Origin of the sequence: Streptomyces collinus Tu 365, from assembly GCF_000444875.1 — a bacterium.
Classification (GTDB): domain Bacteria; phylum Actinomycetota; class Actinomycetes; order Streptomycetales; family Streptomycetaceae; genus Streptomyces; species Streptomyces collinus_A.
The window spans coordinates 6,816,206-6,873,876 of sequence record NC_021985.1; the positions used below are offsets into that span (position 1 = coordinate 6,816,206).

At 75.0% G+C, this 57,671-nt stretch carries 50 protein-coding genes (2 of these 50 running past the window's edge); 37 read left to right on the plus strand and 13 right to left on the minus strand.

What is annotated here, in order from left to right; translation table 11 throughout:
* The 8 genes from B446_RS29555 to B446_RS29590 all read left to right on the plus strand — a co-directional run.
* Positions 1–1,760: the 3' portion of a hypothetical protein gene (locus B446_RS29555; RefSeq protein ID WP_020943107.1), read on the plus strand. The gene continues 295 nt to the left of window position 1, outside the view; only the last 1,760 of its 2,055 coding nucleotides appear in the window; its start codon lies off the left edge, out of view; the stop codon is at positions 1,758–1,760.
* A 227-nt stretch (positions 1,761–1,987) separates the two neighbouring features.
* On the plus strand, positions 1,988–2,830 hold the full coding sequence (locus B446_RS29560) for a nitrilase-related carbon-nitrogen hydrolase (RefSeq protein ID WP_020943108.1): 843 nt from the start codon (positions 1,988–1,990) through the stop codon (positions 2,828–2,830).
* Entirely contained in the window at positions 2,827–4,110 is a 1,284-nt protein-coding gene (locus tag B446_RS29565; protein WP_020943109.1) for an aspartate aminotransferase family protein, read from the plus strand. Before B446_RS29560 ends, B446_RS29565 begins: the two co-directional genes overlap by 4 nt.
* A gap of 17 nt (positions 4,111–4,127) precedes the next feature.
* Positions 4,128–5,705, plus strand: a complete 1,578-nt coding sequence (locus B446_RS29570) for a PucR family transcriptional regulator (RefSeq protein WP_020943110.1) — start codon at positions 4,128–4,130, stop codon at positions 5,703–5,705.
* 155 nt (positions 5,706–5,860) lie between these two features.
* Complete coding sequence (locus B446_RS29575; RefSeq protein WP_020943111.1) at positions 5,861–6,703, plus strand: nitrilase-related carbon-nitrogen hydrolase; 843 nt, start codon at positions 5,861–5,863, stop codon at positions 6,701–6,703.
* A gap of 115 nt (positions 6,704–6,818) precedes the next feature.
* A complete protein-coding gene (hydA, locus tag B446_RS29580; protein ID WP_020943112.1) occupies positions 6,819–8,222 on the plus strand; it encodes a dihydropyrimidinase in 1,404 nt (467 codons plus the stop codon).
* An 11-nt stretch (positions 8,223–8,233) separates the two neighbouring features.
* On the plus strand, positions 8,234–9,253 hold the full coding sequence (locus B446_RS29585; protein ID WP_020943113.1) for a TIGR03842 family LLM class F420-dependent oxidoreductase: 1,020 nt from the start codon (positions 8,234–8,236) through the stop codon (positions 9,251–9,253).
* Between the two features lie 157 nt (positions 9,254–9,410).
* Complete coding sequence (locus B446_RS29590; protein WP_020943114.1) at positions 9,411–10,970, plus strand: NCS1 family nucleobase:cation symporter-1; 1,560 nt, start codon at positions 9,411–9,413, stop codon at positions 10,968–10,970.
* Positions 10,971–11,012: 42 nt separating this feature from the next.
* Here B446_RS29590 and B446_RS29595 read toward each other — a convergent pair whose 3' ends face one another.
* The 6 genes from B446_RS29595 to B446_RS29620 form a co-directional block, all read right to left on the minus strand.
* Positions 11,013–11,681 carry a hypothetical protein gene (locus B446_RS29595; RefSeq protein ID WP_020943115.1) on the minus strand — a complete coding sequence of 223 codons (669 nt, stop codon included), beginning with the start codon at positions 11,679–11,681 and terminating at the stop codon, positions 11,013–11,015.
* A gap of 155 nt (positions 11,682–11,836) precedes the next feature.
* Positions 11,837–12,391, minus strand: a complete 555-nt coding sequence (locus tag B446_RS29600) for a hypothetical protein (RefSeq protein ID WP_043476666.1) — start codon at positions 12,389–12,391, stop codon at positions 11,837–11,839.
* Entirely contained in the window at positions 12,369–13,652 is a 1,284-nt protein-coding gene (locus B446_RS29605) for a hypothetical protein (RefSeq protein ID WP_020943117.1), read from the minus strand. The genes B446_RS29600 and B446_RS29605 overlap by 23 nt, the downstream gene beginning before the upstream one ends.
* Positions 13,652–13,951 carry a DUF6317 family protein gene (locus B446_RS29610; protein ID WP_020943118.1) on the minus strand — a complete coding sequence of 100 codons (300 nt, stop codon included), beginning with the start codon at positions 13,949–13,951 and terminating at the stop codon, positions 13,652–13,654. Before B446_RS29610 ends, B446_RS29605 begins: the two co-directional genes overlap by 1 nt.
* Complete coding sequence (locus B446_RS40480; protein WP_234967579.1) at positions 13,948–14,448, minus strand: SAV_915 family protein; 501 nt, start codon at positions 14,446–14,448, stop codon at positions 13,948–13,950. The genes B446_RS29610 and B446_RS40480 overlap by 4 nt, the downstream gene beginning before the upstream one ends.
* Positions 14,449–14,643: 195 nt before the next feature.
* The gene (locus B446_RS29620; RefSeq protein WP_020943120.1) at positions 14,644–15,708 is read right to left on the minus strand and encodes a lipoate--protein ligase family protein; all 1,065 of its coding nucleotides are present in this window, start codon (positions 15,706–15,708) and stop codon (positions 14,644–14,646) included.
* 230 nt (positions 15,709–15,938) lie between these two features.
* Between B446_RS29620 and B446_RS29625 the strand changes: the two genes are divergently transcribed.
* The 4 genes from B446_RS29625 (at position 15,939) to B446_RS29640 (ending at position 20,731) form a co-directional block, all read left to right on the plus strand.
* Positions 15,939–17,744, plus strand: a complete 1,806-nt coding sequence (locus B446_RS29625; RefSeq protein WP_020943121.1) for a gamma-glutamyltransferase family protein — start codon at positions 15,939–15,941, stop codon at positions 17,742–17,744.
* Between the two features lie 134 nt (positions 17,745–17,878).
* Positions 17,879–18,724 carry an inositol monophosphatase family protein gene (locus B446_RS29630; RefSeq protein WP_020943122.1) on the plus strand — a complete coding sequence of 282 codons (846 nt, stop codon included), beginning with the start codon at positions 17,879–17,881 and terminating at the stop codon, positions 18,722–18,724.
* A gap of 88 nt (positions 18,725–18,812) precedes the next feature.
* Positions 18,813–20,222, plus strand: a complete 1,410-nt coding sequence (locus B446_RS29635) for a phytoene desaturase family protein (RefSeq protein WP_043476669.1) — start codon at positions 18,813–18,815, stop codon at positions 20,220–20,222.
* The gene (locus B446_RS29640; protein WP_020943124.1) at positions 20,219–20,731 is read left to right on the plus strand and encodes an O-acetyl-ADP-ribose deacetylase; all 513 of its coding nucleotides are present in this window, start codon (positions 20,219–20,221) and stop codon (positions 20,729–20,731) included. Before B446_RS29635 ends, B446_RS29640 begins: the two co-directional genes overlap by 4 nt.
* Before the next feature lie 24 nt (positions 20,732–20,755).
* Here B446_RS29640 and B446_RS29645 read toward each other — a convergent pair whose 3' ends face one another.
* The 3 genes from B446_RS29645 to B446_RS29655 all read right to left on the minus strand — a co-directional run bounded on the left by B446_RS29645 (position 20,756) and on the right by B446_RS29655 (position 22,434).
* The gene (locus tag B446_RS29645; RefSeq protein WP_020943125.1) at positions 20,756–21,079 is read right to left on the minus strand and encodes an SHOCT domain-containing protein; all 324 of its coding nucleotides are present in this window, start codon (positions 21,077–21,079) and stop codon (positions 20,756–20,758) included.
* Positions 21,080–21,101: 22 nt separating this feature from the next.
* Complete coding sequence (locus tag B446_RS29650) at positions 21,102–21,557, minus strand: DUF6325 family protein (protein ID WP_020943126.1); 456 nt, start codon at positions 21,555–21,557, stop codon at positions 21,102–21,104.
* Between the two features lie 142 nt (positions 21,558–21,699).
* Positions 21,700–22,434, minus strand: coding sequence for a GAP family protein (locus B446_RS29655; protein WP_020943127.1), 735 nt, complete (start codon positions 22,432–22,434; stop codon positions 21,700–21,702).
* Between the two features lie 209 nt (positions 22,435–22,643).
* Between B446_RS29655 and B446_RS29660 the strand changes: the two genes are divergently transcribed.
* The 3 genes from B446_RS29660 to B446_RS29670 all read left to right on the plus strand — a co-directional run bounded on the left by B446_RS29660 (position 22,644) and on the right by B446_RS29670 (position 27,203).
* On the plus strand, positions 22,644–24,026 hold the full coding sequence (locus B446_RS29660; protein WP_020943128.1) for a hypothetical protein: 1,383 nt from the start codon (positions 22,644–22,646) through the stop codon (positions 24,024–24,026).
* Positions 24,027–24,209: 183 nt separating this feature from the next.
* Entirely contained in the window at positions 24,210–26,879 is a 2,670-nt protein-coding gene (locus B446_RS29665) for a LuxR C-terminal-related transcriptional regulator (protein WP_020943129.1), read from the plus strand.
* Between the two features lie 126 nt (positions 26,880–27,005).
* Positions 27,006–27,203, plus strand: a complete 198-nt coding sequence (locus B446_RS29670; RefSeq protein ID WP_020943130.1) for a hypothetical protein — start codon at positions 27,006–27,008, stop codon at positions 27,201–27,203.
* A 71-nt stretch (positions 27,204–27,274) separates the two neighbouring features.
* Here B446_RS29670 and B446_RS29675 read toward each other — a convergent pair whose 3' ends face one another.
* Positions 27,275–28,726, minus strand: coding sequence for a DUF2252 domain-containing protein (locus B446_RS29675; RefSeq protein WP_043479356.1), 1,452 nt, complete (start codon positions 28,724–28,726; stop codon positions 27,275–27,277).
* A gap of 237 nt (positions 28,727–28,963) precedes the next feature.
* Here B446_RS29675 and B446_RS29680 point away from each other — a divergent pair, with 237 nt between their 5' ends.
* The 10 genes from B446_RS29680 (at position 28,964) to B446_RS36230 (ending at position 41,658) form a co-directional block, all read left to right on the plus strand.
* On the plus strand, positions 28,964–29,638 hold the full coding sequence (locus B446_RS29680) for an HdeD family acid-resistance protein (RefSeq protein WP_020943132.1): 675 nt from the start codon (positions 28,964–28,966) through the stop codon (positions 29,636–29,638).
* Between the two features lie 145 nt (positions 29,639–29,783).
* The gene (locus B446_RS29685; RefSeq protein ID WP_020943133.1) at positions 29,784–30,275 is read left to right on the plus strand and encodes an SHOCT domain-containing protein; all 492 of its coding nucleotides are present in this window, start codon (positions 29,784–29,786) and stop codon (positions 30,273–30,275) included.
* A gap of 33 nt (positions 30,276–30,308) precedes the next feature.
* Positions 30,309–30,743 (plus strand): DUF7144 family membrane protein, encoded by a 435-nt coding sequence (locus tag B446_RS29690; protein ID WP_020943134.1) that lies wholly within the window; start codon positions 30,309–30,311, stop codon positions 30,741–30,743.
* A gap of 20 nt (positions 30,744–30,763) precedes the next feature.
* Positions 30,764–32,761 carry a glycoside hydrolase family 15 protein gene (locus tag B446_RS29695; RefSeq protein WP_020943135.1) on the plus strand — a complete coding sequence of 666 codons (1,998 nt, stop codon included), beginning with the start codon at positions 30,764–30,766 and terminating at the stop codon, positions 32,759–32,761.
* Positions 32,762–33,574: 813 nt separating this feature from the next.
* Positions 33,575–34,447, plus strand: a complete 873-nt coding sequence (locus tag B446_RS29700) for a methylenetetrahydrofolate reductase (RefSeq protein ID WP_020943136.1) — start codon at positions 33,575–33,577, stop codon at positions 34,445–34,447.
* 287 nt (positions 34,448–34,734) lie between these two features.
* Positions 34,735–36,495 (plus strand): hypothetical protein, encoded by a 1,761-nt coding sequence (locus tag B446_RS40835; protein WP_043476673.1) that lies wholly within the window; start codon positions 34,735–34,737, stop codon positions 36,493–36,495.
* Between the two features lie 8 nt (positions 36,496–36,503).
* The gene (locus B446_RS36220; protein ID WP_020943138.1) at positions 36,504–38,261 is read left to right on the plus strand and encodes an FHA domain-containing protein; all 1,758 of its coding nucleotides are present in this window, start codon (positions 36,504–36,506) and stop codon (positions 38,259–38,261) included.
* Complete coding sequence (locus B446_RS29715; protein ID WP_020943139.1) at positions 38,258–39,664, plus strand: serine/threonine-protein kinase; 1,407 nt, start codon at positions 38,258–38,260, stop codon at positions 39,662–39,664. The genes B446_RS36220 and B446_RS29715 overlap by 4 nt, the downstream gene beginning before the upstream one ends.
* Positions 39,579–39,836, plus strand: coding sequence for a hypothetical protein (locus B446_RS40500; RefSeq protein WP_020943140.1), 258 nt, complete (start codon positions 39,579–39,581; stop codon positions 39,834–39,836). The genes B446_RS29715 and B446_RS40500 overlap by 86 nt, the downstream gene beginning before the upstream one ends.
* A 55-nt stretch (positions 39,837–39,891) precedes the next feature.
* A complete protein-coding gene (locus B446_RS36230) occupies positions 39,892–41,658 on the plus strand; it encodes a hypothetical protein (RefSeq protein ID WP_020943141.1) in 1,767 nt (588 codons plus the stop codon).
* A 437-nt stretch (positions 41,659–42,095) separates the two neighbouring features.
* Here the strand turns inward: B446_RS36230 and B446_RS29725 are convergent, their stop codons facing one another.
* The gene (locus B446_RS29725) at positions 42,096–43,268 is read right to left on the minus strand and encodes an MFS transporter (RefSeq protein WP_020943142.1); all 1,173 of its coding nucleotides are present in this window, start codon (positions 43,266–43,268) and stop codon (positions 42,096–42,098) included.
* 179 nt (positions 43,269–43,447) lie between these two features.
* On the opposite strand from B446_RS29725, the gene B446_RS29730 reads away from it, so the two are divergent.
* Both B446_RS29730 and B446_RS29735 read left to right on the plus strand, forming a co-directional pair.
* Positions 43,448–44,947, plus strand: coding sequence for an AlkA N-terminal domain-containing protein (locus B446_RS29730; RefSeq protein ID WP_020943143.1), 1,500 nt, complete (start codon positions 43,448–43,450; stop codon positions 44,945–44,947).
* Positions 44,948–44,960: 13 nt separating this feature from the next.
* Positions 44,961–45,452, plus strand: a complete 492-nt coding sequence (locus B446_RS29735) for a methylated-DNA--[protein]-cysteine S-methyltransferase (protein ID WP_020943144.1) — start codon at positions 44,961–44,963, stop codon at positions 45,450–45,452.
* Positions 45,453–45,492: 40 nt separating this feature from the next.
* Here the strand turns inward: B446_RS29735 and B446_RS29740 are convergent, their stop codons facing one another.
* Positions 45,493–46,218, minus strand: coding sequence for an SIR2 family NAD-dependent protein deacylase (locus tag B446_RS29740; RefSeq protein WP_020943145.1), 726 nt, complete (start codon positions 46,216–46,218; stop codon positions 45,493–45,495).
* Between the two features lie 361 nt (positions 46,219–46,579).
* On the opposite strand from B446_RS29740, the gene B446_RS29745 reads away from it, so the two are divergent.
* Positions 46,580–46,780: a type II toxin-antitoxin system VapB family antitoxin gene (locus tag B446_RS29745; RefSeq protein ID WP_020943146.1), complete on the plus strand. Its 201-nt coding sequence runs from the start codon at positions 46,580–46,582 to the stop codon at positions 46,778–46,780.
* Between the two features lie 82 nt (positions 46,781–46,862).
* Here B446_RS29745 and B446_RS29750 read toward each other — a convergent pair whose 3' ends face one another.
* The gene (locus B446_RS29750) at positions 46,863–47,324 is read right to left on the minus strand and encodes a MarR family winged helix-turn-helix transcriptional regulator (protein WP_020943147.1); all 462 of its coding nucleotides are present in this window, start codon (positions 47,322–47,324) and stop codon (positions 46,863–46,865) included.
* A gap of 136 nt (positions 47,325–47,460) precedes the next feature.
* On the opposite strand from B446_RS29750, the gene gap reads away from it, so the two are divergent.
* From gap to ptlI, 9 genes are all read left to right on the plus strand, one after another.
* A complete protein-coding gene (gene gap, locus B446_RS29755; protein ID WP_020943148.1) occupies positions 47,461–48,465 on the plus strand; it encodes a type I glyceraldehyde-3-phosphate dehydrogenase in 1,005 nt (334 codons plus the stop codon).
* 286 nt (positions 48,466–48,751) lie between these two features.
* Positions 48,752–49,606 (plus strand): 1-deoxypentalenic acid 11-beta-hydroxylase, encoded by an 855-nt coding sequence (ptlH, locus tag B446_RS29760; RefSeq protein ID WP_020943149.1) that lies wholly within the window; start codon positions 48,752–48,754, stop codon positions 49,604–49,606.
* A complete protein-coding gene (locus tag B446_RS29765) occupies positions 49,607–51,058 on the plus strand; it encodes an MFS transporter (RefSeq protein WP_043476683.1) in 1,452 nt (483 codons plus the stop codon).
* A gap of 143 nt (positions 51,059–51,201) precedes the next feature.
* Positions 51,202–52,053, plus strand: a complete 852-nt coding sequence (ptlF, locus tag B446_RS29770) for a 1-deoxy-11-beta-hydroxypentalenate dehydrogenase (RefSeq protein ID WP_052352201.1) — start codon at positions 51,202–51,204, stop codon at positions 52,051–52,053.
* Positions 51,987–53,822, plus strand: coding sequence for a neopentalenolactone/pentalenolactone D synthase (gene ptlE, locus B446_RS29775; RefSeq protein ID WP_020943152.1), 1,836 nt, complete (start codon positions 51,987–51,989; stop codon positions 53,820–53,822). Before ptlF ends, ptlE begins: the two co-directional genes overlap by 67 nt.
* 45 nt (positions 53,823–53,867) lie before the next feature.
* A complete protein-coding gene (ptlD, locus tag B446_RS29780) occupies positions 53,868–54,788 on the plus strand; it encodes a neopentalenolactone/pentalenolactone F synthase (protein WP_020943153.1) in 921 nt (306 codons plus the stop codon).
* Entirely contained in the window at positions 54,785–55,798 is a 1,014-nt protein-coding gene (locus tag B446_RS29785; protein WP_020943154.1) for a polyprenyl synthetase family protein, read from the plus strand. Before ptlD ends, B446_RS29785 begins: the two co-directional genes overlap by 4 nt.
* Before the next feature lie 288 nt (positions 55,799–56,086).
* Entirely contained in the window at positions 56,087–57,097 is a 1,011-nt protein-coding gene (gene ptlA / locus B446_RS29790) for a pentalenene synthase (protein WP_020943155.1), read from the plus strand.
* Between the two features lie 57 nt (positions 57,098–57,154).
* Positions 57,155–57,671, plus strand: partial view of a pentalenene oxygenase gene (ptlI, locus tag B446_RS29795; protein ID WP_020943156.1) — the 5' portion only. 878 nt of this gene lie beyond the right edge of the window; only the first 517 of its 1,395 coding nucleotides appear in the window; its start codon is at positions 57,155–57,157; its stop codon lies beyond the right edge, outside the window.

The following is a 57,671-nucleotide window of genomic DNA, read 5'->3' on the forward strand; positions in this document are numbered from 1 at the left end:
ACGCCCTCGCCGACCGCCTCGACGTGATGCTCCGCACGCAGCGGTACGCCGTCGAGCGCCAGGCGGAGCTCGCGCTCCTGCTCGCCGCGGCGAGCACCCGCGAGGAGGCCGACGCCCTGCGCGTCGACATCGCCTGGGCCCACGACGACCACGACCGGGCCGCTGCCCGCTGCGCCGCTCTCCGGGCCCGCCTGACCGCCCTGGACCGGCCGGCGGCCCCGGGCGACGACGGCCGGCCCACCGGAGCCGAACCGCCCCGCACCACCGGCGGGCACCCCGCCCCGGGGCACACCCGCCCCGCCGGCCCCGGCGGAGCCCCCGCTGCCGGTCCCACGCCAGGCGCGGAAGAGTTCGGGCCGCCGGCATCCCGTACCCACGAACCCCCGGCTCCCGCCGCCGTCTTCGCCCCCGGTCCGGCGGGTTCCGGCGCGCAGGCACCCCGGCTCACCGACCGGCGTCCGACGTCATCCGACGCTTCCGCCCCCGCCGCCGTCTTCGCCTCCGGTCCGGCGGGTTCCGGCGCGTTGGTGTCCGGCGTTCCCGACTCCACGGATGCCGGTGCCGGGCTGTCTCCACGGGGCACCGGTCGGTCGCGCGGGCCGACCTCCGCTGCGGGTGCGGCAGCGTCCGGCGCCCCGGCCCCCGGCGCCCCGGACGCAGTCCTCACCCCCGCCCCGTCGGCGTCCGGTGCCCCGGGTGCCACGGTGTCCGGTGGCGCGCAGAGTTCCTGGTTCGCGGAGCGGGACGGTGCCCCGGCTCCCCGGCCCGAGCCGTCCGGTGCCCCGGGTGCCACGGCGTCCGGGGGCGCGCAGGCTTCCTGGTTCGCGGAGCGGGACGGTGCCCCGGCTCCCCGGCCCGAGCCGTCCGGTGCCCCGGGTGCCACGGCGTCCGGGGGCGCGCAGACTGCCTGGTTGACCGAGCGGAGCAGCGCCGCCGTTCCCCGGCGCGAGTCGTCCGGTGTCTCCGGGGTCGCTGCCGCCGGGGCCGATGCCGGGCGCCGTCGTTCGCTGCCTGCCGGGGACGGATCGTCCGCCCCCGGAGGCAAGGCGCGCAAACGTCGGCGCGGAAGTGCCCGGTTCGCCGGGATGGTGGAGGACGAAGGGGGCGCCGTCGTCGTGCCGCAGGCGTCCGGTGGGGCTCCGGGGCGGGGGCGCGGGGCCCGGTTCGCCGGGGCGGGGGAGCAGGTGGCGACCGGCGCGGCGACGCGGGAGGCCGCCCCGGAGGCGGATCCCGCCGCGGAGGCCGCCGTCGCCGTGGCCGTACGGGCGCTGGGGCGGCTGCGGGCGGAGGGCCGCAGCGGCGAGGCGCACGCGCTGCTCGTCGAGTGCGCGCACTGGCCCGCCGCCCGCCTGCCCCCGCTCGCCGACGCCCTGGAGCCCGCCGGGCTCGGCGCCGACTGGGGCACCCTGCTGTGGGAGGCCGCCTCGCTGCCCGCCGAGCCGCTGGTCGCCGCCGCCGAGGCGCTGACCGCGGCCGGGAGACCCGCCGACGGGCGGCAGCTGCTGCGTCAGGGCGTCGCCAGACCGGCCGCCGAGCTAGGTGCCGCCGTGCTGGGGCTGGACACGCAGGGGCGGGGGCGGGAGGCGCTGGCCCTGCTGGACGCCTACGTCCGCGTCCGTCCACCGGAGGAGGCCGCCCGCAGCGCCGCCGCCGACCCCGGCCGCCTCGTGCCCCTGCTGCTGCGGGCTGCGCGGGGCGTCTCGGAGGAGCGCGAGTGGGACCTGCTGCACGCCCTGCGGGTCGCGGGCCTCACCGCCTGACCGGCCCCGCGGCCCGGCCTCGACCGTCCCCGCGGCCCACCCCTCTGACCGCTCCCGCCCCACCCCCGCATCACCTCGCCGATCACCCTAAGGAGTGTGAAACGAGATCGACTCAGCGGGTTGACGACGATGGTCTTGGCAAGGGCCCCGGCGAGGCTTACTTTCGTCCCTCTACGGGCCGTTTCTACGGGCGTAGAGGCTCGGACGTCGCGTCGAAGGAGCAGCTCATGGCCAACGTCGTACGTGCCGCACTGGTCCAGGCCACCTGGACCGGCGACACCGAGTCCATGGTGGCGAAACACGAGGAGCACGCCCGCGAGGCGGCCCGCCGGGGCGCGCGGATCATCGGCTTCCAGGAAGTCTTCAACGCCCCCTACTTCTGCCAGGTCCAGGAGCCGGAGCACTACCGCTGGGCCGAGCCGGTGCCCGACGGCCCGACCGTCCGCCGGATGCGGGCCCTCGCCCGCGAGACCGGCATGGTGATCGTCGTACCGGTCTTCGAGGTCGAGCAGTCCGGCTTCTACTACAACACCGCCGCCGTGATCGACGCCGACGGCAGCTACCTCGGCAAGTACCGCAAGCACCACATCCCCCAGGTCAAGGGCTTCTGGGAGAAGTACTACTTCAAACCGGGCAACGCCGGCTGGCCCGTCTTCGACACCGCCGTCGGCAAGGTCGGCGTCTACATCTGCTACGACCGCCACTTCCCCGAGGGCTGGCGCCAACTCGGTCTGGGCGGCGCCCAGCTGGTCTACAACCCCTCCGCCACCCACCGCGGCCTGTCCTCGCACCTGTGGCAGCTCGAACAGCCCGCGGCGGCCGTCGCCAACGAGTACTTCGTCGCCGCCATCAACCGCGTCGGCCAGGAGGAGTACGGCGACAACGACTTCTACGGCACGAGCTACTTCGTCGACCCGCGCGGCCAGTTCGTCGGTGACGTCGCCAGCGACAAGGCAGAGGAACTCGTCGTCCGTGACCTGGACTTCGACCTCATCGAGCAGGTGCGGCAGCAGTGGGCCTTCTACCGCGACCGCCGCCCCGACGCCTACGAAGGGCTGGTGCAGCCGTGAACGACCTCTACGCCCGCCACCGCAACGTCCTGCCGGACTGGCTCGCCCTCTACTACGACGAGCCGCTGGAGATCACGCACGGCGAGGGCCGCCACGTCTGGGACTCCGCGGGCAACAGGTACCTGGACTTCTTCGGCGGCATCCTCACCACCATGACCGCGCACGCCCTTCCCGAGGTGACCAAGGCGGTCAGCGAGCAGGCCGGCCGGATCATCCACTCCTCGACGCTCTACCTCAACCGGCCGATGGTCGAACTCGCCGAGCGCATCGCCCAGGTGAGCGGCATCCCGGACGCCCGGGTCTTCTTCACGACCTCCGGCACCGAGGCCAACGACACCGCCCTGCTGCTCGCCACCGCCTACCGGCGCAGCAACACGGTCCTGGCGATGCGCAACAGCTACCACGGCCGCTCCTTCAGCACCGTCGGCATCACCGGCAACCGCAGCTGGTCCCCGACCTCGCTGTCCCCGCTGCAGACCCTCTACGTGCACGGCGGCGTCCGCCACCGGGGCCCCTTCGCCGACCTCGACGACCGCGCCTTCATCGACGCCTGCGTGGCGGACCTCCGGGACGTCCTCGGGCACACCCGCCCGCCGGCCGCGCTGATCGCCGAACCCGTCCAGGGCGTCGGCGGCTTCACCTCGCCCCCGGACGGCCTCTACGCCGCCTTCCGTGAGGTGCTGAACGCCCACGGCATCCTGTGGATCTCCGACGAGGTGCAGACCGGCTGGGGGCGCACCGGCGAGCACTTCTGGGGCTGGCAGGCGCACGCCCGCAGCGGCCCGCCGGACATCGTCACCTTCGCCAAGGGCATCGGCAACGGCTCGTCCATCGGCGGCGTGATCGCCCGCGCCGAGATCATGAACTGCCTGGACGCCAACAGCATCTCGACCTTCGGCGGCACCCAGCTCACCATGGCCGCGGGCCTCGCCAACCTCACCTACCTCCTCGAACACGACCTCCAGGGCAACGCCCGGCGCGTCGGCGGACTGCTCATCGAGCGGCTGCGGGCCGTCGCCGCCCAGCTCCCCGGGGTCCGCGAGGTGCGCGGGCGGGGACTGATGATCGGCGTCGAACTCGTCAGGCCCGGCACCGACGAGGCCGACCCGCGGGCGGCCGCGGCCGTCCTGGAGGCGGCCCGCGAGGGCGGGCTGCTCATCGGCAAGGGCGGCGGCCACGACACCAGCGCCCTGCGCATCGCCCCGCCGCTGTCGCTGACCGTCGCGGAGGCCGAGGAGGGCGCCGCGATCCTCGAATCCGCCCTGAGGAGCACGTACTAGAGAACGGGTGCACGGACATGACCACCACCTGGGACTCCCGGCACGTCCACGCCCCGGAACCCGCCCTCTCCGTCCGGCAGGTGCTCACCTTGGAGCGGGTCCAGGCCGGGGAGCCCGAGGTGGTGGCCGGAGCGGCGCAACTGGACCGGCCCGTGCGCTGGGTGCACGTCGCCGAGGCCGCGGACGTCGGCGTGATGCTGCGCGGTGGCGAGATGGTGCTCACCACCGGCGTGCTGCTCGCCGGCGACGAGGCCAAGCAGGCCGAGTACATCCAGTCCCTGCACCGCGCGGAGGCCGCCGCCGTCGTGCTGGGCCTCGGCCGCGCCTTCCCGGCGCCGCCCGAGGTGATGCGCCGGGCCGCCGAACGGTGCGGTCTGCCGCTGGTCGTCCTGCACCGGCCCTTCCCCTTCGCCGAGCTGACGGAGGAGGTCCAGTCCCGGCTGGTGCGGCGGAAGTTCGCCGCCGTGAGCCTCTCGGAGGCGGTACGGACCGCGCTCACCGGGCTGATCACCGCCGGCGCCCCGCTCGGGACGCTGCTCGACGAGGTCGCCCGGCACAGCGGCTGCCCGGTCGTCGTCACCAACCTCGCCCACCGCGTGCTCGCCACGGCGGGGGAGCGCCCTGCCGTCGACGACGTGCTGCGCGACTGGGAGCGGATCGCCCGCCAGGCCGGCGGCGGCGAGGGCGACGGCTGGATCCGCGCCGAACTCGGCGGGCGCGGGGAGCGCTGGGGCCGGCTGCTGCTGTGCGGGTACCGGGGCGACACGGCCAGCGGACGGCTGCTCGCCGACCGGGCCGCCGAGGCCCTGGTCCTGCACCGCATGCTCGGCGGCTCCGCGCCCAGCTGGGAGGAGCAGTCCGCGCAGGGACTGCTGACCGACCTCGCCTCCGGGGTCGTACCGGCCAGGCAGCTGCTGCCCCGGGCGCGGGCGGCCGGACTGCCGGTGAACCGGCGCACCTTCGTGCCCCTCGTCGTACCGGGCGGTGAACCCGCCCGTCTCGACCGGGTGTTGCGGGTCCTCGGGATGTCCGGGCTCGTCGCCGAGCTGGCCGACGGTGCCACTGCCGTCCTGCTCAGCCTGCCCCGGGACCAGGATGCGCGGGAGCTGACCGCCCGCTTCGCCGCCCGGCTGCGGGCCGGGACCGCACCGCCGCACGCGGTGGTCGCCGCGGCCGACCCGCGCGCCGACTGGGACGAGGTGCCGGCCGGGCTGCGCGAGGCCCGGCACGTCGCCGACGCCGTCGCCGACTCCGCCGCGGCCCTCGACCTGCCGCCTGTCGTCCGGCTGCGCGACGTCCATCTGCGCGGACTGGTACGGCTGTTGCGGGACGACCCGCAGGTGCAGTCGTTCGCCGAACGGGAACTGGACGGGCTGCTGTGCGACGCGGACCGGGAACTGCTCGGCGTGCTGCGCACCTACCTGGCGACCGGCCGCAACAAGTCCCGCACCGCCCAGCTCCACCATGTCTCCCGGCCCGCCCTCTACCGCCGCCTGGAGGCGATACAGACCCGGCTCGGCGTCGACCTAGACGACTTCGAGCAGGCCGCCTCCGTGCACATCGCGCTCCTCGCGCACGACGCGCAACAGGGGTGAAACATGCCACGACCTGGGAAAACGACGGTGAAACATGGGCTCGCGCACGCGTGACACGGTGGCACGCCGACCACCCGCAGACGTGACACCGTGCCCGTCGAACGGCGCGCCGGGGCTTTCTACGCTCGCCCTACACCGAGCTACCGGAGGTCCCGATGAGCCGAGTGATCCGTGCCGCCCTCTTCCAGACCGCCTGGACCGGCGACAAGGAGTCCATGATCCAGGTGCACGAGCAGGCGGCCCGGGACGCGGCCGCGCAGGGCGCCCAAGTCCTCTGCTTCCAGGAGCTGTTCTACGGCCCCTACTTCTGCCAGGTCCAGGACAAGGCGTTCTACGAGTACGCCGAGCGGATCCCGGACGGCCCCACCGTGGGGCGCTTCCGGGCGCTCGCGCGGGAGCTGGGCATCGTCCTGGTCCTGCCGATGTACGAGGAGGAGCAGCCCGGCGTCCTCTACAACACCGCCGCCGTGATCGACGCGGACGGTTCCTACCTCGGCAAGTACCGCAAGACCCACATCCCCCAAGTGCAGGGGTTCTGGGAGAAGTTCTACTTCCGCCCGGGCAACAGCGGCTGGCCCGTCTTCGACACGGCCGTCGGCCGGATCGGCGTGTACATCTGCTACGACCGCCACTTCCCCGAGGGCTGGCGGGCGCTCGGACTCGCCGGCGCCGAGATCGTCTTCAACCCCTCGGCCACCTCGCGCGGCCTGTCCCGCTACCTGTGGCAGCTGGAGCAGCCGGCGGCGGCCGTCGCCAACGAGTACTTCGTCGGCGCCATCAACCGGGTCGGCGTGGAGGACCTCGGCGACAACGACTTCTACGGCACGACCTACTTCGTGGACCCCGAGGCCCAGTTCGTCGGCGAGGTGGCGAGCGACAAGGAGACCGAACTCGTCGTCCGGGACCTCGACCTCGCCAAGCTCCGCGAGGTCCGCGACCGCTGGCAGTTCTACCGCGACCGGGCGCCGGGGGCGTACACGCCGCTGACCGCTCCGTAGCGGCACAGGTGCCGCCCGCGCCCCGGCCGGGGCGCGGGTCCGCGCCCGGCAGGCGGCCGGCGCCGCCCGGGGGCGTCCCGCCCCACCCGACCCGCACCCACCCAGGAGAGGCACCATGAGCAGCCGCACTCTCATCCGCGGCGGTCTCGTCATCACCGCGTCCGACGAGATCCACGCCGACGTCCTGATCGAGGACGGCCGGATCGCCGCCCTCGCCGCCTCCGGCACGCCCGCCGCCGGGGCGTTCACCGCCGACCGGGTCATCGACGCCACGGGGAAGTACGTCATCCCGGGCGGCGTCGACGCCCACACCCACATGGAGCTGCCGTTCGGCGGCACCTTCGCCTCCGACACCTTCGAGACCGGCACCCGGGCCGCCGCCTGGGGCGGTACGACCACGATCGTCGACTTCGCGGTGCAGAGCGTCGGCCACACCCTGCGGGAGGGCCTGGACACCTGGCACGCCAAGGCCGAGGGCAACTGCGCGATCGACTACGCCTTCCACATGATCGTCTCCGACGTGAACCAGGAGACGCTCAAGGAGATGGACCTCCTGGTCGAGGAGGGCATCACCTCCTTCAAGCAGTTCATGGCCTACCCGGGGGTGTTCTACTCCGACGACGGGCAGATCCTGCGGGCCATGCAGCGCTCCGCCGAGAACGGCGGCCTGATCATGATGCACGCGGAGAACGGCATCGCGATCGACGTGCTGGTCGAGCAGGCGCTGGCCCGCGGGGAGACCGACCCCCGCTACCACGGCGAGGTCCGCAAGGCCCTGCTGGAGGCCGAGGCCACCCACCGCGCCATCCGGCTCGCCCAGGTCGCCGGCGCGCCGCTGTACGTCGTGCACGTCTCGGCCACCGAGGCGGTCGCCGAGCTGGCCCGGGCGCGCGACGAGGGGCTGAACGTCTTCGGCGAGACCTGCCCGCAGTACCTGTTCCTCTCCACCGACAACCTCGCCGAGCCGGACTTCGAGGGCGCCAAGTACGTGTGCAGCACCCCCCTGCGGCCCAGGGAGCACCAGGCCGCGCTGTGGAAGGGCCTGCGCACCAACGACCTCCAGGTGGTCTCCACCGACCACTGCCCGTTCTGCTTCGTCGGCCAGAAGGAACTGGGCCGCGGCGACTTCTCCAAGATCCCCAACGGGCTGCCGGGCGTGGAGAACCGGATGGACCTGCTGCACCAGGCCGTCGTCGACGGGCACATCTCGCGCCGCCGCTGGATCGAGATCGCCTGCGCCACCCCGGCCCGCATGTTCGGCCTGTACCCGAAGAAGGGCACCATCGCCCCGGGCGCCGACGCCGACGTCGTCGTCTACGACCCCAGCGCCGAACAGGTCATGTCCGCCCGGACGCACCACATGAACGTCGACTACTCGGCCTACGAGGGCCGGCGGACCACCGGCCGGGTCGAGACGGTCCTCTCGCGCGGCGTGCCGGTCATCACCGACCGCGCGTACACCGGACGCGCCGGACACGGGGTCTTCACCCCGCGCGCGACCTGCCAGTACCTCAACTAGGAGCGGTGCCCATGGACTTCGGACTCGTCCTGCAGACCGACCCGCCGGCCTCCCAGGTCATCAGCCTGATGAAGCGGGCCGAGCGCAACGGCTTCACCCACGGCTGGACCTTCGACTCGGCCGTGCTGTGGCAGGAGCCGTTCGTCATCTACAGCCAGATCCTCGCCCACACCACCCGGCTGAAGGTCGGCCCGATGGTCACCAACCCCGGCACCCGCACCTGGGAGGTCACCGCCTCCACCTTCGCCACGCTCAACGACATGTTCGGCAACCGCACGGTCTGCGGCATCGGCCGCGGCGACTCCGCCATGCGCGTCGCCGGACGCAAGCCGAACACCCTGGCCCGGATCAGCGAGGCCATGAAGGTCATCCGTGCCCTCGGCCGGGGCGAGGAGGCCGACCTCGGCGGCACGACGGTCCGGTTCCCGTGGATCCGCCCGGGGGCCGAACTCCCCGTCTGGATGGCCGCGTACGGGCCCAAGGCGCTGAAGATGACCGGCGAGGAGGCCGACGGGTTCATCCTCCAGCTCTCCGACCTGTACCTGACCGAGTACATGGTGAAGGCCGTCAAGGAGGCCGCCACCGCGGCCGGGCGCGACCCCTCCGACGTCACCATCTGCGTGGCCGCCCCCGCCTACGTCACCGAGGACGACTCGCCCGCCGCGCTCGCCCACGCGCGCGAACAGTGCCGGTGGTTCGGCGGCATGGTCGGCAACCACGTCGCCGACCTGGTCGCCAAGTACGGCGAGCACTCCGCCCAGGTCCCCGACGAACTCACCGACTACATCAAGTCCCGCCAGGGCTACGACTACGCGCACCACGGGCGCAGCGGCAACCCCGACACCCAGTTCGTGCCGGACGAGATCGTGGACCGCTTCTGCGTGATCGGCCCGCCCGAGAAGCACGTCGAGAAGCTGAACGCGCTGCGTGACCTCGGCGTGGACCAGTTCGCGGTGTACGCCATGCACGACGCCCGCGAAGCCGTCATCGACGCCTACGGCACGAAGGTCATCCCGGCCGTCGGCGCCTGACCGCGGTGCGGCCGCCGGCCGCGCCGCACCGTCTCGTCCCGCCTCATCCCCGGTCTCCCCCTCCCGACGTCCCGGGAGGGGGCAGGGCGCCTCTTCGCGCACCCCCCACGGAGCACCCGCACGGCCTCACGTCCCACCCCTCCCGATTGGCCTGCCCATGACCGACACCGCTCCCACCGCCATACCGCCGACCGCCCAGGTCACGCTCGCCGACGGGCGGGTGGAGATCGCCCCCGGTTCGCCGCGGCCCAGCGGCCCCTACGCCAACGAGGACCTGCTCCCCGTCCCGGTGGCCAAGCGCACCTGGACGACGTACAACTTCTCCGCGCTGTGGGTGGGCATGGCCCACAACACCGCCTCCTGGACCCTGGCGTCCGGTCTGATCGCCGTCGGCATGGACTGGAAGCAGGCGGTGTTCACCATCGCCCTCGCCAACCTGATCGTCCTGGTGCCCATGCTGCTCACCGGGCACGCGGGACCCAAGTACGGCATCCCCTTCCCGGTCTTCGCCCGCGCCTCCTTCGGGGTGCGCGGCGCCAACCTTCCCGCCGTGGTCCGGGCGCTGGTGGCCTGCGGCTGGTTCGGCATCCAGACCTGGATCGGCGGCGAGGCCATCTACTTCCTGGCCGGCAAGCTCATCGGCGACCGCTGGGCGAACGCCGGGCACATCGGCGGCCACGCGTGGACCATGTGGCTGTCCTTCGCGATCTTCTGGGCGATCCAGGTCGCCATCATCCACCGCGGCATGGAGACCATCCGCCGCTTCGAGAACTGGGCCGCGCCCTTCGTGCTCGTCGGCGCGTTCGTGATGCTGTGGTGGATGAGCGACAAGGCCGGCGGCGTCGGTCCGCTGTTCGACCAGCCGTCGAGTCTGGGCTGGGGCGGCGACTTCTGGAAGCTGTTCTGGCCCTCCCTCATGGGCATGATCGGCTTCTGGTCCACCCTGTCGCTGAACATCCCCGACTTCACCCGGTACGGCCGCAGCCAGAGGGCGCAGACCTGGGGACAGGCCCTCGGCCTGCCGACCACGATGACCCTGTTCGCCTTCCTGTCCGTGCTCGTCACCTCCGGCTCCCAGGCGGTCTACGGCAAGCCGGTCTGGGACCCGGTCCAGCTCGCCGCCAAGACGGACAACGTGGTCGGTCTCGTCTACGCCCTGGTCACCGTGCTGGTGGCGACCCTGTCCGTGAACATCGCGGCCAACCTGGTCTCCCCGGCCTTCGACTTCTCCAACGTGGCGCCCCGCAAGGTGAGTTTCCGCACCGGCGCCCTGATCACCGCGGTCCTCGCGGTGGTGATCTGCCCGTGGAAGCTGTACGCCGACCCGCAGGGCTACATCTTCACCTGGCTCGGGCTGGTCGGCGGCCTGCTCGGCACGGTCGCCGGCATCCTCGTCGCCGACTACTGGATCCTGCGCCGCACCCGTCTCGCCCTCGCCGACCTCTACCGGGCCGGCGGCCGCTACTGGTACGCGGGCGGCTGGAACTGGCGGGCGGTCGTCGCCTTCCTCGCCGGCGGTGTGCTCGCCGTCGGCGGAGCGGACTTCCATCCGCTGATCGACGGCCGTCCGGTGCCCGCCCTGAAGTCCCTCGCCGACTACGGCTGGGCGGTGGGCCTCGGCACCTCGCTGGTGCTGTACCTGCTGCTGACCGTGGCGACCGGCCGCCGGGAGCGGCCGACCGAGGAGAGGACGGAGACGGCGCAGGAGCCGGTCTGACCGGAAGGTCCCCGGCGGCCGCACGCCGCCGGGGACCCGGAGTCAGCCGGAGCCGCCGCCCCGCAGCGCGGCCACGGCGGCCTTCGCGGCCTTGATGGCCCCCTTGTTGATCTCGTCGGTGCTCGGCGCCTTCTTCGTCTCGAAGTCGCTGCCGTTGTAGGTGACGATCACCAGGGCGTTGGAGAGGCGGGCCAGCACCACGCCCTCGCGGGTCTGCTGCTTGTCCTGGGTGGTGAGGTTCACCTGGGAGTAGCCGGTGTCCCCGAGCCCCGGGACGGCGCCTCCGCCGCTCTTCTCGGTGACCCGCTGCTGGTACTGCTTGGCGGCCTCCTGGTCGGAGCCGGCGATCTCGAAGGACACGTCGAGCCAGCGGTACTGGTAGCCCTGCAGGGCGTTCCAGGAGCAGGTGCGGCGCAGCGCGGTGTCCGTCGAGGGGATCTCCTTGCCCGCCGTCTTCGCGCCCGGTACCAGGGACTTGACGGTCGCCGCCGGCACGGCGGCGCAGGGCGAGGGCGCGCCCGTGTACGTCCTGGACGTCGCGGTGGAGGACGGGGCGGAGGACTGCGCGGTGGGGGCCTGCGGGGCCGGCCGGTGACCGCCGGCGGCGGCGGGCGTGTCCGGGCCCGAGGTCAGCGCCCAGCCGGCACAGGCCAGCACGGCGACCGGCGTCAGACGCGCGGTGAGGGCGAGCGGCAGAGGAAGGGAACGCACGGCTCACTTCTCGTGGGGGAGGGGGTGCGGAGTCGGGGGGTCCGCATGGTGGACGGGGACGACAGTGTCACACGAGCGCCTGTGCGGTGGAAGGGTCAACTCGCTGCGTGCGCGGCCGGTTACGGCAGCCCGGCCACGACGCACCGCTATGCCCCTTATGCTCCCTGCCGGGCCGTGGGCCCGGCGGCGTGCGCCTCGAGCCAGCGGCGGGCGCCGACCTCGCTCGGGTACTCGCGGACGGTGAGCCAGGCGGCCAGCCGTCCGGCGACATAGGCCGCGACCGCGGGCATCACGGGCGCGGCGAGCAGCACGAGCCCGCGGCCCAGCGCGATCCGGCCCGGGACCCGCCGCTCGTGGTCGCGCCGGGCCCGCAGCGTCCGGTCCGGGTCCGGGGGATCCAGCAGCGCCGCGCGGTGCTCCCGCCGCTGCGCCACCGCGCCCCACACCAGCGCCACGGCGGACGCGGCGGCCTGGACGACGTCCCACCCGACCCGCGCGGAGGACGGCAGCAGGTCGCGGACGCCCTCGTAGAGACCCGCGACGAAGAGGGAGAACAGCGCCATGGCGAGGACGACGAACACCGTCGTACGGGCCCGGCGCAGCCAGTAGGGCGCGCCGCGCCGGTACCAGGTCCGGCCCAGCCGCGGCAGGGCCGGGACCGGCACGGAGTACCCGGGGGGCGGGGCCTCAGAAGATGCTCGTGACGCCATGCCAGACATCCTTCACCAGTCGCTTTCCGTCGTCGACGGTCTCCGAGGCGACGTGCTTGGTCCCGGTCCACACACCGCCGACGACCCCGTGGTCGTGGATGTCCTCGCTCCAGTGCTCGTGGAAGGCGTGGTCGAGGACGGACGTCGCCGCGACCACCGTGCCCACGCCGACCGCGGCGACGGCGACGGCGCCCTCGACCGGCAGCGCCGCCGTGATCGCCGCGCCGGCGGCCAGGCCGCCGAGGGCCACCCCACCGTCGACGACGACGGAGTGCTGCCAGGACCAGCCCTTGTCGTGGTCGTCCTTGGCCTCGATCAGGCCGCACGCGGCGGCCGCGGCGACGTCCAGCACCGGCAGTTCCCGCAGGGCCTCCGGCAGCGCCTCCAGGCCCTTGCCCAGCCGCAACGCGTCGGCGGCGTCGGCCAGTTTGACGTTCAGGGCGCGGTCGTAGGGCAGCTTGGTGCTGCCGTTGTCGGCGCGCGCGATGTCCTCCTCCAGCGCGCCGACCTTGTCGACCGCGTCGCGGTAGGCGCTCTTGGCGGGCAGGTCGTCGGGCATCTTGCGGCCCTGCTGCTGGAACACCTTGCGCTCGGCGCGCAGTTGCCTCTTGGCCGCCTGCGCCTCGGCCCTGGCGGAGTCGATGTGCGCGCGGGCCTCCTTGCCGCCCGCCCGGGCGTCCTCGGCGTCGTACGCGTACAGGCCGCGCAGCGCGTCGTACAGGGTGACCTTGTCGCCCGGCGACACCGAGCCGTCCTTCGCCGTCACGTTGTCGTACAGCCCCTGCAGCTGCTGTGCCGCCACCAGCCGCGCGTGCTGCGCGGTGCGCAGGATCTCGTCGCGCGCCCTCGCGTACTCGTTCATCGCCGAGATGGTCTTCTGGTCGTCCGCGCTCGGGGGAGACGCCGTCATGACCGGCAGCGGCGCGCCCCTGGGGTCCGTCGCCACGCCCTTGCGGGCCGCGATGTGCTGCGCGTTCTGCAGCGAGGTCTCGCACGTGGACAGCGCGTCGGCGAGCGTCCGGAGGATCTCGCCCGCCGCGTGCACCAGTTCGGCGAAGCCGCCCGCGGCCAGCGCGTCCTCGCTCCACCTGGCGCGGAAGCCCTCCGCCGCCTCGCCCTTCCAGCTCGCGTCGCCGACCAGCTTCTCGACCGCGCCGCTGAGCGGCTTGACCACGTCGTCGAGCTTGTCCTTGGCGTTCTCGTACGTCTCGGCCATCGTGCGCAGCCCGCCGATGTCGCCGCCGACCCAGCTGTCACCCATCAGCCCTCACCCGCCATCAGGTCCTCGAACACCCCGTGGACGTCCACGTCGTGCCGGTGGAAGGAGTCCCGCGCGTAGGCGACCTTGTCACCGTGGTCGTCCATCCGGTCGGCCATGCCGGCGTGCAGCGCGACGATGAGGTCCGCGACCTCCTTGATGGCCGAGTCCAGGGCCGCGTCGCCGCCGGCGGCCACGGGCGGCGCCACGTCGGGGCGCAGCTTGCGGTAGTCGCCCGCCTGCTCGTGGAACGTCCGCGCCATCGCGGCCAGGTCGTCGTAGACCGCCTTGAAGTCGCTCACCGGCGCACCTCCCGCGCGTAGGCGGCCACGTCCGACGGCCGCCAGTGGGGTTCCCCGGGAGCCGGCGCCGGGTCGAGCAGCACCCGGACGCCCTGTCCGGCCACGTTCTCCGCGAGCGGGCCGAGCGAGGCGGCGACCCACGGCTGCGCCTCGCCCAGCGCGTCCGCCAGCTTCCGCGGGGTGCTGAACGCGAAGGCCACGGCGCCGTGCTCGGGGTGCTCGAACAGTTCGAGGACGATGAAGGGCACGCGGGCGGGCCGGCCGTCCGTGCCGGTCCCGGCGACGGACCTCGGATGCGCCGGCACGCACACCGGCGTGTGGTACGCGGGCACCCCCGGCCGGGGCCGGGCGCGGCCGTCCGCCTCGGCGCCCGGCGGCGGGGCGGCCGCCACGAGGTCCAGCAGCTGCGAGCGCGGCCGCTCCTGCCCGGGAACGGGCTGTCCCGGTGGATCCGGCTCCACGAAGTCGAGCAGGCGTGAACGTATCGGCGCCCCCACCGCCGTCACCTCTTTCCGCGGTTCCCGTCCGTGCCGTGACCGGCTGAGCCCGACCAAGGTAGCCAGCGGGGCCCGGGGGCAAATCAGGCTATGTCGGGGCCGGGACCCGGACGTACACGGAACCCATACGACCCCTTGGCCCGCGCCGGGGCAGTCCTTGACCCGTTGCTGAACCTGCTGCGCCCGGTCGAGCGGCTACGGCACCCGGGCCGTCCACCCCGGGTCGGTGAACTTGGTCCGCGCCAGCTCCGCCGCCCGCGCCAGCTCGGTGTCCGTGACCCCGCCCGGCGCCAGGCCGTACCGCCCGCGGAACGACTCGATCATCCGGTCGATGACGGCCTCGCGGGCCAGCCCCGTCTGCCGCCGCAGCGGATCCACCCGCTTGCGCGCGCTCCCCGTCCCCTTGTCGGACAGCTTCTCCCGCCCGATCCGCAGCACCTCCACCATCTTGTCGGCGTCGATGTCGTACGACATGGTCACGTGGTGCAGCACGGCCCCCGGGCCGCCGCCGGGACCCACGAGCCGCTTCTGCGCCGCGCCGGCGATCTTGCCCTGGTCGGTGGCGATGTCGTTCAGCGGCTGGTACCAGGCGCTGATCCCCATGTCGGCGAGGGCGCCCAGCACCCAGTCGTCCAGATAGGCGTAGCTGTCCTGGAAGGACAGGCCCTGGACCAGCGACTCCGGCACCGACAGCGAGTACGTGATCGTGTTGCCGGGCTCCACGAACATCGCGCCGCCGCCGGAGATCCGCCGCACCACCTCGATGCCGTGCCGGGCCGCGCCCCGCGGGTCCACCTCGTTGCGCAGCGACTGGAAGCTGCCGATGATCACCGCCGGGGCGCCCCACTCCCAGACCCGCAGCGTCGGCGGCCGCCGCCCCGCCGCGACCTCGGTGGTCAGCACCTCGTCCAGCGCCATGTGCAGCGCCGGGGCCTGCGGGCCCTCGTGGATCAGCTGCCAGTCGAAGTCCGTCCAGTCCGTCGCCCGCGCCAGCGCCCGGCGCACCGCGATCCCGACCCCCTCCGAGGTCAGCCCGTACATCACGGTGCCCGCGGGCAGCGCCGCGTCGATCCGCGCGGCCAGCCCCGCCGCGTCCGTGTCCGCCGCGGCGCCCTCCAGCGCCCGGTCCACCGCGTCGAGCGCCTCGTCCGGCTCCAGGAAGAAGTCGCCCGCCACCCGCACGTGGCGCAGCACCCCGTCCTCGACCTCCACGTCCACCACGACGAGCTTGCCGCCGGGAACCTTGTACTCACCGTGCACAGCGTGGCCTCCGTTCTGCCGCAGAAGATCAACGCGCGGGCCGTCCGGGGTGTTCCCCGGCGGCGGCCTGGTCCCTACCATCGCGGACAGGGCCGTGGACGATCAGCCGCCCCGGAGGCCGGACGAGCGGCGGGGCCGGCCACGGCACCAGGCCCGCCGGCGTCGCCGTGCCCGCGACGAGCCGTCCCGGCACCCGCGGCCGGCCCGCACCCGAGCTGAGGAGCACGCCCGTGTTCACCACCCGTCCCACCCTCCAGGGCACCTTCGGCATGGTGTCCTCCACCCACTGGCTGGCCTCGCAGTCCGCGATGGCGGTGCTGGAGGACGGGGGCAACGCCTTCGACGCGGCCGTGGCCGGAGCGTTCGTGCTGCACGTGGTGGAGCCGCATCTGAACGGGCCCGCCGGGGAGGTGCCGATCCTGCTCGCCCCGCGCGGCGGTGAGGTGCGGGTGCTGTGCGGGCAGGGCGTGGCGCCCGCGGGCGCGACCGTCGCGCACTACAAGGGGCTCGGGCTCGATCTCGTGCCCGGCACCGGACCGCTCGCGGCCGCCGTGCCGGGCGCCTTCGACGCCTGGCTGCTGCTCCTGCGCGACCACGGCACCAGATCCCTCGACGACGTCCTGAAGTACGCCGTCGGGTACGCCGAGCACGGCCACCCGCCCGTGGAGAAGGTCGGCGCGACCGTGGAGGCGGTGCGCCCGCTGTTCGAGACGGAGTGGACCTCGTCGGCCGAGGTCTACCTGCCCGGCGGCCGCTCGCCCCGGCCCGGGGAGCTGCTGCGCAACCCCGCCCTCGCCGCCACCTGGAAGCGGCTGCTGGCCGAGACCGCCGGGGCCGGCGACCGGGAGGCGCGCATCGACGCCGCACGCGAGGTGTGGCGCCGCGGATTCATCGCCGAGGCACTGGTGCGGCAGGCCGGGCGGCCCACCATGGACACCAGCGGCGCACGGCACACCGGCACGCTCACCGCGGCCGACCTCGCCGGCTGGTCGGCGTCCTACGAGCGCCCGGCGACCTACGACTGGAACGGCTGGACCGTGTGCAAGGCCGGCCCCTGGAGCCAGGGCCCGGCCTTCCTCCAGCAACTCGCCCTGCTCCCGCCCGAACTGCCCGCGTACGGCTCCGCCGACTACGTCCACCTGCTGGTCGAGGGCTGCAAGCTCGCCATGGCGGACCGCGAGGCCTGGTACGGCGACGCCGCCGAGGTACCGCTCGCCGAGCTGCTGTCGGACGGCTACAACGCCGCACGCCGCGACCTGATCGGTGACAAGGCCTCGTACGAGCTGCGCCCGGGCAGCCCCGGCGCCCGTGCCCCGCGCCTGCCCGCCCACGTCCACGCGCGCGTGGACGTGGGCGCCGGCGACGGCTTCGACCCGATGGGCGCGGGGGAGCCGACCGTCGCCGAGCCGCAGGTGGCCGCCGACGGCGGCACCCGCGGCGACACCTGCCACCTGGACGTCGTCGACCGCTGGGGCACCATGGTCGCGGCCACCCCCAGCGGCGGCTGGCTGCAGTCCAACCCGGTCGTGCCCGAGCTGGGCTTCCCGCTCGGCACGCGGCTGCAGATGACCTGGCTGGAGGAGGGGCTGGCGAACTCCCTCACCCCCGGGCGCCGCCCCCGCACCACCCTCACCCCGTCCCTGGCCCTGCGCGACGGCGTCCCCGTGCTGGCCTTCGGCACGCCCGGCGGCGACCAGCAGGACCAGTGGCAGCTGCACTTCTTCCTCGCCGCCGTCCTGCGCGCCCCGGTCCGCGGCGGCCTCGACCTGCAGGGCGCGATCGACGCCCCGAACTGGCACAACGACGGCTTCCCCAGCTCCTTCCATCCACGCGGCCGCCGCCCCGGCAGCCTGACGCTGGAGTCCCGCACGGACCCGGCCGTGGTCGAGGAGCTGCGGCGGCGCGGCCACGACGTCACCGTCGGCCCCGGCTGGTCGGAGGGCCGGCTGTGCGCGGTCGCCCGGGACCCGCGCACCGGAGTGCTGTCGGCCGCGGCCAACCCGCGCGGCATGCAGGGATACGCGGTGGGCCGCTGACCGCAGGGGACAGCGGCCGACAGCCGCCGACAGCTGCCCATGGCGGTCGCGGCACCTGTTCTTCATCCCGATTCCACCCGGCGGCCACCGGCCGGGCGGGGGGCGTGTCAGTGGCCCGTGCTCTCATGGAGGGCATGATCGAAGAGACGGAAACCATCGAAGAGTTTCTCCTGCACCGCTCGGCCGACGTGGAGGAAGCCGTCCGCAAGGCGGCCGCGGCCGAGATCCTGCCCCGCTTCCGCCACCTCGCCGAGGACGAGGTGGACCAGAAGAGCGGGCCGCACGACCTCGTCACCGACGCCGACCGCCTCGCCGAGCGCCGGCTCACCGAGGCCCTCGGCGCCCTGCTGCCCGGCTCGCTGGTGGTGGGCGAGGAGGCGGTGCACGCCAACCCGGCGACGTACGAGGCCATCCAGGGCGACACGCCGGTCTGGATCGTCGACCCGGTCGACGGCACCCGGCAGTTCGTGCACGGCGACGCCGGCTTCTGCACCCTCGTCGCCTTCGCCCACCGGGGCACCGTCCTCGCCTCCTGGACCTACGCGCCCGTGCGCGACGAGTTCGCCACCGCCGTCCGCGGCCGCGGCGCGTTCCTCGACGGCGAGCGGCTGTTCGCGGGGCCGCCCGCACCCGGCCGCGACCTCACCGTCGCCACCTCCCACCCCGACTACACCACCCCGGACCAGAAGCGGGCGCTGCGCGCCCTGTGGACCGACGGCGTCGCCCCGCGCCCGTGCGGCTCGGCGGGCCTGGAGTATCTCGCCGTGGCCCGCGGCGAGTTGGACGCGGTCGCCTTCTCCTGGGAAGCCGCCTGGGACCACGCGGCGGGCCTGCTGCTGGTCGAGGAGGCGGGCGGCGCCCACCTCACCCTCACCGGCGAGCCGTTCCGCGTGACCGGCGCCAACGCCCTGCCGTTCACCGCCGCCCGGGACGCCGCCACCGCCCGCCGGGTCGCGGAACTGCTGCGCACGTCCGGCTGAGGCCCCCGGTCCCGGGGCGCACCGGCCCCGCGGCATATCCTGATGCCCAGTGGCCATCGGCTGACGAAGGGGTCCGAAGGTGCCGTCGATGCTCGATGTGGTCGTGGTGGGTGCGGGGCCGAACGGGCTGACCGCGGCCGTGGAGCTGGCCCGCCGCGGCTTCTCCGTCGCCGTGTTCGAGGCCCGGCCCACCGTGGGCGGCGGGGCCCGCACCGCGGAGCTGACCCTGCCGGGCTTCCGGCACGACCCGTGCTCGGCCGCCCACCCCCTCGGCGTCAACTCGCCCGCCTTCCGCGCCCTGCCGCTGGAGCGCTACGGCCTCGAGTGGCTGCACGCCGACCTGCCCATGGCGCACCCGTTCCCGGACGGCAGCGCGGCCGTGCTGGCCCGCTCCGTCGCGGAGTCGGCTGCCTCCTTCGGCCCGCGCGACGCCGGCGCCTACCGCAGGCTGGTCGAGCCGTTCCTGGCCAAGTGGGACACGCTGGCCCGGGACTTCATGTCCCTGCCGCTGACCGCGCTGCCCCGCGACCCGGTCACCCTGGCCCGGTTCGGCCTCACCGGACTGCCGCCCTCCACCTGGCTGATGCGGCGCTTCCACGACGAGAAGGCCAAGGCCCTCTTCTCCGGCCTCGTCGCCCACGTCATCGCGCCCCTGACCGGCATCGCCACCGGCGCCATCGGCCTGGTCTTCGCGCTGGCCGCGCACGCCCGCGGCTGGCCCGTCGCCCGCGGCGGCTCGCAGGCGATCTCCGACGCCCTCGCCGCGTACCTGGGGGACCTCGGCGCCGCCGTGCACACCGACTACGAGGTCAAGCGCCTGGACGACCTGCCGCCCGCGCGTGCGTACGTCTTCGACACCTCACCCGCCGCGCTCGCCCGCATCGCCGGCTTCGGCGGCTACTACGAGCGCTTCCGCCACGGCCCCGGCGTCTTCAAGATCGACTACGCGCTGGACGGCCCGGTCCCCTGGACCGCCCCCGAGGCCCGGCGCGCCGGCACCGTGCAGATCGGGGCGAGCCAGGCCGAGATCGGCACCGCCCTGCACGACGTGGCCCGCGCCGGCCGCGCTCCCGAGCGGCCGTTCCTGATCACCGTGCAGCCCAGCGTGGCCGACCCGACCCGCGCCCCCGAGGGCAAGCACGTCTTCTGGGCCTACGGGCACGTGCCCAACGGCTGGGACGGCGACCTCACGGACGCCATGGAACGCCAGCTGGAGCGCTACGCCCCCGGCTTCCGCGACCGCGTCCTCGCCCGCGCCACCGCGGGGCCGGCCGAGCTGGCCGCCCACAACGCCAACTACGTCGGCGGCGACATCGCCTGCGGCGCGGCCGACGGACTCCAGCTCCTGCTGCGCCCCCGGCCGACCCTGTTCCCGTACCACACCCCCCACCCGGCGGTGTTCATCTGTTCCTCGGCCACCCCGCCGGGGCCCGGTGTGCACGGCATGTCGGGGCACAACGCGGCCAAGGCCGTGTGGCGGAGGCTGACACAGTCATGACCACCATCACCCTCGTCCAGGGCGACATCACCCGGCAGAGCGCCGACGCGATCGTCAACGCGGCCAACTCCTCGCTGCTCGGCGGCGGAGGCGTGGACGGCGCGATCCACCGCCGCGGCGGCCCCGCGATCCTCGCCGAGTGCCGCGCGCTGCGCGCCTCCCACTACGGCAAGGGCCTGCCCACGGGCCGGGCGGTCGCCACCACGGCGGGCGACCTGGACGCCCGGTGGGTGATCCACACCGTCGGTCCCGTCTGGTCGGCCACCGAGGACCGCTCCGGCCTGCTCGCCTCCTGCTACCGGGAGTCCCTCCGGGTCGCCGACGAACTCGGCGCCCGCACGGTCGCGTTCCCGGCCGTCTCCACCGGCGTGTACCGGTGGCCGATGCACGACGCGGCCCGCATCGCCGTGGAGACGGTGCGGGCCGCGGAGACCGGCGTCGAGGAGGTCACGTTCGTCCTCTTCGACCGGCAGGCCTACGACACGTTCGCCGGACAGCTCGGCCGATGACGCGCGGGCCGGCCGCCCGGCCGGTCAGCCGAGCAGCCTGCGCTTCTGCTCGGCGAACTCCTCCTCGGTCAGCACCCCCTGCGCCTTCAGGTCGGCGAGCTGCTTGAGCTGGTCGATCTTCTCGGTCATCTCGTCGGCGGCCGGGGGCGGCGGCACGGCGGGATCGGGCGCCTGCGGCTGGGCGTACGCCTGCTGCTGGTCGTACTGCTGCTGGTCGTACTGCTGCTGCTGTGCGTAGTCCTGCTGCGCCCAGCGGCCCGCCTGCCGGCGGGAGACGCGGTTGGACACGGCGGTGGCGGTTCCGGCGACGACGGCGGTACGCGCGACGCCCCTGAGCAGTCCGGGCATGATCAGTCCTCTCCCACGGGGTTCAGGCGGCCGCGGAGCCGCCGGGCGGCACCGTCTCCTCCGTGGCGTCCAGCGCCGCCAGCAGGGCCTGCACGGGGATGCGCCCGCTCGCCACGAGCTGGGCGCCGCTGCGCCGCAGCGCGCGGGCCAGGGGAGCGGCCCACAGGTTCTCGTACACCAGCACCGCGGCCGAGTTGCCGGGCTCCAGCGCGGTGCCGGCCTCGTCGATGTCCGACTGGTCCAGCACCCCGGCCGAGGCCCCTTCGAACACGGTCAGGTCGATCTCGTCGCCGAGGTCCCGCAACTCCAGCGCGACGACCGAGCCGTCCGTCTCCTTGCGGACGAAGGCGAGGTCGATGATCCGGACGATGCCGCGCTCGGCGAGATCGACCAGCAGCGGGAACGCCTCGCCCGTCATGCGGTTGCCGGGGAACTCGATGACGAGGTAGTCGACGGGTCCCATTTCTTCGACGTCCATGAGCACTCCTCGGGAGCCGGATACGGCCGCCGCACGCGTGTCCCGCACGGTCCGTGTCACCGGCGGCGCCCCACGCCCGGTCGGCCTCCAGAGCCATTCCAGCACGGGGCGCAGGGCCTCGCACGTCCGTCCCGGGCCGGGGTCAACCGGTCAGCTGGTAGATGCTCTTGCCGACCAGCCAGAAGCCCAGCAGCAGGCAGAGGGCCACCACCGCCTGCTCCGAGTGCCGCTCCATCCAGGCGCGCAGCGCCAGCAGCCGCGCCCTCGCCGCCGTCGGGGAGAACACCACGTACAGCTCGACGGCCAGCAGGCTCGCGGTGGCGAGCACGCAGAACCCGAACAGCGCGAACCAGCTCGCGAGGTGGGACGTGTCCGCCTCCACCACCGTCGTCGCGCCCGCCGCGACCAGGCCCCAGGGCTGCAGGAGCACCGCGAGCCCGGCCGCGGCCCAGCCCGTGGTGCGGTCCATCTCCGTGGTCAGGCTCGCGGACGACGCCCCGTCCGCCCCGGCGGCCGCGGCGCCCGGGGACGGAGCGCCCGGGGCGGGCTCCGCCCCCGGCTCCGGCGCGGCCCCGCCGCTTGCCCGCAGGGCGGCGAGCCGGCGGCGCCGGTGCTCGCCGTAGACGACGAGCGCCACCCCGACGGCCAGCTTCACCCCGAGCGCGGCCGCGGACGGCGGCGACCTCGGGGGCGGCGGCTGGCCACCGGTCAGGAGCAGCACGATGGCGATGACCAGGACCAGACAGGCCAGCCAGCTCAGCAGGAAGACCAGCCCCTTGCGCGCCCCGCCGGTCGACGCGACCACCAGCACGAAGGCCATGAGGGGCAGCGGGTCGAGCGTGATCGCCAGGGCGATGAGCAGCAGGTCGAGCACCATGGGGGACCCCAACCGGTCGGAACACCACGAGGGTAGGCAGCGGACGCGCCGACGACATCTCGGACGGCGTCGCGTGACGGCCGCGGGCGGACGGGCGCGGCGGCGGCGCACACCCCGGCGTCGCCCGTCCGGGTCCGTCCAGCGCGCGGGGCGGGCGGGGGCTTGAGGCAATGGGAGTCGTACCGCCACCGACCGCGCCGGAGGCCCCCGTGACCGAGCCGCCCGTCCCCGAGTCCCCGGGCCCGGAAGAACGCGACGCCACGGACGTACGCGACGCCACGGCACCCGGCGGGAGGGGCGGTACCGGCGCGGGCGGGGCACGGCCGCACGGGGGCGGGGCCGCCGGACGGGCCGCGCGGAGCACCGCCTCCGCCGTGCTGATCGTGCTGACCTGCATCCTGGTGCCCGTCGCGCTGCTCGCCACCTGGGTGCACGACATCGCGCTCGACACCGACCGCTACGTGGCGACGGTCGAGCCGCTGGCCACCGACCCCGCTGTCCAGGACGCGGCGGTCCACCGGATCACCGAGGCCGTCGGCGCCCACGTGAACGGTCCGCAGGTCGCCTCGGACATCGCCTCCTGGCTGCAGTCCCAGGGCCTGCCGCCGCGCGCCGCCGACGCGCTCAGCCGGCTGGGGCCGCAGATCGACTCCGCCGTGGACCAGGCCGTCACCAGGATCGCCACCCGAGTGGTGCACAGCGACGCCTTCGCGACCGTGTGGACCGACGCCAACCGCGCCGCCCACAACGCCGTCGTGCACGCCCTGACCGGCAAGGGCCGCGGCGCGGTCGGCATCAGCGACGGCACGGTCACCCTGGACGTGGGGACGGCCGTCGACCGGGTCAAACAGCAACTGGTCGACGCGGGCCTGAAACCCGCCGCCAAGATCCCCCAGGTGAACAAGCAGCTGGTGCTGTTCCAATCCGACGAACTCGCCAAGTTCCGCAAGGCGGCACGCCTCCTCGACATCGTCGGGAACTGGTTCCCGGTGATCGTCGTCCTCCTCGGCGTCGCCGGCGTCTTCCTGGCCCACCGGCGGCGCCGGGCCCTGGCGCGCACCGCGCTCGGCGCCGCCTTCGCCTGCCTGGTGGTGGCCGTCGCCCTGATCGTGGCCCGCCACTACTACCTCGACCACCTGCCGCCCCAGGTGCAGTCCAAGGCGGCGGCCTCGGCCGTCTTCGACACCCTGCTGCGCTTCCTGCGGGTCAGCCTGCGCACGGGCATCGTCCTCGGTGTGGTCATCGCGCTGGGCGCCTACTTCGTCGGGCCGGGACGGCTGCCGGTCGCCGTCCGGGGCGCCTCCGACCAGACCGCCGACTCCGCCGCCCGCTGGGCCGCCGCCCACCACGTCACCACCGGCCGCGTCGGCGCCTGGGCGCTGGCCTACCGCCGGGCCGCCACCCTCGGCGTCCTGCTGATCATCGCCCTGGTCTTCGCGCTCTGGAACCATCCGACGGTGCTCACCGTCCTGCTGCTGGTCCTCGTCCTGCTCGCCGTCCTGGCCGTGCTCGCCCTGCTGGCGGCCAGTGGCCGCGCCCAGCTCGACGCGGGCCGCCGGACCGCACCCGGCACGCCCCGCGACGGGGTCTGACACCGGCTCCGGGCAGGGGGCTGGGGCGGGCCCCCGCCGAGCGGTGCCGGGCGGCCTGCGGAACCTGAGGAACATATGGGGCGAAAAGGTGGCCCGACCGTCCCTGTGCGAACCGGGCCGTTATCAGCGATGCTGATCGAGTAGTGCGCCGTCCATGGCCCCGAGGGACAGGGGTGGTGACCTGTGGTTGCACAGCACGACGAGACGCGGGAACCGGCCGTCGCTTACGTCGATCCGCTCGGAGAGCCGTACCTGCAGACACGGTTCGCCCTGCCGGTACGGCCGGCGACCTTCCTGCGCCGCCCGCGGCTCGCCGCCCATCTGGACCGTGCCCTTCGGACACCGCTGACGATGGTCAACGGCTCGGCCGGGGCGGGCAAGACCCTGCTGGTCGCGGACTGGGCCGCCGGGCTCGGACAGCCGGTCGCCTGGTTCACCAACGAGGCCGGCGACCAGGGCGGCGGGATGTTCTGGGCCTATGTGCTCCAGGCCCTGCGCGCCGCCTGCGTACCGCTGTCCGCCGAGGTCGGCTGCCCCGCCGACGCCAACCGCGTCGACCACCGGCTGCTGGCCCGCCTCGCCGACGAGCTGAGCGGCCTGGAACGGCCCGCCCTGCTCGTCCTCGACGAGTTCGACCGGGTGACCACCCCGGGCACGGCGGAACAGCTGGGGTTCGTCCTCCAGCACGCCGGCGCGGGACTGCGCCTGATCCTCGTCACCCGCACCGAGCCGCTGCTGCCGCTGCACCGCTACCGGACCGCCGGGACCATGACCGAGATCCGGGACGCCGAACTGGCCTTCACCGCCGAGGAGGCGGCCGAGTTCCTCGACCTGCACGGACTGCGGCTCAGCGCCGAGGCCACCCGCGCCCTGGTGGAGCGCACCCGGGGCTGGGCCGCCGGCCTGCGCCTGTGCGCCATGGCCGCCCAGGAGGACCCCGACCCCGAGGGCTACCTGAAGGACTTCGAGGCGGGCCGCAGCACGGTCGCCGACTTCCTCCTCGCCGAAGTGCTCAAACGGCAGCCGCCCCACACCCAGGACCTGCTGCTGCGGGTCAGTGTCGTCGAGCGCTTCTGCCCCGGCCTGGTGACCGCGCTGACCGGCCGTGACGGGGTCGAGTCCGTCCTCGCCGAACTGCACGGCCAGAACGCCTTCGTGGAGGACCTCGGGCACTCCTGGTACCGGCTGCACCCGCTGTTCGGCGAGATCCTCCGGGCCCACCTGCGGGTCCGCTCGCCCGGGCTCGAACCGGAACTCCACCGGCGGGCCGCCCGATGGCTGCGGGCCTCCGGCTGTCTGCCCGAGGCCCTCGGGCACGGCGCCGCCGCCGGCGACTGGGACTTCACCGCCCGCGCCCTCGTCGACGACCTCGCCATCGGCCAGCTCTTCACCGGCCTGCGCGCGGACGACCTCGCCGAGCTGTTCTCCCACATGGGACCCGAGGTCACCAGCGCGGCGGCGGACCTGGTGCGCGCGGCCCGCGACCTGTCCGACCGCGACGTCGACCGCGGCCTCGCCCATCTGCGCCGGGCCGAGGAACGCATGGCCGCGCAGACGCCCGACGCGGCCGGGCGGCTCAGCTGCGTCCTGCTGGAGTCCCTGGTGGCCCGGCTCACCGGTGCGCCGGGCCGGGCCGAGGCGGCCCTGGCCACGGCCGAGGAACTGCGCGGCGAGGTGCCCGCCCAACTCCTCGACAAGCACCCCGAGGTCATCGCCCTGCTGCTCACCCACCTGGGCTCGACCCGGCTGTGGGCCGGCCGCCTCGACGAGGCGAGCACCGCCCTGTCCGAGGCGGCCGAGTGCCCCGGCGGAGCCTCCACGGCGCTGCCCCGGGAGGACTCCCTCGGGCACCTGGCCCTGATCGACTACCTGAACGGCTGGCTCGACCGGGCCGAGCGCAAGGCGCGGGCGGCGCTCAGCGAGACGGAGCAGTTCGGGCTGACCCATCCCCCGGGTTCCGGGCTCGGGCACCTGGTGCTCGCGGCCGTGGCCGTGGACCGGGACGACCTCGGGCAGGCCCAGACCCTGCTGGACGAGGCGCCCGGCCCCGGCACCGGCCCGCCCGACCCGGTGACCGCCGCCGGCCGGTCCCTCGCCACGGCCCGGCTGCTGCTGGCCCGCGGCGAGCCCGGGGCCGCGGTGGCCGCGGCCGACCCGGCCGTACCGGCCCTCGTGGCCTCCCCCTGGGCCGAGGCCCACACCGCGCTGGCCGCCTCCGCCGCCCACCTGGCCGAGGGCCGGCCGGACAGCGCCGCGAAGGTGCTCGACGACGTGTCCTGCGACGGGGAGCCCGCCCTCGTGGCGGAGATCGCCTGGGCCCGGCTCGCCGCCGGCGACCGCGACTCCGCGATCGGGCTGCTCGACGGGCTGCACCCGCGTGCCCGCACCGGCCCCGGGGTGACGGTCCGGGCCGCGCTGGTGCGCGCGCGGGCCGCCCACGAGGCCGGTGACGTGGCCACCGCCCGCAAGCTGCTCGCCCGGGCCCTGCTGGAGGCACGGCGCGAGCACCTGCGCCGCCCCTTCCTCGACGCCGGGCCGCGCATCCGCCACCTGCTGGACGCGCCGCCCCTCCAGGCCCTGGCCGCGGGCTGGCTCACCCCCGACGGCACCGCGCCGCACACCGGACCGGGCACGGCCGCCGAGCCCGCGACGCTGGTCGTCGAGGAGCTGAGCGGCCGCGAGCGCGAGGTGCTGCGGCGGCTGGCGCAGATGATGTCCACCGAGGAGATCGCCGCCGACCTGTACGTCTCGGTGAACACGGTGAAGACGCACCTCAAGAGCGTCTACCGCAAGCTCGGCGTGAACCGGCGCGCCGACGCGGTCCGCCGGGCCCGCGAGCGCGGGATCCTGTGACCCCCGACGCCCGGGCCCGGGGAGCGGCCCGCGGCCGGTTCACCTGTGCCGGGTGAGGTCCGCCGCCCCGGCGCGGCGCAGTCTCGTAGACGAGACCGCAGCCGGCCCGCGGCGGGAGAACGGGACATGCGCTACGAGATCCGCGTCGATGGACTCATGTCGGAGACCCTCACCAGGGCCTTCCCGGAGCTGGAGCACGTCATGATGTCCGGCCAGACGGTCCTGTTCGGGCCCGTCGTCGACGAGGCGCACCTGTACGGCCTGCTGATCCGCTGCCAGTCGCTGGGCCTGCGGGTGGTGGAGATGCGGCAACTGCCGGAGTGAGCCCGCCGCCGCCCGCACGGCTCCTCCCGGAAGCTCCCCCCTCTCCCCTCCCCCCTTTCCCCGCTACGTCGTCACAGCCCGGCGGCCTCCACCCGGCCCGTCCGTACCGCCTCGCGGAGCGCCGCGAAGTCGCGGTCGTTCTGGTCGGCGTACGCCTGTGCGAACCGGGTCAGCGCCCGGTCGAAGCGGTCGCCGCGCCCCAGGTAGGCGGCGATGGCCACCGGGTCCCCGGAGCGGGCGTGGGCCCGCGCCAGCGAGGCACCGCAGACCTGCGCGAAGAGACGGAGCAGGTCCGGGTCCATGGTGTCCGGGCGGGCGATGCCCTTCCAGTCGCGCAGCTGGCGCACGTAGAAGTCCCGGCCCCGCCCGTCCAAACCCACCACGCGCGTCCAGCCGAGGAAGATGTCGCTGGTGGTCTGCATGAGCCGCTGCCCGGTCACCACCCTGCGGCCCTGGTTGTCGTACCGCTCGCCGCCCGTGTGCGCCGCGAGGACCGACTCCTGCGCCTCCTTGGCCTGCAGCAGCAGCGGATCGTCGTCGTCCCGCCCGAGCAGGAGCAGGATCCAGCAGCGGGTGCCGACGCTGCCCACGCCCACCACCTTGCGCGCCGCGTCCACCGGACGGTAGTGGCGCAGCAGATGCCGACGGTCCGCGGGCAGCGACCGGGCGTACCCTTCCAGCACCGTCCGCAGCTCCTTGTCCTCGGCTTCCGCGCCGTACCCGCGGTGCTCCCCGTTCCCCCCGGCCGGAAGGCCGTCGCGCAGCTCGCGCAGGTCTCGCAGCGGCACGATCAGCGGCGGGTCCGCCGCGATCCGCCGGCCCGCGGAGGTGAGCCGGGTCAGCTTGGCGTACGCCTCCACGTGGGTGCGGGACCGGGCGCGCGCCGTCGCCTCGGCCGTACGGCGGCGGGCCGCCCGGCCCATCGAGGAGGCCAGCAGCTCCCGCATCCGGTCGGCGGAGTCCTGGGCGTACCAGACGTCGAGCACCCGGGCGCCGGCGAACTCCCGCATCCGTTCCCGGTACGCACGCACGCACGCGCGCACCGCCCCGTCCTGCTCCGCGGCCGGGAACCCGTTGGCGCGCGCCGCGATGACGAAGCTGGCCGCGAGCCGCTTGACGTCCCACTCGAAGGGACCCGGGAACGTCTCGTCGAAGTCGTTGAGGTCGAAGACCAGGCGGCGCTCCGGTGAGGCCAGCAGCCGGAAGTTCAACAGATGGGCGTCCCCGCACAGTTGGACCCGCAGCCCGGTGTCGGGCAGGGCGCCGAGGTCCGCCGCCATCACCGCGGCCGCCCCCCGGTAGAAGCGGAAGGGGGATTCGAGCATGCGGGCGTAGCGGACGGGCACCAACTCCGGCAGCCGGGTGGCCGACTGACGCTCCAGCACCTCGACCACGTCGGGGCGCCGGGGCGCGGGCGCGAACTCCGCGTGACCCGAACGCGGCACCCGGGTACGGGCGTTCCGGCCGTAGGCCACCCGGTCGGCCACCGGTGAGGCGACGGTGAGGGCACTCGGTGCGGTCATCATGCACGCTCCTGTCCGGCGGCCCGCCGGTCGCCGGGGGACCCGGCCCGCACGGGGGCGGGCGGGCCGCGGACCGCCCCCGCAGCAACCCCACCGCCACGGGCGGCCGGAGGGATCACCCGTGGGGGGTGACCCGCCGCACCCCGGGAGCGCGCGACGCTGTGCGGGTGAGGGGTCCGCACACGCCGCCCCCGCCGGCGGTCCGGAGCGGCCCGTTCGATCACGCGAGGAGGAGCCATGACCGAGTCGCGTGGTCCGGCACCGCGTACCGGACCGCCGTACCAGTCCCCGGGGCCGGGCACCGGCCCCGGGGACCCCGTGGCCGCCGTCGCCCGCTCGTGGACCTGGATCCTGGGGTCGGCCGTCGTCACGCTCGTACCCGGGGTGCTGATCCTCGTCTGGCCCGACGAGACGCTGCACGTCCTGGCCGTCGTCATCGGCCTCTACCTGCTGCTCGCCGGCGCGTTCCGGTTCGTCACGGCCTTCGGCCGGGAGGGACACGGCGAACGCCTCGCGGCCGTGTCCGTCGGCGTGCTGTTCGTGCTGGCCGGCGTGCTCTGCCTGCGCCACCCGCTGCAGACCGTCGCCGCGCTGTCGCTGATCGTCGGCCTCACCTGGCTGGTGTCCGGCATCCTCACCCTCTACGCGGCGATCACCACCGAGGACCTGCCGCACCGTGCCGTCGTCCTGGGCACCGCGCTGCTCGGCATCGTCGCCGGGATCGTGGTGCTGGCCCTGCCCACCGAGTCGGCCCGGGCCCTGACCCGGCTGCTCGGCCTGTGGCTCGTGCTGCTCGGCCTGGTCGAGCTGGTGCTCGCCTTCGCCTGGCGGTCCGCGCTGCGCCGTGCCGCCGTCCCACCGGACCCGGAGTCCGGACCGGCCCCGGCCGACGCGCCCGGCCCGCCGTTCTGACCCGGCGCCGCCACGATCACCCGCCTCGGGTGAGGCCGCTGCCGACCCGCCGTGCGCACGCTGGGACCGGCAGAGACCGGCCTGCCGGAACGCGCCGCGGCCCGCGGCGCACGGCCGGGCCGGAGCCCCGCAACGGAGGAGTGAAATGAGCGCACCGACCTACCTCGCGTACGACTATCCACTGCTGAGCGCCTTCTGGACGATGCTGTGGTTCTTCCTCTGGGTCCTGTGGTTCATCCTGCTGTTCCGCGTCATCTTCGACGTCTTCCGCGACGACGACATGAGCGGGTGGGCCAAGGCCGGCTGGCTGGTCTTCGTCGTCCTGGTGCCGTTCCTCGGCGTCCTCGTCTACGTCATCGCCCGCGGCCGGGGCATGGGGAAGCGGGAGATCGCGCAGGCGCGCGCGCAGCAGCAGGCCTTCGACTCCTACGTCCGTGAGGCCGCGCAGGGCTCGGGCCCGGTCAGCAGTGTCGACGAACTCGCCAGGCTCTCCGAGATCAGGGCCCGCGGCGACATCACCGACGAGGAGTTCCGCAGGGCGAAGGAGCTGGTCCTCAGCGGCGCCGGACAGGCGCGGCAGCCGGGCACGGCGCCCACCTCGCCCGCGTCACCCACGTCGTCCACGCACACGCACTGAGCACCACCCACGTCAACGAATCGAGGGAGCCGTATGAGCACGACGAACCGCACCCGCGCGCGGACCGAGTCCGCCGGACAGCAGTGGGCCTTCGGCCTGACCGCCTTCGCAGGCGTCATGCTCCTGCTCACCGGGCTGCTGTCGATCTTCCGGGGCATCATGGCGATCGCCCAGGACGACGTCTTCGTCACCACCCCGAACTACGTGTTCAAGTTCGACCTGACCAGCTGGGGCTGGATCCACCTGGCCCTCGGCGTCATCGCGGTGATCGTCAGCTTCGGCCTGTTCCAGCCCGCGCTGTGGGCCCGGATCGCCGGTGTGGGCATCGCCGGGCTGGTGATCATCGCCAACTTCCTCTCCCTGCCGTACTACCCGGTGTGGTCCGTCGTGATGGTCGCGGTCTCCGGCTTCATCATCTGGGCCCTGTGCGTGGTCCGGAGGGACGACGACACGGCCATGGCTCCGTAACGGACGGCGAAGGAGAGCACATGGACCGGTATCCGCCCATCGCGGAGCACGGGATGGTGGGCGACCTCCAGACGGCGGCCCTGGTCTCCTCGGCCGGGACCGTCGACTGGTGGTGCACACCCCGCTTCGACTCACCGAGTGTCTTCGGCTCGCTCCTGGACAGCGAGCGGGGCGGCCACTGCCGGCTGGCGGCGGAACACCCGCCCGGCGACGGCATGTCGGTCCGGCAGCTCTACCTGTCCGACACGGCGCTGCTGATCACCCGGTTCATGGGACCCGGCGGGGTCGGCGAGGTCGCCGACTTCATGGAGCCCCTCGACTCCCCGACGCCCTCCGACCGGCACCGCCTGATCAGGGTCGTCCGGGTGGTGCGCGGCAGCCTGCCGTTCGCCTTCGGCTGCCGACCGCGCTTCGACTACGGGCGCGCCCGGCACACCCTCGCCCTCACCGACCACCACACGGCGGTCCAGCACGGGCCGGGTCTCGACCTCCACGTCCAGACCACGACCGGGATCCCGCTGCGGGCCGACGGCGACGACCTCACCGCACGGTTCATCCTGCACGCGGGAGAGGCGGCCGCCGTCGTCCTGACCAGCACGGCCCAGGGCGCGGCGGCCCCGCCCGCCCCGTCCCTGCAGGCCGTCGCCGAGGACCTGGAGCAGTGCCGCGGCTTCTGGCAGAACTGGCTGCGCTCCTGCACCTACCGCGGACGCTGGCAGGACATGGTGAACCGCTCGGCGATCACCCTGAAGCTGCTCACCTACGCGCCCAGCGGCGCCCCCGTCGCGGCGGCCACCATGGGCCTGCCCGAACAGGTCGGCGGCGAGCGCAACTGGGACTACCGCTACACCTGGATCCGGGACGCCTCGCTGTCCGTCGGCGCCCTGATCGACCTGGGCTTCGAGGCGGAGGCGTACGCCTTCCGCCGCTGGCTGCGCGACCGGGTGGAGGCCGGCGGCACCGCCTCGGGCGACCCGCTGCAGATCATGTACCGGGTGGACGGCGACCCCCATCTGACCGAGGAGGTCCTCGACCACTGGGAGGGCTACCGGGGATCACGGCCGGTACGGGCCGGCAACGCGGCGGCCGACCAGCTCCAGCTCGACATCTACGGCGAGGCATGCGAAGCCCTGCTGGTCGGCGGGGACATCGGCGCGGTGCGCGGCTGGAAGGCGCTGCGCGACGTCCTGGACTGGCTGGCCGACCACTGGGACCGGGCGGACGAGGGCATCTGGGAGACCCGCGGAGGCCGGCAGAACTTCACCTACAGCCGGCTGATGACGTGGGTGGCGTTCGACCGGGGCATCCGGGCGGCCACCCGCTTCTCCCGTCCGGCCGACGTGGAGCGCTGGCGGGAGATCCGGGACACGGTCTTCCGGCAGATCGTCGAGCGCGGCTGGCACGAGAAACGGAAGGCCTTCGTGCAGCACTTCGACACCGACGTGCTGGACGCCTCGCTGCTGCTCATGCCGCGCGTCGGCTTCCTGTCCCCGCACGACCCGGACTGGATCACCACCCTCGACGCCATGGACCAGGAACTGGTCAGCGACAGCCTGGTCTACCGGTACGACCCCGCCGCCTCGCCCGACGGACTGCGCGGCTCCGAGGGCACGTTCAACCTGTGCAGCTTCTTCTACGTCGAGGCGCTCGCCCGGTCCGGACGGCTGCTCCAGGCACGGCACGCCTTCGACAAGATGCTCACCTACGCCAACCACGTCGGCCTGTTCGCCGAGGAGATCGGCCCCTCGGGCGAGCAGCTCGGCAACTTCCCGCAGGCGTTCACCCACCTCTCCCTGATCTCCGCCGCCATGGCGCTGGACGAGGAGCTGGCCCGCACGACGCCGCGCCGCCGGACCGGCGGCACCCGCCACCCGGTGATCCACGGCTTCCGGGTACCGGCGGAGGCGGCCGACGCCGGCGCAGCCGGGACCGGCGCCGACGGGGCGGAGTACGGGAGCGGTGACGGCGGCGCGGAGGGCGGTCGGACCCCGGACGGGAACGGGGGCCGGGGCGGCTGACCGGCGGCCCGCCCGGCCGGGCACCACCCGGCCGCGACGGTCCGGCCCCGGCCACGACGGCCGGGGCCGGACCGTCGCCGGGGCCGGAGCGCCGCGCCCGGGTGGTGCCCGGCCGGGCGGGGGCCCGCTCCCCGTCCGCGCTCCCGCAGGAGGCCGTCCGAAGGGGGCCCCGTCCCCTGTTCACGCCCCCGGAGGGGACCTGTCTCCCGGCCGCACGCCGAAGGAGGCCCCGTCCCCCGTTCACACCCCCGGAGGGGACCTGTCTCCCGGCCGCACGCCGGAGGGGGACCCGTACCCCCGGGAAGCGCCCGGAGGGGACCTGTCTCCCGGCCGCACACCGGTGGGGGGCCTGACCCCCGGGAAGGACCCGCGCCTCCGGAGGGGCCCGCGCCCCCGGAGCCCCGCCCCCCGGAGGGGACCTGCTCCCCGGCCGCACCCCGGTGGGGGACCCGTACCCCCGGGAAGGACCCGCGCCTCCGGAAGGACCCGCGCCTCCGGAAGGACCCGCGCCCCGGAGCCCCGCCCCCCGGAGGGGACCCGCCTCCCGGCCGCACCCCAGTGGGGGGACCCGTAGCCCTGGAAGGACCCGCGCCTCGGAGGGCCTCGCCCCCTGGAGGGGACCTGCCTCCCGGCCGCACCCGGTGGGGAACCCGTAGCCCCGGGAAGGACCCGCGCCGCCGGAGGAGCCCGCACCTCCGGAGCCCGCCCCCCCCGGAGGGGACCTGCTCCCCGGTGTGCGTGGCCCGCGTGGCATCATCGGCCCGGACCAGGACCGGAGCACCCGGTCGCAGGCGAAGCCGCCCGAGGAGCACGATGAACCCCGCCCTCTCCGCCCCGCCGGCGGCGGGCACCGCGCTGCTCGACGACTTCTCCCTGGAGATGACCGGCAAGGACGTGCCCAAGCTGGAGGAGGCGCGGGACACCATCCCCCGCGGCACCCGGATCAACGTCACCTTCCTCGCGGGCGAGGACCCCGGCACCCGGCTGGCCGCCGCCCGCGCGGTCAAGCGGCTCGGCTTCGTGCCCGTCCCGCACATCTCCGCCCGCCGACTGCCCTCCCGGCGGCACCTGGAGGAGTTCCTGGCCGGCCTGGCGGCCGACGGCACCGCCGACAACGTCTTCGTCGTCGGCGGCGACCCCGCCCGCCCCGAGGGCCCGTACGAGGACGCCCTCTCCGTCATCCGCTCCGGGCTGCTCCAGCGGCACGGCGTACGGCACGTCGGCATCAGCGGCTACCCCGAGGGCCACCCGGCCATCGCCGACCACTCCCTGTGGTCGGCGCTCAGCGACAAGACGGCCGCCCTCGGCGCCGACCGGCTGGCCGGCGACGTCATCACCCAGTTCGGCTTCGACGCCGAGGCGGTGCTCCGCTGGGTGGCCGCCGTCCGCGACCGGGGCGTCCGGCTGCCGGTCCGGGTCGGCGTGCCCGGCCCGGCCGGCGCCCGCAGGCTGGTGTCCTACGCCACCCGGTTCGGCGTCGGCACCAGCGCCTCCATCGTCCGCAAGTACGGCTTCTCGCTGACCAACCTGGTGGGCACGGCCGGCCCCGACCGCTTCCTGCACACGCTCGCGCGGGACTACGACCCGGCACGGCACGGCGAGCTGAAGGTGCACTTCTACACCTTCGGCGGACTGCGGACCACCTCGGAGTGGATCGCCCGCTTCCGGCACGGCGACCGGCACTGAGACGACCGCCCACGGGCGGGACACTCGGGGCGGAGATCCGTTCGACCGGTCGGCCGGGTGCCGACGGATCGGTGGCTTGATCCTTACGGTGGGCGCGCCCCGTGGCGGGACGGCCCGTAAGCCGTTTCGACGCTGCTCGCCGCTCTTGCGCCGGTCGTGCCAGGGCTCTATAACGTGTCCTGCAGGTATCGGCGGGGATGGCCGGAAAGGCATGTGCCGCCGCGCCAGGGGGATCCTCGGCTCCGCCGCGATCGGCATCACCGCCCGCAGACCGACGGAGACCCGCCATGACCGACGACGCCTATCGTGCTGCCCTGACCAGACTGGCCGTGGACCCCGGCTTCCGGGCCGAACTCGACGGCGACACCGGGGAGGCGGCGCGAAGACTCGGCCTGACTCCCGACCAGGTCACCGCGCTGCGCTCGCTGCGCGTCGAGTCCGGGGCCGACGGGGGGCCGGCGGCGCTCGACCCCCGGCTGTCCAAGTCGTCCCTGTTCTTCGGCAGCGCGGCCCACGCGCTGTCCCACCACGACATCACGGTCCCTCACGACCACACGGCAGGGCAGGCCGTCCCGGCGGCCCACGGAGCGGCGGACCATGCGGCGGCGGGCACGCACGACGACCCGGCGGCGCACGCCGCGGTCGCGGGCCGGGCCCCGGGCGACCACGGACCCGGCGACTCCGGCCCCGCCGGACACGGGAGCGACCCGCACGCCACGGACGCCGGCCCGGAGGCCGCGGGCCCTGCCGGCCCGGCGGCGGCCGGCTCCCACAGCCTGCTCGGCGGCCCTCTCCCGGACCGGTCACCGGCCGAAGCGAGCGGTGCGCCGGGCCAGTTCGGCGGGTTCGGGGACTTCGGCGGGGCCGGTGAACCCGGCCACGAGGGTCCGGGCGGCGACTTCGGCGGGTTCGGCGGCTTCGGTGGTTTCGGCGGTCACGCCGGCGGGGGCCCGGAGGGTGGTCTCGGCGGCTTCGGTGGCGACGGCGCACCCGACGGTCCCGGTGGGGACTTCGGGGGCTTCGGTCCCGGGGGAGAGGGCGGACTCGGCGGCGCCGGTGGGGACTTCGGCGGGTTCGGTGACGGGGCTCACGGCACCGGTGGGTTCGGTGAGGGTGGTCACGGCACCGGTGGACTCGGCGACGGTGGCCTCGGCGGAGGCGGCTTCGGCGAAGGCGGCACCGATTCCGGCGGGTTCGGCGGCCTCGGCGGTCACGGCGGAGGCGGCTTCGGCGAAGGCGGCACCGGTTCCGGCGGGTTCGGCGGCCTCGGCGGTCACGGCGGAGGCGGCTTCGGCGAAGGCGGCACCGGTTCCGGCGGGTTCGGCGGCCTCGGCGGCGACGGGGGCGGGGACGCCGGTCACTTCGGCCACGGCGGGATCTACGACCGCGACGGCGACGGCGGTGGCGGCGAGGGCGGTGGCGGCGACAGCGGCGGTGGCGGCGGCGAGGGCGGCGGCGACGGAGGCGGCGGCGGAGGTGACGGCGGTGGCGACCCCGAGAACGGCCGGCGCCCGAGCGGCGGCGGTGGCGGCGAGGGCGGGGGCGACGGCGGCGGCAGCGGCGGGGGAGACGGCGGCGGAGGTGACGGCGGCGGCGACCCCGAGAACGGCCGGCGGCCCAGCGGTGGCGGTGGTGAGCCGGGCGGCGGCGGAGACGGCGGCGGTGGCGGTGAGGGCGGCGGTGACCCGGAGAACGGCCGGCGCCCGAGCGGCGGCGGTGGCGGCGAACCCGGGGGCGACGACGGCGGCGGAGGTGACGGCGGTGGCGACCCCGAGAACGGCCGGCGCCCCAGCGGCGGCGGTACGCCCGGCGGCGGTGACGACGGCGGCACCGGTGGCGGTGACCCGGAGAACGGCCGGCGGCCCAGCGGCGGAGGAGTGCCCGGGGGCGGCCGTGAGGGCTCGTTCGACCGCGCGGGGACGACCGTGCGCGGCGGCGTCGGCACGCCCGGCACCGGTGGCATCGCCACCCACCTGTCGCCCGCCGCGCCCGAGACGGGCGGCGGGTTCGACGGCGGTACGCTCCGCAGCGGTTCCGGTGGGGGCTGAGCCACCGCATGCTCTGCCACGTCTGCCGCGTCCACGTGCGGCGCGACTTCCCGTACTGCCTGCACTGCGGCACCCCGCGCCGGGGTGCCGCGCCGACCGCGTTCGCCGCGCCGCGGCTGCGCGGCCTCGACGACCCCGCCCTCGCCGTCGACCTGACCGGCCGGGTCACCACCCTGGGCCGCGGCGAGGACAACGACCTCGTCCTGGCCGACGGCAGCGTCTCGCGCCGCCACGCACGCGTCGTCCGCACCGCCGACGGCTTCCGGATCGAGGACCTCGACTCCTTCAACGGCACCGCGGTCGGCGGCGCCGACCTGCACGGCGGCACGGCCACGCTGTCCGACGGCGCCGAACTGTCCGTCGGTGACGTACGCCTGGTCTTCGAGCAGCCCCGGGACGCCCGGATCGGCTCGCGCACCATGGTCGTCGGCACCCAGCAGACGCACCTGCCCCCCGCCGGGCAGGAGGAGGCGCCGGAAGCGCACGGCCCGCTCACCGCGCGCCCCCGCCGCCGCTCGGGCTGGGCGCTCAAGCGGGTACCCGGCGGACACGGTGCCCCCCGCTGGGTGCTCAGCGCCAGCCGCACCGGGCGCTATCTGGAGCTCGACGAGCGCCAGGTCTTCCTGTGGCACGCCGTCGACGGCGAGAACACCGTGCGCGACCTGCTGTTCGCCTACGCCGACCGGTACGGCGAACTGGCCCTGCCCCGCATCGAGTCCACGCTCGCCGCGTTCGCGGACGCCGGACTGCTGCGCGGCCTGCCCGGCCGGCCGGAGGAGGAGGAACCGCCCGCCGGCTGGCGCCGGGCGGCCCGCACGCTGTACCGGACGCTGCTGAGACTGGAGGTGTCGGTCCCCGGCCTCGACCGGCTGGTGAGCCGGCTCTACCGGGCCTTCGGCTGGCGGCTGTTCACCCGGACCGGCGTGGTGCTCGCCTGGCTGTCGGTGGCCGGCGGCCTCGTCGCGTTCCTCGCCGCCCGTGGCCGTCACCGCCTGCTCGACTTCGGCGGGGCCGGCGCCCTCGGCCCCGTCCTGCTGGCCGCCGGATACGTCACCGCCCTGCTCGTCCACGAACTGACGCACGCGCTCGCCGTCAAGTCGTACGGCCGCAAGGTCAGACGGGGCGGATTCCTGCTGATGATGGGGATGCCGTTCGCGTTCGTGGACACCAGCGACATGTGGTTCGGCACCCGCTGGTCCCGGGTCGTGGTGGCCCTGTCCGGGCCGCTGTCCACGGCGGCACTGGCCGGCTGGTGCGCGGCCGGCGCCGCCCTGCTGCCCGCGGGACCCGCCTCCGCCCTCCTGTACCACCTGGCCTTCGGCCTCTATCTGAACACCCTCTACAACTTCAATCCCCTGATGCCGCTGGACGGTTACCAGGCGCTGACCGACGTGCTGCGGGTGCCCCGGCTGCGCGAGGAGGCGAGCGCCTACTTCCGCACCGGCCTGTGGCGGGACCTCCGCGCCGGCCGGCGGCCGGGCCCCCGGCAGACGGGCATGGCCGCCTACGGCCTGGCGGTCGTCGTCGGCACCTACGGCTTCCTGGGCCTCGCCCTGCTGGCCTGGCGCTCCCGGATCGGCGACCTGCTCCAGGGCCGGCTGCCCGGGCCCTGGACCACGGCCGTCGAGGCGGCCGTGGTCGCCCTGGTCGCCTTCCCCGTGTGGGCGGCGCCGGTACGCGCGCTGCTGCGCCGGGCCCGGCGCCGACGGCACCCGGAGGACCTGCCCGGCGCCGCCACGCCCGTACCCCTGGAGGGCACGGCATGACCCGCGACACGCACCCCGCGACGGACCACGGCGACGGCTGGGCCGTACCCGGGTACACGGCCGTACGCACCCTCGGCGAGGGCGCCGGCGGCCGGGTCGTCCTCGCCCGGCACACCCCGACCGGGGCCCCCGTCGCCGTCAAGTACCTGAGCGAACGCCTGCGCGGCGACCGGGAGTTCCTGGCCCGCTTCCGGGCCGAGGCCCGGCTGCTCGGCGAACTGCGGCACCCGTGCGTGGTGCGCCTGTACGAGTACGTCGAGGCGCGCGCCGGAGCCGCGATCGTGATGGAGGCGGTGGACGGCGTCAGCCTGCGCCACCTGCTGCGCCGGCACGGCGCGACCGGCCCCGAGGCCGCGCTCGTCCTGCTCAAGGGCTCCCTGCTGGGCCTGGGCGCGGCCCACACCGCCGGGGTGGTGCACCGCGACTACAAGCCGGAGAACGTCCTGGTCCGCGCCGACGGCACCAGCGCGCTCGCCGACTTCGGCATCGCCGTGCGCGACGGCCGGGAGGCCGCGGCCGCGGGCACCCCCGCCTACATGGCCCCGGAGCAGTGGGAGGACCGGCCCGCCGGCCCCGCCGCCGACGTCTACGCCGCGTCCGTGGTGTTCTTCGAGTGCCTGACCGGGCGGCGCCCCTTCGCCGCCGACGACCCGGCCGCGCTGCGCCTGCAGCACCTGCGGGCACCGGCCCCGCTGGACGGCGTACCCGCACCGGTGCGCGGGCTGCTGCGCGCCGGCCTCGCCAAGGACCCGGCGGACCGGCCCGGCGTCGAGGCGTTCCTCGCCGACCTCGAACGCCGCGCCACCGAGGCGTACGGCGCCGGCTGGGAGGAGCGCGGCCGCCGCCGGCTGGCCGAACTCGCCGCGCTGCTCGCCGTGCTGTTCCCGTTCACCGCGACCGCGACGCTGGACGCCCCGGCCCGGGCGCTGACCCTGCTCGGCCGCCTGCGCGGCGGCGGCCGGCGGCTGGCCGCCGGTGGGGTGGCCGCGCTCGCGGTCGTCGCGGGCGGAGCGACGTACGCCTCCGGCCGGCCGTACGACACGGCCACGACGGTGGCGAGCTCCACCCCCTCGCCCGCCGTCTCCCCGACGGGACCCGGCGCCTCGGCCACGCCCCCGGCCCCGGCCGCCGGCCACCGCCCCGCCCACGGCGGACGACACACCCACCGGCCCGCCGTCCGACGGCCCGACCCCCGCGCCCACGCCGTCCACGCCGTCCACGGACCCGACCGCACCGGCCGCGCCGACCCCGACCGCGGACAGCCCCGGCACGGTCACCGTCACCATCGGCTCCTGGCAGCGCGGGCCGAAGCCGGACATGCTCGTCGCGGCGGTCACGGTCGGGACGACGGGCACCGGACCGCTCACCGTCACCGCCGACTACTACGTCGACACACCCGCTGACCCCTACGGCTCCCAGAGTCGGCCGCTGTCCGGGAGCACCCGCTACGACCTGACCTTCGAGGCCGACTTCTCCAACCACCCCTGCCGGGGAACCTGGGACGTCACCCTCAGCAGCGACCCGGCGGCCGCGAACGGCCCGCAGACGGCCTCCCTGGACGCACCCCCGTGCTGAGCGCCGCACCGGCGGGCCCGGCCGCCCCGCGCCGCCGCGACGAGAACGGACCGACATGACGACAGCCACCGCGGTGGCCGGCCGGCCCCTGTCCGGCTGGTCACGCGAGACACCCCTCGGCACCCGGTACGCCCTGCTCCCGGGCCGGGCCGGCGAGCAGGCCCTCGGCGCGCTCCGCGTCGACCGCGCCCTGCTGGCGCCCGAGGGCGCTCGGGAGCGCCTGGCCGCCGCCGTGCTCGCCACGGCGCGGCTCCGGCTGCCCGGTGCGCTCGGCACGGTCGACCTGGTCGCCGAGGCCGGCGAGGTCTGGCTGCTCACGGACCGCCCGCCGGCCCCCACGCTCGCCGACGTCCTGTCCGCCGGCGCCCCCGGTCCCGACGCGGGCAGCGCGGCGAGCGTCCTCAACGAGACCGCGCAGACCCTCCTGGCCCTGCACGGTGCCGGCCTGGCCCACGGCTCCCTCGGCCCGGCCACGGTCGTGCTCGCACCGAACGGAACCGCACTGCTGACGGAGACGGGGCTGGCCGCGGTCCTGGGGGACGAGGTGATGCCGGGTGACGCGGCTCCGCCGCCCGCCGGTCACCGGGCCGCCGACACCACCGCCTGGGCCGCCCTGGCCCGCACCCTCGCCGCCGCCTGGACGGGCCCCTCGACCCCGGCGGCCGAGCTGTTCGCCCGCTGCGCCACCGCCGCCGAGTCCCAGGGCCTCATGGCCGCCCGTGCCGCCCTGCTGTCCGGCCGGGCCGCCCTCCCCACCGACTTCCTGCAGCGCACGGCACTCCGGGCGGCCGCGGCCGCATCCACCCCGGACCTCACCTCCCCACGGACCCCGCGGCCGGGCCCGGCCGCCGAGCCGCCCGACCGCACGTCCCCGCGGACAGCGCAGCCGTGTCCGGCCGCCGAGCCACCCGAGTTGCCGCACGTCCCATCCGCGCGCACCCCTCGGACGCCCCCGGCCGCAGCGTCCCCGCGTCCGCCGCACCCCACCGGGCCCCGGCGGACACCGGTGCCGTCCGTCGTCGCCGGCACCGCCCACACCGGCTCGGTGGCCGACACCGCCCCGGCACCGCCCACCAAGGACCGTGCCGCGGAGCCCGCCGCCCCCGGGGACCGGACCCCACCCGGCGCACCGTCCCAGCGGGCCACGCCCGCCGCCGTCCCCGCCGACGCCGACGCCGATGCCGATGCCGATGCCGCCGAGCGGCTCACCGGCGCAGGGCATGGGCAGGGGCACCGTCCGGTACGCCAGGACGCCCAGGCCACCGTGCTCGGCAAGCGCAACCGTCCCTCCTCCGTGCGCGTGCGGGACGGGGAGGAGCCCGGCGAGATCCTGCTCCGGTTCGGGCCGGGGGTCCCCGTGGCCGAGCAGGACGCGCTGCGTGCGAGGTGGCGCGGCGCGGAAGCGGTGCCGGCGCCGGCGCGCAGGCGCAGACGCGGGGGCGGGCTCGTCATCGTCGCCGTAGCGGCGGTCGCCGCCGTGCTGCTGTGGCTGCTGCTGCGCCCGGACCCCGCGCCCGGGGTCCTCGCCGTCCGGGTCCAGGCCCCCGCGGGGGTGCTGCACTGCGGGGGGACGGCCGACCTGGTCGGAGTCGTCACCACCGACGGTCGGGGCGGCCCGGTCACCTACCGCTGGCTGCGCGGGGACGGCCAGGACTCGGGCGAACTGGTCCACCTGGCCCGCCGCGGGGAGCGCCGGGTCCGGGTGCACCTGCGCTGGACGGTGCGCGGCCCGGGCCGCTTCCGGGGCACCGCCCGCCTCCGCGTCGCCGACCGGCGCAGCCCGGTGGAGGCGAAGGGCGGCTTCACCTACGCCTGCCCCTGACGGCCGGCCGAGGCCATGGCCACGCTCCGAGCGCCACGGCCCCGGCCACGCCTGTCCCCGCCGCCCGCGGCCCCGGCCGCACCTGTCCGTGGCCGCTGCAGCCCGCTGGTCGTGGCCCCGGCCCCGGCTGTCTGTGGCGGCCGCAGCCCGACGGCCACCGCCCCGGCCCTTCCCGTCCGTGGCCGCCGCAGCCCGCCGGCCACCGCCCCGGCCCTTCTTGTCTGTGGCGGCCGCAGCCCGCTGGTCGTGGCCTCGGCTGTACCTGTCTGTGGCGGCCGCAGCCCGCCGCCCGCGGCCCCGGCCGTACTTGTCCGTGGCCGTCGCAGCCCGCCGGTCGTGGCCTCGGTTGTACCTGTCCGTGGCGGGCCGCAGCCCGACAGCCACCGCCCCGGCCCTTCCTGTCCGTGGCGGCCGCAGCCCGACGGCCACCGCCCCGGCTACACCTCTTCCCGATTCCCACCGCCACGCCCACGGCCACGTCCGTTCCCGAGCCCCGCCGCCACGGCTGCCGCCGGCCCCACCGCCAGCAGCAGGGCCAGCGCCGCGTACCCGTACGTCAGCGTCGCCGCCGACGCGACCACCGCCACCAGCAGCGGGCCACCCGCGTCGCCCAGTTCGCGGCCCACCTCGGCCGCGCCCATGGTCTGCCCGAGCCGCTCCTCCGGGGTGGCCGCGGCCAGTGCCGCGAAGCCCAGCGGGGTGACCAGGCCGGTGCCGGTGCCGATCAGGGCGGCGCCGAGCAGCACCGCGGTGAGCCCCGGCAGCATCGCCGCGGCCGCCCCCGCCGCCGCGAGCAGCAGCCCGCAGCCGAGACCGACGCGGACGCCGAGCCGCCCGGTGTCCAGCGCCCGCCCGGCCCACGGCTGGACCACCGCCCCGCAGGCGGCCAGCAGGGAGACCGCCGCCCCGGTGGCCACCGCGCCCAGGCCCGCCGCCGCCCCGGACACCGGCAGGAACCCCACCCCGGCCGAGAGCGCGGCCGTCGCCCCGGCGAGCGCGGCCGTCGGCACCAGGAAGCCGCGGTCGGTCAGGCGTCGCCCGAGGTCGAGCAGGGTCCCCCGGCGGCGGGGGAGCGGCGGCACCCGGGGCACCGCAGCCGCCGCCCAGACCGTCACCGCGGCGGCCAGCACCGCCAGCACCGCGAACAGCAGCCGCAGCCCGCCCGCCCACACCAGCACCCCGCCGAGCAGCGGACCGAGCGTGTAGCCGAGCGACTTGAAGAAGCCGTAGCTCCCGAACGCCCGCCCGCGCCGCGCCCCCGGGTTCAGCCGGGCCACCAGCGCCGAGGCGGCGGGGGAGAACGCGGAGGCCGCGGCGCCCTGGCCGAGGCGCGCCGCCCACAGCAGTCCCGGGCCGCCCGCGACCGCGTACAGCGCGGAGGCGACGGCGAACGCGACCAGCCCGCCCAGCAGCACCGGGCGCGCCCCCACCCGGTCCGCCAGCGTGCCGAACACCGGCTTCAGCAGCACCTCGGCACCGTCGTAGAGGGCGAGCAGACCGCCCAGGACCAGAAGCGAGGTGACCGCGCCGGCCGAGCGCGCCCCGAGGCTCGCGGCGACGCCGTGCGCCCCGAAAGCGGTGGTGAACCCGGCGGCGTACAACGGCCACATCGGCGCCCGGGACCCGCCCTCCCGGTACGCCCCGGCCCCGCCGGCCGCGGGGGAGTCGGCTGGGTGGCCCATGGCGGCATCGTAGCCACGGGCGGGGCGCCCGGCGGCCCCAGCTCACCGGCACGCTGATGTCGGATTCCCGCCAGCGGGCGCCCCGCGCGGTGGACGATCCTGGACGCATGCAGACAGGGACGCACCTCGACCGGGAGCACTGCGTGCGCGCCGTGCAGTCCAAGGACGCGCGGTTCGACGGATGGTTCTTCACGGCCGTGCTCACCACCCGCATCTACTGCCGGCCCAGCTGCCCGGTGGTTCCGCCCAAACCGCGGAACATGACCTTCTACCCGAGCGCCGCGGCCTGCCAGCAGGCCGGGTTCCGGGCCTGCAAGCGCTGCCGCCCCGACACCAGCCCCGGCTCCCCGGAGTGGAACCGGCGGGCCGACCTGGTGGCCCGCGCCATGCGGCTGATCGCCGACGGCGTCGTGGACCGCGAGGGCGTGCCCGGGCTCGCCGCCCGGCTCGGCTACAGCGCCCGCCAGGTGGAGCGGCAGCTCCTCGCCGAGCTGGGGGCCGGGCCCCTGGCGCTGGCCCGGGCCCAGCGCGCCCAGACCGCGCGGCTGCTCGTGGAGACGACGCCGCTGCCGATGTCGGAGATCGCCTTCGCGGCCGGCTTCGCCTCCATCCGCGCCTTCAACGACACCGTCCGCGAGGTCTTCGCCCTCTCCCCGAGCGAGCTGCGTGCCCGGGTGCCCAGCAGCCGGGCCGCGGGCACCCCGGAGTTCCCCGGCACCCCGGGGACGCTCACGCTGCGGCTCCCGTTCCGGGCCCCGCTCAACCCCGACAACCTCTTCGGGCACCTGGCCGCCACCGCCGTACCCGGCGTGGAGGAGTGGCGGGACGGCGCCTACCGGCGCACCCTGCGCCTGCCGTACGGGCACGGCATCGTCGCCCTCGCGCCCCGCCCCGACCACATCGCCTGCCGGCTGACCCTCAGCGACCTGCGCGACCTGACCGTGGCCACCAGCCGCTGCCGGCGCATGCTCGACCTGGACGCCGACCCGGTGGCCGTGGACGACCGGCTGCGCGCCGACCCGGTGCTCGCGCCACTGGTGGACCGGGCGCCCGGACGCCGGGTGCCGCGCACGGTCGACGAGGCCGAGTTCGCCGTCCGGGCCGTGCTCGGGCAGCAGGTCTCCACGGCGGCCGCCCGCACCCACGCGGCCCGGCTGGTCACGGCGCACGGCAAACCGCTGGACGACCCCGAGGGCGGCCTCACCCACCTGTTCCCCGCCCCCGACGCACTGGCCGCGGTCGACCCCGCGAGCCTGGCGATGCCCCGCACCCGGCGCACCACCTTCACCACCCTGGTCGGGGCGCTCGCCGACGGCCGCCTCCGCCTGGGCGTCGAGGCCGACTGGGCCGAGACCCGGGCCCGCCTGCTGGACCTTCCCGGGTTCGGGCCCTGGACGGCCGACGTCATCGCCATGCGCGCCCTCGGCGACCCCGACGCCTTCCTCGCCACCGACCTGGGCGTCCGGCGCGCCGCCCGGGAGCTGGGCCTGCCCGCCACGCCGGGCGCGCTCACCGCGCGCGCCGAGGTGTGGCGCCCCTGGCGCGCGTACGCGGTGCAGTATCTGTGGGCGACCGACGGCCACCCGATCAACTTCCTCCCCGCATAAGGACCTTCCCCCGATGAAGCAGCACACCGTCATCGACAGCCCCTACGGCCCCCTCACCCTCGTCGCCGACGACGGCGTCCTGTGCGGCCTCTACATGGCCGGACAGCGGCACCGTCCCGCGGAGCAGACCTTCGGCACGCCCGACGACACCCCGTTCGCCGAGGCCGCGGAACAGCTCGCGGCCTACTTCGCGGGCGAGCTGACCCGGTTCACCCTCGAACTGCGCCTGCACGGAACCCCGTTCCAGCGCAGGGTCTGGGACCAGCTCACCCGCATCCCGTACGGCGAGACCCGCTCCTACGGCGAACTCGCCGGCGCCCTGGGCAGTCCGGGGGCGTCGCGCGCGGTCGGCCTCGCCAACGGCCGCAACCCGGTCGGCATCATCGTGCCCTGCCACCGCGTCATCGGTGCCGGCGGCTCCCTCACCGGCTACGGCGGCGGCCTGGACCGCAAGCGGCGCCTGCTGGACTTCGAACGCGGGGAGCGGGGAGCGGCCCTGTTCTAGCCCGCTCCCGGCCCCGTTGCGGGCACCGCCCCCAGGCCGCTCACGCCGTCAGGCGGGCCAGCAGCCTCGGCAGGGCGGTGCCGATGGGCTCCCGGACCACCTCGTCGGCGAGCTCGTCGTACGGCGTGGGCTCGGCGTTGACGATGGTCAGCCGGGCCCCGTGATCGGCGGCCACACCGACCAGACCGGCGGCCGGATGCACCTGGAGGCTGCTGCCGACGGCGAGGAACTCCTGGCACGCCTTGGCGATCGCCGCGGCCTCGCCGAGCACCACGGGATCGAGCGCCTCGCCGAACATCACCGTGGCCGACTTCAGGATGCCGCCGCATTCCGGACAGGGCGGATCGTCCTCCCCGGCGTCGACCCGGGCGAGGGCGTCCTCCATCGGGCTCCGGGCGTGACACCGGGTGCAGACGACCCCGTGCGCGCTGCCGTGCAGTTCCAGCACCTTGCGCTCCGGCATCCCGGCCAGCTGGTGCAGCCCGTCCACGTTCTGCGTGATCACCCGCACCGGCACCCCGGACCGCTCCAGCTCGGCGACGGCCCGGTGCGCCGCGTTCGGCTCGGGCCGCAGCGCCCGGTTCGCCCGCCGCATCCGCCACGAGCGCCGGCGGATCTCCGGGTCGTCCATGTAGTACGCGTAGGTCACCAGCTTCTCGGCCTCGGGATCCGTGCGCCACAACCCGGCCGGACCGCGGTAGTCGGGGATCCCGGAGTCGGTGGAGATGCCCGCGCCGGTGAGCAGCGCGACGAGAGGCCTGGTCATGGGCCGAGGGTAGGTCGGCCCACCCGTCCGGTGCGAACGGATATCGGGGCCGCCGCGCTGACGGGCACGGACGGCCACCTCCGGCCGAGGAAGCGGGACCGCACGGCCGCCGCATCCCCCGAGCACCGGGAAGGCCCCGCACGGCCGCCGCCCGCCCGGGCACCGGGGAAGCACCGCCTCGCGGCACCGGGAAGAAGCACCGGACGCCCGGAAAAGGCATCCCCCCGGACACCGAACGGGCGCCGACACGCCATCCGCCGGTCACCCCCACCGCCCGGCCGGGCGCCGGGCGAGGGCCGTGGGTGGCGCGTTCCTTGCGGCTCGGCGGTGGGGGCGTGGCCGTGGGTGCTAGCGTCCGGGCATGGCCAAGGTGACGGTCTCGCTCGACGCCCAACTCGTCGTGGAGGTCATGGTGCTAGCCGGGGTGAGTAGCCCGCAGGACGCCGTGGAACTGGTCGTCCGGGACTACATCGCGCGCGGACACCGGACCGAGGCGCGGGCGGCCGCGCGGGAGGAGGCGCCGCGCGAGACGCGCGAGTGGCCCCGGGACCCGGAGGGCTGAGCACTGCTCCGGGCGTCGTCGCGGGGGGCGTGCGCGAGCCGCCCCGGGCGTACGGCGCGCGGGACTTGGGGGAGGAGTGTGCCTACTGCCGTGCCCGCATGCCGAGTTCGGCGAGCCGGGCGAGTACCGGGAGGGCCGCGGCGAGGGTCCGCCGCTCCTCCGCCGTCAGCTCGGCCATCAGGGGCGCCATGTGCCGGCCCCGGTCCTGTTGCCGGGACTGCCCGACCGTGCGCCCCTCCTCGGTGAGGTGCACCAGGACGGCACGGCCGTCCGTGGGGTCGGGACGGCGTTCGACGAGTCCGTCCCGTTCGAGCCGGGTCACCAGCTGGGTGACCCCCGGCTGGCTCATCTGTTCCGTGCGGACCAGGTCGGTCAGTCGCGTGGGCCCCCGGAAGGCCAGCGTGTCCAGCACCGACAGCGTCGTGAAGGACAGCTTCTGCACGGAGGGGAGCCGGATGTAGAAGCGGTTGAAGTTCTCGATCGCCCTGGTGAGGTCACCGACGTCCAAGTCCGTGGCGCGGTCGAGGTTCTGAGGAGAGGTCACCCTGGAAATGTATCGCATGCTTATATAAGGTCGTGATGCACCACGTCCCCGCCCCGCGGTGATGTGTGGTCCGGCATCGCACCTCGGCGCAACGGCGCGTCAACCACCCCAGAAGCGCAAGGTGAGGGACACATCAATGACTGTGCGCATCGGTATCAACGGCTTCGGGCGCATCGGCCGCAACGTCTTCCGCGCGGTGGCCGCACGCGGCTCGGAACTGGAGATCGTCGCCGTCAACGACCTCGGTGACGTCGACACGATGGCCCACCTGCTGGCCTACGACTCGATCCTGGGCCGGTTCCCCGAGGAGATCGCCGCCGAGCCGGGTGCCATCCGCGTGGGCAGCCGGACGGTCAAGGTGCTCGCCGAGCGGGACCCCGCTGCCCTGCCCTGGGGCGACCTCGGCGTCGACCTCGTGATCGAGTCCACCGGCATCTTCACCGACGCCGCCCGGGCCCGCGCCCACATCGACGGCGGCGCGAAGAAGGTCGTCATCGCGGCCCCGGCCAGCGGCGAGGACCTCACGGTCGTGCTCGGTGTCAACGAGGACGCCTACGACCCGGAGCGGCACACGATCATCTCCAACGCCTCCTGCACCACCAACTGTCTCGCGGTGCTGGCCAAGGTGCTGCACGAGAGCGTGGGCATCGAGGCGGGCATGATGACCACCGTCCACGCCTACACCCAGGACCAGAACCTCCAGGACGCCCCGCACAAGGACCTGCGCCGGGCGCGTGCCGCGGGCCTGAACATCGTGCCCACCTCCAGCGGCGCCGCCAAGGCCATCGGCCTGGTGCTGCCCGAACTGGCGGGCAAACTGGACGCGTTCGCGCTGCGGGTGCCGGTGCCCACCGGCTCGGTCACCGACCTCACGGTGACGCCGGGCCGGCGCACCTCCGTCGAGGAGGTCAACGAGGCCTACGCGGCGGCCGCGGCCGGCGCCTACAAGGGCCTGCTGTCCTACAGCGAGGCGCCCCTCGTCAGCACCGACATCGTCGGCGACCCCGCCTCCTGCGTCTTCGACGCCGGGCTCACCCGCGTGACCGACGGACAGGTCAAGGTCGTCGGCTGGTACGACAACGAATGGGGTTACTCCAACCGTCTCATCGACCTCGCCCTGCTGGTCGGCGCCGCCCTCTGACGAGCGGGCGCCCCTGCCCCCGGACCCCTTCCGCCTCCCCTCAGGGCGGGCCGGCCGTCCTTCCCCCCGGCGGCGGCCGCCGCCCCGGCGCGCCGGCGGCCCGCCCCCGTGCAGCGGGCCGCCGGCGCCGGCGCCGGGCTGCCCGCGCGCCGGGCGCGGAACCACCGACGCGCGCCGGGGGAGGAACCGCCGACGCGCCCCGGGACCAGGCGCGCCGCACCACGCCAGACGAGCTCATGTCACCCGCACCATGTCACTCGGCCCCTGCCACAAGGACGGGAACCCCATGACGTACGTGACCGGCGAATACACGGACTGCACGCCTCTGCTGGGCGACCGGGAGGCCCTCGACGGCTTCTTCGAGGAGCACGGCTACCTGTATCTGCGCGGCGTCCTCGACCGCGACCTCGTTCGGACCACCGCGGAGCAGATGCTGGAGGGGCTGGTGGCGCTGGGCGCCGCCGACCCGCGGGCCACCCTGGACGACGTCGCCATCGACTCCTTCGAGGAGGTCGACGAGGTGGCGATGCACAAGTACGTCAAGTACGACGACTTCTGGAACCACCCCTCCACCCTGGAGGTGTTCGAGCGGGTCTTCGGCGAGCCCGTCTTCGTCTTCCGCTCCACCACCATCCGCTACTACCCCTCGGCCGCCGGCGCCGAGGAGCCGTCGTTCGCCCATCTGACGCCGTTCCACCAGGACGGCTTCTACATCGGCCCCAACAAGGACTTCCGCCCCGTGTGGATACCGCTCGTCGCGACCACCAAGGAATCCGGCGGGGTCGCGCTCGCGGACGGCAGCCACCGGCGGGGCCCGCGCGAGCACGTCGTGCACGAGTCCTTCCGCCGGTTCGGCCACCCGGTGCGCGGCATACCCGCCGAACTCATGGGCGAGGACGAGGCGTTGCTGCACTCGGCCATGGAGCCGGGCGACGTGCTGTTCATGCACGCCTACACCTGTCACAAGTCGGTCCCCAACCTGTCCTCGCCGCCGGTCATGCGGATGTCCATGGACACCCGCGTCCAGCCGGCCACGACGGAGCGCGGCTTCAACGCGCTGACGCCGTGGACGGAATCGGCGAAGGACCCCTCCAAGGGGATCATGTCCAAGATCACCGGAACTCCCAGTGCGGTTGAATAGATGACTCATCGCGAAGCACCCCCCACCGGCGCTCCCGGCACCCAGGAGCCGCCGTCCCCCCAGCAGCCCCCCGCGTTACCGGGCCTGTCCACGACCGGTCTGGTCGTGGTGCTCACCGGGTTCGCGCTGTCCATCGTCGACTTCTTCATCGTCAACGTGGCGCTGACGACGATCGGGCGCGACCTGCACGGCGGCGAGACCGCGCTGGAACTGGTCGTGTCCGGCTACGGCATCGCCTACGCGCTCGGCCTGGTCCTCGGCGGGCGGCTCGGCGACGCGTACGGCAGGCGCCGGCTCTTCGTGTGGGGCCTGGTGGCCTTCACCCTCAGCTCCGCGCTGTGCGGGGTGGCCCCGAGCGTCGGCTTCCTGATCGCGGCCCGGCTCCTGCAGGGCGCGGCAGCGGCCATGCTGGTGCCGCAGGTCCTCGCGACGATCCAGGCGGCCACCGAGGGCCAGGCCCGCGCCCGCGCCATCAGCCTCTACGGCGCGACCGCGGGACTCGCGGCGGTGGCCGGCCAGATCCTCGGCGGACTGCTGGTCTCGCTGGACATCGCCGGGGCCGGCTGGCGTTCGGTGTTCCTGATCAACGTGCCGGTCGGCGTGGCCGCGCTGCTCGCCGTGCGGCACATGCCGGACACCCGGGCGCAGCGCAGGCCGGGCTTCGACCTCACCGGCACCCTGCTGTTCGGGGTGGCCCTGGTCTGTGTCCTGCTGGTGATCGTCGAGGGACAGGCGCTGGGCTGGCCGGTGTGGCTGTGGGCGCTGCCGGTGGTCGCGGCCGCGGCGGTGGCGGCGCTGGTCCGGGTGGAACGGCGGCTGGAGGCCGAGGGCGGTTCGCCGCTGCTGCCTCCGTCGGTGCTCTCCCGCACCGGAATGCGCCGGGGACTGCTCGCGATGGTTCCGTTCTCGATCGGATTCGGCAGCTTCATGTTCGTCTACGCCCTGGTCGCGCAGGACGACTTCGGTCTCGGCGGACTGGGCTCCGGGGCGGTGCTGTCGCCCTTCGCCTCCGCCTTCTTCGTGGTGGCCCTGTTCACCCCGAAGATCGCGGCGGCCCTCGGGCGGCGCATCGTCACCCTCGGGGCCACCGTCCAGGGGGCCGGCCTGCTGCTGATGGCGCTGCTGATCGGGACCACCTGGCCGCACGTGCCGGTGGTCCTGGTGCTGGCCGTGCTGGCGTTCACCGGTGTCGGACAGGCCCTGATCGGGCCCACCCTGTTCCGGATGATCCTCGCCGACGTCCCGCCCGCCCAGGCCGGCATGGGCAGCGGCGTGCTGGTCACCAGCCAGCAGACGGCCACCGCCCTGGGCGCGACCGTCGGCGGCACGCTCTACCTCGCCCTCGGCGACTCGATGGGCCACTCCTCGGCGGCGGTCGTCGTCCTCTGCCTGCTGACCGTCTTCTCCGCGACCATCTTCGCCATCAGCCTCAGACTGCCCGACCCCGCCTGAACCACCGGCGGCCCCCGCCCAGCCCTCCCCCGGGCGGGTGCCGCCGGAGCCCGGGCCCCCGGCCCGTCCGCACACCCCCTTCCACCGGGCCGCGACGACGCGGCCCGGGACCGCCCGCCCAGGACGCGAGGAACGGAGACCCCGTGCACTTACACCCCAGGACGGCCGTGGTCACCGGCGCGGCGAGCGGTATCGGGCTCGCCCTCACCGCCCGCCTCGCCCGGGCCGGAGTCAAGGTGCTCATGGCGGACATCCAGGGCGACGCCCTGCGCCACCGGGCCGGCGAACTCGCCGCGCGCGGCGCGGACGTCCGCGCCGAGACCGTGGACCTCACCGACGCGGACGCCGTGCAGGCACTGGCCGAGACGGCGTACGGCACCTTCGGCGACATCGACGTGGTCTGCAACAACGCCGGTGTCGTCGGCCCCGTCGGCATGCCGCTGTGGGAGGTGCCGCCGGCGCGGATGCGCGAGGTCTTCGAGGTGAACCACTGGGCGCACGTCCATGTCGCCCGCGCCTTCGTGCCGCGGCTGCTGGCCGGCGGCCGGCCCGCCCACCTCGTGCACACCGCCTCCATGTCGGCGTTCGCCGTGGGCAGCGGCAGCGCCGCCTACGCCGCCTCCAAGCACGCCGACCTGGCGGTCGCCCGCAGCCTGCGGGCCGACCTCGCCGGCACCCCCGTGCGGGTCTCGGTGCTCTGCCCAGGCCGGGTCGACACCCCGCTGGTCCGCGGCCTCGCCGCCCCGCGCGACGCGACCGGGGACACCACGGTCACCGCCGGCCTGGTCGCCGAGACCGTGTGGGACGCGCTGGGCTCCGACCGTTTCTACCTCTTCACCAACGCCGACGCGGCCACCCGGCTGCGCGACCAGTTCGACGACGTACGGCGCCACCTCACCTCCCCTGTCCACCCCACGCAGGAGACGCTGTGGAACGCTTCCGGGCAGACGCCCCCGACGGCCCCGCGACCGAACCCGCCGACCTCGGGAGGGTGAGGGCCAGGTACCGCGAGGAGCGCGACAAGCGGCTGCGGCCCGGTGCCGGCCGGGTCTACCGGCCCGCGCGCGGCGAGCTGTCCCGCTACGCGGCCGACCCCCACGCCGTGCCGGACGACCGTGAGCCCGTCACCGACACGGTCGACGTCGCCGTCGTCGGCGCCGGCATCGGCGGCCTGCTGCTGGGCGCCCGGCTGCGCGAGACGTGCGGCTTCGAGCGGATCCGTCTGGTCGACGCGGCCGGCGACGTCGGCGGCACCTGGTACTGGAACCGGTTCCCCGGCCTCAGGTGCGACATCGAGAGCTACGTCTACCTGCCGCTGCTGGAGGAACTGGGCACCGTGCCCACGGAGAAGTACGTGACCGGCGCCGAGATCCTCGCGCACTGCCGCGCCGTCGCCCGGCACTACGGCCTCTACCGGGACGCCCTGCTGGGCACCTCCGTCACCGAACTGCGCTGGGACGAGCCGAGTTCGCACTGGCTGGTGCGCACCGACCGCGGCGACCGCTTCCGGGCCCGCTACGTGTGCATGGCGATCGGCTCGCTGCACCGGCCCAAACTGCCCGCCGTCGAGGGCCTGGAGACCTTCCGCGGGCACTCCTTCCACACCGCCCGCTGGGACTACGACTACACCGGCGACGGCGTCCCGGGCAGCCTCGCCGCGCTGCGCGACAAGCGGGTGGGGATCGTCGGGACGGGCGCCACGGCGGTGCAGGTGATCCCGCACCTGGCCGAGGCGTCCGCGCACCTGTACGTCTTCCAGCGCACCCCGCCCGCGGTGGGCCCCCGGGGCAACCGGCCCACCGACCCGGACTGGGTGAAGGGGCTGCGACCCGGCTGGCAGCAGCGGCGCATGGACAACTTCCACGACCTGACCTCCGGGGTGGCGCGGACGGAGGACCTGGTGGCGGACGGCTGGACGGAGATCACGGCCGGTCTCGCGGCGATCCTGCCGAAGTCCGGCGGGACGGACGGCGCCGCCGGCCCCGCCGAGGCGGCCGCCGCCGTGGAACGCGCCGACTTCCGCAAGATGGAGGAGCTGCGCGCCCGCGTCGACGCCGTCGTCCGCGACCCCCGTACCGCGGCCGCCCTCAAGCCGTACTACCGGCTGTTCTGCAAGCGGCCCTGCTTCCACGACGGGTACCTGGAGACCTTCAACCGGCCCGACGTCACCCTCGTGGACACCGAGGGACGCGGCATCGAACGGCTCACCGAGCACGCGGTGGTCGCGGCCGGCCGGGAGTACCCGGTCGACTGCCTGGTCCTGGCCTCGGGCTACGAGTCCGAGTACGCGGTGCCGTACACCACCCGGGCCGGCTACGAGGTGGTGGGCCGGGACGGGGTGCGGCTCTCGGAGCGCTGGGCCGACGGGGCGCGGACGTTCCACGGCCTGATGGTGAATCGTTTCCCCAACTGTTTCCTGCTGTCCAAGGTCCAGTCGGGGCTGCACGTCAACGTGCCCTACATGCTGGGCGAGCAGAGCAGGCACGTCGCCCACGTCCTCAAAGCCGTCCAGGACCGCGGCCACCACGTCGTGGAGGTCTCCGCCACCGGCGAGAAGGAGTGGACCGAGGAGATCCTCCGGCTCGCGAACCGCAACCTCGACTACGCCGAGTCCTGCACCCCGGGCCTGTTCAACAACGAGGGCCGCCCGGGTGACCTGCACGTCCTCAACGGCAGCTACGGCGGCGGCTCGGTGGCCTTCCTGAACGTCCTGCGCGCCTGGCGCGAGGCCGGAGACCTCGCCCACCTCGAACTCAGCGACTGACTCGCACAACGACGACGCAACAACCATGAAGGGGGACGCAAGACCATGGACGTCTCGCCGATACCGGACTCGACGGTCGGAGCCGTCGTGCACGGCGCCGCCATCACCCCGGACCTCGACGACACCACCGTCGAGCGGTTATGGGCCGCGCTCGACCAGCACCTGGTGCTGGTCTTCCGCGGCCACCGGGACCCCTCGAACGACGAACTGCTCGGCTTCGGACGCCGTTTCGGGCACATCCCGAAGACCGGTCTCACCACCGGCGCCAGCCCCGACCACAACGAGATCCTGATCATCTCCAACATCGTGGAGAACGGCCGCAAGATCGGCGTCGGCGACGCCGGCTGGATGGACTGGCACACCGACTACTCCTTCCGGCCCCGGGTCTCCCGGATCGGCTTCCTCGCCGCCGTGGAACTGCCCGTCTCCGGCGGCGGCCAGACCCTGTTCACCGACATGTACGGGGTGTACGACTCGCTGCCCGCGGACCTGCGCCGCCGCCTGCACTCCTACCGGGCCCGGCACGCCCTGCGCTCCGGCTACGAGGAGACCATCGAGGAGAGCTACCAGGGCGAGGTCTCCATCGCGGGCGCCGGCCCCGGCGCCGCACCCGCCACCACGGCGATCCTGCCCGAGGACGGCACCTCCACCGTCCACCCGCTGATCGCCCGCAACCCGCGCACCGGCCGCCACGCCGTCTACGTCAACTCCCTCAACACCAAACGCATCCTCGAACTCGACCCCGCCGCCAGCAAGGAACTCCTCCAGGACCTGTGGAGCCACGCCGGCTCGCCCGCCCTGACCTACACCCACACCTGGGAGCCCGGCGACATCGTCATGTGGGACCAGCTCGGCACCATCCACGCCAAGACGGCCTTCGACCCCGGCGACCGGCGCATCCTGCGCAAGGTCGTGGCCATCTTCGACGACCCGACCGAGCCCTGGCGAGCGGAGGCCGCGGCGTGACCGTCACCCCCGCCAGCCTGCACCGCGGCCGGGACGCCACCACCCCCGCGCTGCGCACCGCCCTCGACCTGCTCGACCGCAGGACCCGCCACCAGGCCGCCTACCACCTCGGCTGGATCACCGCGGCCGGCGCGCCGACCGCCGCCGACGGCGGCAAGGCCGTACGCCCCGCACTGGCCCTGCTGTCGGCCCAGGCGGTCGGCGCGCCCGCCGACACCGCGCTGCCCGGGGCCGTCGCCGTCGAACTGGTCCACAACTTCTCGCTGCTGCACGACGACCTGATGGACGGCGACGAGGAGCGCCGCCACCGCCGTACCGTCTGGGCGCTGTGGGGCGCCAGCAGCGCCATCCTCACCGGTGACGCGCTGCTGGCCCTCGCCCAGGAGGTGCTGCTCGACTGCGGGCTGCCCACCGCGGCCGCCGCGGCCGGCCTGCTCGCCCGCACCACCCGCCGGCTGATCCACGGCCAGGTCCAGGACATGGCCTTCGAGCAGCGCCAGCACGTGACGGTCGAGGAGTGCCTGGAGATGGCCGCCGGCAAGACCGGCGCACTGCTGTCGGCGAGCGCCGCGATCGGCGCGGTGCTGGCCGGCGCGCCCCGGCCCGTCGTGGACGCCCTCGCCCTCTACGGCGAACAGGTCGGGCTCGCCTTCCAGCTCACCGACGACGTCCTCGGCATCTGGGGCGACCCGGCCGCCACCGGCAAGTCCGTCCACTCCGACCTGCGCGCCCGCAAGAAGTCCCTGCCGGTCGCCCACGCGCTCAACCAGGGCGGCACCCTCGGCGTCGAGCTGGCCACCTGGCTCGCCGCGCCCGGCCGCCCCGACGAGACCGAACTGCGCCGCGCCGCCGACCTGATCGAGGCCGCGGGCGGCCGCGACTGGGCCCGGGCGGAGGCGGCCCGGCGGATGGCCCTGGGCGAGGCCGCGCTGCACGGGGCCGGTCTCGACCCCGGCGCCCGTGACGAGCTGCTGGCCGTCGGGCGGTTCATCGTGCACCGGGAGGTGTGAGGGGCGCCGCCTGCCCTCGTCAGCGATCTCTCAGTCCGGTCGAGGACCGTGAGGGAGCGGGGCCGCGGCCGGCGTCGCCGCCGGCGACGGTGCCGCCGGCCCCACCCCGGCACCGCGGGCAGCGTCGCCCGCGACGCCCGGTCCCGGCCGTGGGCGGCGTGGCCCGCGCCCCGGCGGACCTGCCGCCCGCCGCGGGCGGCCGTACGCCGTGCGGCCGCCCTCCCGAGGGACCCGTCCCGCCGCCCCGCTCCCAGCCGTTGTCCCAGCGCCCCCACCACGGAGACCACCATGCCGCAGGACGTCGACTTCCGCATACCGCTGCCCCGCCGGCAGAGCCCCGACCACCGGCGGGCCGAGGCGGACCAGCTCGCCTGGCCGCGCTCGCTCGGCCTGATCACCACCGAGGCCGCCGCCGCACGCCATCTGCGCGGCGCCTACGCCGACCTCGCCGCCCGCTTCTACCCGCACACCACCGGCACCCACCTCGACCTGGGCGTCGACCTCATGTCGTGGTTCTTCCTCTTCGACGACCTCTTCGACGGACCGCGCGGCGAGGACCCCGAAGAGACCCGCCGGCTCACCGACGCGGTCGCGGCCGCCCTCGACGGACCGCTGCCCGACACCGCGCCCCCCATCGCGCACGGCTTCGCCGACATCTGGCGGCGCTCCTGCACCGGCATGTCCCCCTCCTGGCGCGCCCGCAGCGCCCGGCACTGGCGCAACTACTTCACCGGCTACGTCGACGAGGCCACCAGCCGCTTCCTGGACACCCCCTACGACTGTGCCGCCCAGTACCTGGCCGTGCGCCGGCAGACCATCGGCGTCCAGCCCACCGTGGACATGGCCGAGAGCGCCGGCCGGTTCGAGGTGCCCCAGCGCGTCTTCGACAGCGCCGTGCTCAGCGCGATGCTCCAGATCGCCGTCGACGTCAACCTCATGTTCAACGACATCGCCTCGCTGGAGAAGGAGGAGGCCCGCGGCGAGCGGAACAACCTCGTCCTCATCCTCCAGCGGGAACACGGCTGGCCGCGCGCCCGCAGCATCGCCCACCTGCGCGACGAGGTGCACGCCCGCCTCTCCCAGTACCTGTTGCTGGAGACCTGCCTGCCCAAGGTGTGCGACATCTACGACCTCGACGCCGGTGAACGCGAGGCCGTGGAGCGCTACCGCTGCGACGCCGTGCGCACGGTGATCCGCGGCTCCTACGACTGGCACCGCTCCTCGGGCCGTTACGACGCCGAGTTCGCGGCCGCCGCCGGCGCCCAGGGCTACCTCGAGGAACTCGGCAGCAGCCGCTGACCCCCGCGGCACCCGCACGCCCCCACCCGAGCACCACCCACCCGATGTGAGGAAGCGATGCCCCAGCAGACCTATGTCGCCGGGACGGCCCCCGGGGCGGTCCCGGTCGTCGGCCACGCCCTGCAGATGATGCGCCAGCCCGTGCGGTTCATGTCGTCGCTGTCCGCCCACGGCGACCTGGTGAAGATCAGGATCGGCCCCACCGAGGCGTACGTGCCCTGCCACCCGGGCCTGCTGCGCGACGTCCTGACCAACGACCGCACCTACGACAAGGGCGGCGTCTTCTACGACCGCGCCCGGGACATCGCCGGCAACGGCCTGGTCACCTGCCCGTTCAAGGACCACCGCAGGCAGCGGCGGCTCATGCAGTCCGCCTTCCAGCGCTCCCGGCTCCAGCGCTACGCCACCGCCATGCACGCCGAGATCGAGGCCACCACCGGCCGCTGGCACGACGGCATGGTCGTCGACGCCTTCCCCGAGCTGTACGGCATGGCCCTGCGCACCGTCGCCCGCACCCTCTACTCCACCCCCGTCAGCAAGGAACTCGCCGACGGCGTGGAACGCGCCTTCGACA

Bases quoted from the DNA above. Each gene is read 5' to 3' on its own strand.
- B446_RS29690 (WP_020943134.1), top strand. From the start codon at position 30,309: ATGAGCACGACGAACCGCACCCGCGCGCGGACCGAGTCCGCCGGACAG.
- B446_RS29605 (WP_020943117.1), bottom strand. From the start codon at position 13,652: ATGGGTGACAGCTGGGTCGGCGGCGACATCGGCGGGCTGCGCACGATG.
- B446_RS29715 (WP_020943139.1), top strand. From the start codon at position 38,258: ATGACCCGCGACACGCACCCCGCGACGGACCACGGCGACGGCTGGGCC.
- B446_RS29695 (WP_020943135.1), top strand. From the start codon at position 30,764: ATGGACCGGTATCCGCCCATCGCGGAGCACGGGATGGTGGGCGACCTC.
- ptlD (WP_020943153.1), top strand. From the start codon at position 53,868: ATGGACGTCTCGCCGATACCGGACTCGACGGTCGGAGCCGTCGTGCAC.
- B446_RS29655 (WP_020943127.1), bottom strand. From the start codon at position 22,434: ATGGTGCTCGACCTGCTGCTCATCGCCCTGGCGATCACGCTCGACCCG.
- B446_RS36220 (WP_020943138.1), top strand. From the start codon at position 36,504: ATGCTCTGCCACGTCTGCCGCGTCCACGTGCGGCGCGACTTCCCGTAC.
- B446_RS29570 (WP_020943110.1), top strand. From the start codon at position 4,128: ATGACCACCACCTGGGACTCCCGGCACGTCCACGCCCCGGAACCCGCC.
- B446_RS29740 (WP_020943145.1), bottom strand. From the start codon at position 46,218: ATGACCAGGCCTCTCGTCGCGCTGCTCACCGGCGCGGGCATCTCCACC.
- B446_RS29635 (WP_043476669.1), top strand. From the start codon at position 18,813: ATGCTCGATGTGGTCGTGGTGGGTGCGGGGCCGAACGGGCTGACCGCG.
- B446_RS29645 (WP_020943125.1), bottom strand. From the start codon at position 21,079: ATGCCCGGACTGCTCAGGGGCGTCGCGCGTACCGCCGTCGTCGCCGGA.
- B446_RS29560 (WP_020943108.1), top strand. From the start codon at position 1,988: ATGGCCAACGTCGTACGTGCCGCACTGGTCCAGGCCACCTGGACCGGC.
- B446_RS40500 (WP_020943140.1), top strand. From the start codon at position 39,579: ATGCTCGTCGCGGCGGTCACGGTCGGGACGACGGGCACCGGACCGCTC.
- B446_RS29670 (WP_020943130.1), top strand. From the start codon at position 27,006: ATGCGCTACGAGATCCGCGTCGATGGACTCATGTCGGAGACCCTCACC.
- B446_RS29685 (WP_020943133.1), top strand. From the start codon at position 29,784: ATGAGCGCACCGACCTACCTCGCGTACGACTATCCACTGCTGAGCGCC.
- ptlH (WP_020943149.1), top strand. From the start codon at position 48,752: ATGACGTACGTGACCGGCGAATACACGGACTGCACGCCTCTGCTGGGC.
- B446_RS29725 (WP_020943142.1), bottom strand. From the start codon at position 43,268: ATGTGGCCGTTGTACGCCGCCGGGTTCACCACCGCTTTCGGGGCGCAC.
- B446_RS40835 (WP_043476673.1), top strand. From the start codon at position 34,735: ATGACCGACGACGCCTATCGTGCTGCCCTGACCAGACTGGCCGTGGAC.
- B446_RS29675 (WP_043479356.1), bottom strand. From the start codon at position 28,726: ATGACCGCACCGAGTGCCCTCACCGTCGCCTCACCGGTGGCCGACCGG.
- B446_RS29630 (WP_020943122.1), top strand. From the start codon at position 17,879: ATGATCGAAGAGACGGAAACCATCGAAGAGTTTCTCCTGCACCGCTCG.
- B446_RS29700 (WP_020943136.1), top strand. From the start codon at position 33,575: ATGAACCCCGCCCTCTCCGCCCCGCCGGCGGCGGGCACCGCGCTGCTC.
- B446_RS29765 (WP_043476683.1), top strand. From the start codon at position 49,607: ATGACTCATCGCGAAGCACCCCCCACCGGCGCTCCCGGCACCCAGGAG.
- B446_RS29680 (WP_020943132.1), top strand. From the start codon at position 28,964: ATGACCGAGTCGCGTGGTCCGGCACCGCGTACCGGACCGCCGTACCAG.
- hydA (WP_020943112.1), top strand. From the start codon at position 6,819: ATGAGCAGCCGCACTCTCATCCGCGGCGGTCTCGTCATCACCGCGTCC.
- B446_RS36230 (WP_020943141.1), top strand. From the start codon at position 39,892: ATGACGACAGCCACCGCGGTGGCCGGCCGGCCCCTGTCCGGCTGGTCA.
- B446_RS29735 (WP_020943144.1), top strand. From the start codon at position 44,961: ATGAAGCAGCACACCGTCATCGACAGCCCCTACGGCCCCCTCACCCTC.
- B446_RS29650 (WP_020943126.1), bottom strand. From the start codon at position 21,557: ATGGACGTCGAAGAAATGGGACCCGTCGACTACCTCGTCATCGAGTTC.
- B446_RS29585 (WP_020943113.1), top strand. From the start codon at position 8,234: ATGGACTTCGGACTCGTCCTGCAGACCGACCCGCCGGCCTCCCAGGTC.
- B446_RS29590 (WP_020943114.1), top strand. From the start codon at position 9,411: ATGACCGACACCGCTCCCACCGCCATACCGCCGACCGCCCAGGTCACG.
- B446_RS29730 (WP_020943143.1), top strand. From the start codon at position 43,448: ATGCAGACAGGGACGCACCTCGACCGGGAGCACTGCGTGCGCGCCGTG.
- B446_RS29640 (WP_020943124.1), top strand. From the start codon at position 20,219: ATGACCACCATCACCCTCGTCCAGGGCGACATCACCCGGCAGAGCGCC.
- B446_RS29575 (WP_020943111.1), top strand. From the start codon at position 5,861: ATGAGCCGAGTGATCCGTGCCGCCCTCTTCCAGACCGCCTGGACCGGC.
- gap (WP_020943148.1), top strand. From the start codon at position 47,461: ATGACTGTGCGCATCGGTATCAACGGCTTCGGGCGCATCGGCCGCAAC.
- B446_RS29745 (WP_020943146.1), top strand. From the start codon at position 46,580: ATGGCCAAGGTGACGGTCTCGCTCGACGCCCAACTCGTCGTGGAGGTC.
- ptlA (WP_020943155.1), top strand. From the start codon at position 56,087: ATGCCGCAGGACGTCGACTTCCGCATACCGCTGCCCCGCCGGCAGAGC.
- B446_RS29600 (WP_043476666.1), bottom strand. From the start codon at position 12,391: ATGGCGTCACGAGCATCTTCTGAGGCCCCGCCCCCCGGGTACTCCGTG.